The following is a 57,671-nucleotide window of genomic DNA, read 5'->3' on the forward strand; positions in this document are numbered from 1 at the left end:
GCACCCTGGATCCCGTAGGCTCCTGCCTTGTCCATCGGCTCTCCTGTTGCAATATATTCCCGGATTTCTTCCTTGCACATCGGATATACATGCACATCACTACATTCATGAAATGTCTTCCGGATCTTTTTCCCATCCTTCTTTATCAGAAGCGTAACACCGGTGTAAACCTGATGCGCTTTTCCCTGAAGCATGGAAATCATCTGATATGCCTCTTCTTTATCCTTTGGCTTTCCGAGAATCTTTCCATCTGCTGCAACCACCGTATCCGAACCGATCACCAGAAAATCCCCTGCATTTTTCTTTTCATACTGCTGGTAGACATCTTCTGCTTTCTGCGCAGAAAGTTCTTCCACAACCTGGCTTGGAACCTGGGATGTAATTACTTCCTCACAGTGTGACGGCATGACTACATGCTTTATATTTCCCTGTTCCAGCAGTTCTGTCCTGCGCGGTGATGCAGAGGCCAGAACTACAGTCAGCTTCTGTGTTCTACTACACATAGCCTAATCCTCTTTCACAAGAATCTTCTTAATTTCTCCCATATACATGTTATGCATATCTTTGTCAGCATACCATTTGTCAAGATTTGCTTTCTCAACAAAATTTTCTTCTCCCATGCGCTGTACATAAACCTTCTTGCATACAAAGATCATTTTTGCTTCTTCAAACGCAACTGTTCCATCTACATAATATGGTGTCAGACCGGCTTCTTTGATCTTATCTTCGTCCCTTCCGGAGACTCTTCCACAGAGATTTAACGCTTCTCTATGCTCTTCTCCAAAGAATGCCAGTGTAAAATAATCTTCTCTGTCCACAAATTCTTTGGTATAACGGGAATCACGGATATAAGCTGTCGCAGTCGGCTTGCCCCACATAATTCCAACACCACCCCAGCTTGCTGTCATGGTGTTACATTTTTCTTCATTTCCTGCTGTGATCAGCATCCACTGTTTTCCGATCAGGTCAAATGGATTATCCTTTAATTCTTCTGCTTTTATTTCTGTAAAACTCATTTTCTGTCCTCTTATTTTGCAATTACTTTACGGAAATTTTTCTTTCCTTTTCTTACGACTTTTCCTTCACCTTCAAAGTCTGCTTTTGTAAATGTTGTCGCAATATCGGAAACCTTTTCTCCGTCAACGGCAACTCCACCCTGCTGTACAGCACGGCGTGCTTCTGACTTGGAAGCAACCAGTCCACTCTTGTGAAGCAGTGTCAGGATATCGACAGATCCGTCTGCAAAATCTTCATCAGAAAGCTCTGCTGTCGGCATATCTGCTGCGTTTCCTGAGCTGAACAGTGCACGTGCACCTTCCTGTGCCTTTGTAGCTTCTTCTTCGCCGTGAACCAGTTTTGTCAGTTCAAATGCAAGGATTTCTTTTGCTGTGTTAAGCTGTGCGCCTTCCCATTTGTCCATCTCATCAATCTGCTCAAGCGGAAGGAATGTCAGCATACGTAAACATTTAAGAACATCTGCATCTGCCACATTTCTCCAATACTGGTAGAATTCAAACGGAGAAGTTTTTTCCGGATCAAGCCATACAGCTCCAGACTGTGTCTTACCCATCTTCTTTCCTTCTGAATTCAGAAGCAGTGTGATTGTCATCGCACTTGCATCCTTGCCGAGCTTACGACGAATCAGCTCTGTACCACCAAGCATGTTACTCCACTGATCATCTCCACCAAACTGAAGATTACATCCGTATTTCTGGTATAACATATAGAAATCATAGCTCTGCATGATCATGTAGTTGAACTCAAGGAAGCTCAGTCCCTTTTCCATACGCTGTTTGTAGCATTCTGCAGTCAGCATACGATTTACGGAGAAATGTGCTCCGACTTCACGAAGTACTTCCACATAATTCAGATCCATCAGCCAGTCCGCATTATTAACCATCAGTGCTTTCCCGTCTGAAAAATCAATAAAACGGCTCATCTGCTTTTTAAAGCAGTCACAGTTGTGCTGGATTGTCTCCGGTGTCATCATCTGACGCATATCTGTTCTACCGGACGGATCCCCGATCATAGCAGTACCGCCCCCGATCAAAGCGATCGGCTTATTGCCAGCCTCCTGCAGTCTCTTCATCAGGCACAGTGCCATAAAATGTCCAACATGCAGACTGTCTGCCGTCGGATCAAACCCAATATAAAACGTAGCCTTCCCATTATTCACCAGATCCCTAATTAACGGCTCATCCGTAACCTGCGCAATCAATCCTCTGGCCTGCAGCTCTTCATAAATACCCATTTTCCTAATTTCCTTTCTCTTACCAATCTTTTTATCTTATTCACAGCCAATCTTCTCCGCCGGAAGAAGGATGCGTCCCTGTCCGGAACTCTTCGAAGTTTTTCAAGGATGTCAGCCATCCGGAATCCATTTCTATTTGACTGCATGTGCAGGCGGATGCTCATACTTCTTAGGTTTTGGAAATTTGTGTTATGATTGAAAATCCATCTGTCTGAGCGCAGCGAGTTATGGATTTTCAATCATGCCCTTAACAAATTTTCAAAATCTTAGAAGTATCAGTCGCCGAACCCGCAGACAAATAGAAATAGATTCCGGATGGCGTCCCCCTTAAACCACCCTTCAAAAATTTCCGACAAAAAACCTCGTCCTCCGGCCAATCAGCCTTTAAGGACGAGGTATATTCTCTCGTGGTACCACCTTAATTCACATCCGGCTCGCACCGAATGCCTCAGTCAGTAACTAACATTACCGAAGCAGGTATAACGTCCGCCACTCCGTCACAGCTTACTTGCGCTTCCGCGCGTTCGGTGTGAAGCTCCAAGATGTATTCACATCTGACTCTTCGTGCACCTCTCATCAACCGGTTACTTTCTGTCTGAGCCTTGTCATCTGCTACTTGTTCTCTTCATAGCCTGTAATTTTCTCTTCTTTTGTCATACTACCGTATCCTTCAAAATTTGTCAAGCCGGATTTCACGCCAAATTATCACAAAACAACTTTTGTCAAATCCAATTCACAGCCTTCCATCATTTTCCGAACCACTCTCGCAGATTCCCTAATTCCAGAAATCCGTCTTCTGCTCCAGCTCAATATCTGCACTTTTAAACACCGGATTAACTCCCCGCTTCAACTGATCCTCATAATCCCGGATTGCCTTAAATGCCGTCCCGGACAGGATCAGGATCACCGGAATATTGATCAGTGCCATCACGCCCATCAGTACATCGGAAAGATCCCACAAAAGCGACATTTCCATACCTGCTCCCAGAAATACAACAAATGCCGATACCAGGCGGAATCCGCGCATAAATTTTTTCCCCGGTTCCTTTTTATGGATATAGGTCAGAAGATTGTCGCAATAGAAACAATTTCCAAGCAATGTTGTAAACGCAAAAAATACCATAGCCACCGTGATAAATACCGGGCCAAAGGTTCCCAGGGATTCCTGAAGAGATGCCTGAACCCACGGTGCCCCCTGCATCTCCCTGGTTGGATCAATGCCAGACGACATACACATCATCGCCGTTGCCGTGCAAAGAAGAAGTGTGTCGATAAAGACAGACAGCATCTGAACCAGTCCCTGTTTGACCGGATGACTAACATTTGCAGAAGCAGATGCATTCGGTGCCGAACCAATTCCGGCTTCGTTGGAATAAAGCCCCCGGCGGATTCCCTGCATCATAGCAGAACCCGCAAACGCTCCGAAAATTGCCTTGAAATCAAACGCTTCCTCAAAAATGCGTAGGAACATTTCCGGCACATTGCGGATATTGATGATAACCACAATCAGCGCAATCCCGATATATGCAAGTCCCATCACCGGCACAATCATCGATGTCACCTTTACAATACGGCTACCGCCGCCAAGCAGACACCATCCGGTCAGAACTGCCAGAATCCCGCCAATGATCCATGGGCTTACCTTCGGATCATAAAAAGAAAATCCGGAAAATGTAGACTGCAGATTATAGGATGCCAGCATATTGAATCCAAATGCATACGTCATGATCATGGCAATACAGAACACGATTGCCAGTGGTCTGCAATGCAGCGCCGCCTCGATATAATAAGCCGGACCACCATAGCATTTCCCATCCTCTCCCTTTTTCTTATAAATCTGTGCCAGCGTACTTTCAATCAGTGCTGACGCACTTCCGATGATCGCAATCACCCACATCCAGAATACAGAACCAAATCCCCCAATACAGATTGCTGATGACACCCCGACAATATTTCCTGTTCCTACTCTCGATGCCGTTGAAACCATCAATGCCTGGAATGATGAGATTGCCTCTTTATCGTCCGGCTTCTCCATCACGGACTCACAGGCTCTCTTAAATAAACGCGCCTGTGGAAATCTTGTCCGGATTGTAAAATATAAACCTGCTCCGATCAGCATAATCACCAGAAGTTTGCTGTACATAAATGAGCTGACCGCCCCAATAATTGTCTGAAACATACCCTTTTTCCTTTCTCAATGTTTTCTACCATTTTCGCAATATCTTAACGGAAACTCTCAAAATTTGCAAGCTTTTTCTATTTATTTCCTGTCATTTCGTCCCCAATCACTTTGTAAAAATATTACTTTTTTCAATCAAAATGTCAAACCTGAAAAAAAGCGGACAAGCAACACCTGTCCGCCAAATTTATACTATATTTTTCTAACCCTTTACAGCTCCTGCAGCAACACCCTTGATGATGTACTTCTGTCCTGCCAGATATACAATGATGATCGGGATTACTGTAAGCATGATGCTTGCCATCATCGGTCCCATTTCAACTCTTCCGTAACTTCCGCGGAAATACTGGATCAGCATCGGGATTGTTTTATATTTCTTAATATCAAGTACAAGAGTTGGAAGCAGGTAGTCATTCCATACCCACATTGCCTCCAGAATACCTACGGATATCATAGTAGGCTTCAGGATATGGATATCGATCAAAAAGAAAGTCTGCAGCGGATTACATCCGTCGATCATGGCAGCTTCTTCGATTTCTACAGGAATCGATTTTACAAATCCGCAGAACATAAATACCGCAAGACCTGCGCCAAATCCGAGATAGATCACCCAGATATTCCATGGCATATTCAGATGTAAGGTATCTGCTGTCTGTGACAAGGTGAACATAACCATCTGGAAAGGAACAACCATGGAAAATACAAACAGATAATACAAAATCTTTGAAATCACACTATTTACACGGGTTATATACCATGCACACATGGAGCAACATACAAGAATAGCAACTACAGAAGTAATCGTAATAAATGTACTGTATCCAAGACTGCTTAAAAATCCTTTTGAAGCAACGGCATCTACATAGTTTGCGATTCCTGCAAATGCATCTGCAGTCGGAAGTTTAAATGCAGTTCCTGTACTGATCGCTGATTCTTTTTTCAAAGAGTTCATCAGGATCATGATGATCGGATAAACCCAGGCGAGCGCCGCAATTGTTAAAATGACTGTCCATATTGTATTTGCAATACTTTTCTTCTTTTTCATTACTGCTGCACCTCCTTAGATCTTGTTGCTTTCAGCTGTACCAGTGAAATAATGATAACCAGAGCACAGAAGATCACTGCTTTTGCCTGCCCATAACCTTTCCACTGCATTCCGGCACGTGCGTAGAATGTCTGGTAAATATTCAGTGCCAGCATTTCTGTCGCATGGTTCGGATCTCCACCTGTAAGAGCCAGGTTCTGGTCAAACAGTTTAAATGAATTGGTAAGTGTCAGGAATACACAAATCGTGATGGAAGACATTACCATCGGAACTCTGATCTTCCAGAGGATATCCCACTTTGCTGCTCCATCAATCTCTGCTGCTTCGATCAGATCATCCGGTACATTCTGAAGACCTGCGATATAAATGATCATCATATATCCGATCTGCTGCCAGCACATCAAAATGATAAGTCCCCAGTAACCGGCTGAAGAATTCAGTGCCAGGAGCGGCTGACCGATGATCGTAAGCAGACAGTTGATCAGAATCTGCCAGATATATCCAAGTACGATTCCACCGATCAGGTTCGGCATAAAGAAAACAGTTCTGAAAATATTGGTGCCCTTTAACTTCTGTGTCAGAAGCAGTGCCAAGCCAAATGCCAGTACGTTAATCAGTAAGATCGATACAATCGCAAATAATACTGTAAATTTAAATGAACTCGTAAAGGATGTATCCTTGATCGCTGCTGTATAATTTGATATTCCAACAAATGTTGCATTTCCTACTGTTGTAAATTTACAGAAAGAAAGATAAAATCCCTGTGCAAACGGAATGATAAATCCGATCACAAATGCAAGAAATGTTGGGAGAACAAATATTGGTGCATGTTTTTTCAGTGCCTTTTCCATAGAAATCCTCCTCTTTTCCTTTTGCCCGGAAGGATCTTCCTACCAGGTGGCTCTCATTTCACTTTTTATTTTTATATGGAAAAACGTAGTTTCCCATATCCAGAAAACCCGCTTCGTACAGGCTCTCCTCTCACTTAAAAGGGGCAGGCAAGCCGCCTGCCCCTAGGTCAGTTCTTTTTATGCAACTTATTTATTCATTTGCAAGCTTGTATTCAGATGCCCATCCATCTACGAATGCACTTACTACTGCATCCCAGTTAGCATCTGTCTGATCTGCCGCATAAGCTGTCAGTGCAGATCCAACACCATTTTTCCACTCTTCTGAAGGCATTGTTGAGAAGTTCCATGCTACCGGAGTCTTTCCGTCTTCGGTCATCTGTTTGTCTTCTTTGATAAAGAGATTCTGAGATTCCTGAGCTTTCTTAAACGGAATGTTGAATCCCATATCGTCTGCCATACATTTTGTTCCTTCATCTGAAGTTACACACCAGTCCATAAAATCTAATGTAGCCTGAATATCAGCTTCGTCTGCGTCTTTATTTACGCACCAGTAATTTTCTGTACCTGTGCAGAGTCCCTGGTTTGCTTCATCGCCTACACCAAAGTAAACCGGAAGCATGGTCATGTCATCATCTGTCAGGCCGCCATCGATCAGCTGTGTATATTCCCATGTACCATTTTGATAGAATACAGCTTTTTTATTCAGGAATTCATTTCTTGCATCGTCACCTGTCTTTGCAGCAAGATCCTTTGGATCGCATGTGCTGTTGTTGATGTACAGATCCCACATATCGCGATAATTGTCAAGATATGTGCCTTTGATTGCATCTGTTGTGTTAATTCCTTCATCCTGATATTCAAAGTAGATCGGAAGGTTTGCAAGGTGTGTCTTGAATCTCCAGTCAGAAGATCCGTCCATACCTGCTGAAGTAAATGCAGAAAATCCAAGTTCAGAAGTTCTATTTGTAATGTCTTCTGCTACTTTTTTCAGATCTGCAAAAGATTTGATGTCATCCGGTGTATATCCTGCTTCTTTTAATAATGTCTTATTTGTGATAATTCCGTATGTTTCAATAACATATCCAATACCCGCTACAGAATCTCCGTCTTTCAGTGCATAATCATCACTTGTGAGTTCTTTGTAAACATCAGTGTCAGATAAGTCGTAGCAGTAATCTTTCCAGTTTGCAAGTCCTACCGGTCCGTTTACCTGGAATAATGTTGGTGCTCCGCTCTTTCCCATTTCACTCATCAGAGTGGTTTCATAGTTTCCGGAAGCTGCTGTAACAACCGTTACATCTACACCCGTCTCTTTTGTGTAATCCTTTGCCAGCTGCTGCCACTGTTCATCCTGCTCCGGTTTGAAGTTCAGATAATATACAGATCCTTTGCTGCTGTCCCCTTTACCGTCTGCACTCTTGCCATCGCTCTTGCTTCCACATCCTGCAAAGCATCCAAGTGTCATGATTCCTACCAGCCCCAGTGCCAGCCATCTTTTTTTGTTTTTCATAATTTCCGTTCCTCCTCGTCTGGATTTCTTTTCTATGCTTAAATAATAGCAAGAATCCAATCAAAGGCTGTAACAAATCGCAAACCTCCTTTAACAAAAAATATACTTTTCGAAATGTAAAAAATTTGTTATTGATAAAATGACACCAACAGCCTTCTCCTCCCATCATCTCTCTTTCTCATACTCCCGGATACTTTCATCGGCAGTCTCCACCATCTGCGCAAGCGTCATTTTCCCGGCGGCAAGCTGTGGCAGGCACTCCCCGATCGTCTCTTCCTGAAGGATGGAGTTCCATTTCACCTGATAGTTCGGAACGATCTGCGGATTGTTATTGTAGGCATTTACATAATCCTGAAGGAGCTGGCTGATTTCAGTGCGTCCGTTCTTGTCCATCAGCTCTTTCTTCTCTTCCAGATTGAATTTCGTGCGAAATTTCAAAAATTCAACCGCTCCTTCTTTGACCTCCTCGCTGTAAGTGGAAACCACCGCCCAGCCAAAGGTTTCCGGTGAGGCGATCAGTTTATTTCCCGGAAATGCGGAAAATCTTACCTTTTCTTTCCATTCTTCCGGCAACTGGTCGATCATCCAGTATCCGTTCGGAATCATTGCCACCTTTCCTGTGACAAAATTATTGTATGCCACATCGTAGTCAGCATGAATTGCATCTTCTGTTGTATACCGAAACAATTTCTGCAAGGTTTCTGCAATTTCAAGACCGGTATCATTGGAATAGCTTTCTGGGAGAAGCTCTTTCATAAATGCATAGCCTTCTTCCGTGTGTGCTGCCTCTGCTGTTGCAATCAGCATCGGCGCCCAGCCGGTTCCTTCAGTGTGAAGTCCAAGCGGTGTGATTCCGTTTGCCTGCAGCCGGTCACAGCAGTCCCAGAATTCTTCCCATGTCTCCGGGAATTTCTCAATCCCTGCTTCCGCAAAAAGCTCCGGATTCCAAAACATGCCGGCGCACGCAAATGCCGCCGTACTGATCGGTCCAAGATAGATATTGCCATCCTCATCCGTACAGCCTTCCATCACCGCCGGTTCGATCATATTCCTCCACTCTTCATCCTCTTCCAGATACGGACTCAGATTCTCGATCCGTCCATCCGCAACCATCATCTGATAAAAGGACGGCAGGGTGCGCACATCATAGATCACAGCCGGAAGCTCGTCTGTGACATTTAACCGTTTCAGATTTTTTCGGTATTCCTCTTCCGTCTCCATGATCCATTCCACTTGCATATGATATGTACCGGCATATTCTTCATTAAATGCATCAACGACATCCTGTTCCGTTTTCTTGCCGGAAGTCGGATCTACCGTCAGAATGATCGGAATATCAATCTCCTTTTTTTCTGTGCTCCGGCTTGTCTGCCCCGTATTTTTACCACATCCGGTCAGCACTGTCAGAACCAGTGCGATACAAAACACCGATTGCAAATATTTTCTATAAATCACGTTTCTCCTTTCCGTCATCCGGAATTTGGATTGTACACCGGGTTCCATTTTCTTCTGCCTCATAGTAAAACAGCACATCCTCTCCATATTTCAGCCGCAGTCTGGTCAGTACATTCACCACTCCATATCCGTGTTCCTTATCCTGGAAGCATTTTTTCGCCTCCAGAATCGGATGCCCGTTTAAGGCATTGATCTTTTCCATCATTTCCCGGTCAATCGGCTTCCCATTATTGAATACCACGATTTTCAGTTGGCTATCCTCCCTCGCAATCTCAATCCGGATTAGACCATTCTCATAAATTTCGCAGAATCCGTGCTTGATCGCGTTCTCGACAAGTGGCTGCAAGATCAGCTTCAGCATCCACGTACTCTTCTCTTCCACCTTACACTCAATCTCATACCGGAACAGATTTGCATTCCGGATCTGTTGGATTTCCATATAACTCTTTACATTTTCCAGTTCGTCCTCCACCGTCACGATATCACTGCCCTTGCTGAGTGACAGACGCAGATATTTGGAAAGTGCCTGAATCATCTTCATGGTTGTCTCTTCTCCGTTTATCCGCGCAAGCATGTAAATTGTATCCAGCGTATTATAAAGGAAATGTGGGTTGATTTGTGCCAGAAGCATGTTCAACTCCGTCCGTCTGAGCACCCCTTCCTGTTCTTTGATCTCTGCCAGAAGATTCTCAATATTTTTTAGCATCTTATTGTAGGAATGTCCGATCTGATCCAGTTCTGTATTGGTATTCAGTTCAATCAGGCGACTGAAATCATTTCCGTCAAACTGTGTCATCTCTTCACTGATCTCCCGGATCGGACTGGTGAACCGCTTGGAAAAATAGATACTGAGCACAACCGCTACCACTGCCACAAACAGATAAATCCCGATCAGCACCGTAAGTACCCTCATCGTTCCCTGTGTCATTACACTCGACGGAACGACTGTGAACACCGTCATTTCAGAGCTGCTTTCTTTGTAAATGGAGCAGACACCACCGCTCACTCTCCGGCTTTTTGCAAGAATACCACTTGTTTCCTGTGCGCTGATCTTATAGACTTCCTGTTTTACCGCATCCGAAATCTTCGTCCCTTTCGGGCACCAATCAGCACATAAATTCCCCTTCTTATCCAGAATTCCGATCTGCACTTCATCTGTCATACTCCGATCCTTTCCAAGTATCGTTTCCAGAAAGCTGTCATTCATCTTGATGAGCAGCAGTCCTGGTTTGCTGGCGTATTCCATGCTGTGTACATATCTTCCGATAAACAATGCTTCTTTCTCCGTCCCAAACAGAGTATCCTTCGCCCAGAACCATTGCGTTTTCGCATAAGAATCTCCCATGTAATCTTCCAGATGACTGTCTGAAAAATCTTCATAATCAATATGCGAGTAGGATCTGGCATAAACATTATTTTTATTATCCACATAGCAGTATTCTGCCACATGATCCAGATTCATATAGGCAAAATATTTCTGAAGAGAGTTCTTTTCCACATCTGCAAATGAAGCTTTTTTCAGACTTTCCTGAACCTGATCGTAAGTAATACATTCTGCTGTCCCTTCATCCGCCTCTTTTGACAGTGTATCCAGAGCCAGCCCCATCTTCTCATTTAAAAATTCATATTTATCTGTAACCTCTGTGGTCAGACTCTGCCTTACATAAATCCAAACACCGATGCTTGACAGCAAAATTGCCAGCAACAACAGCCCCATTATATATCGAAGGTATTTTCTCTGTATTCCGGATTTAATCACCCATTTCTTCATTCTTCGTAATCCTTTTTGTATTCACTCGGTAATTTTCCTGTATATTCTTTAAATAAATGTGAAAAATAGGATGCATTGCTGATTCCCACCTGCTCACATACCGTTCCTATACTCTCACATCCATCCTGGATCAGCCTCTTTGCTTTCTCCATTCTCTGCTGTAAGAGATACTTTTTAAAGGTTATATGAAATGTATTTTTAAATACACGCCCGAAATATACCGGATTCAGATAAATCTGCGTTGCCACCTGAACAATAGAAAGTTCTTCCTCCTGCAAATGCTCATCGATATAAGAAAGTGCCACTGTCATATATTCCTTTGCACATTTATTTTCTCCGCTTTCTGCGTATTTTTCCCGTTCCTCAATTGCTTCTCCGAGGATCCTATAACTGACATCTACCGCCTGTGCCGCTGTCAGGCTCTCCATATTCGAATAATAATTCCGGAACTGTTTCTGCAGTTTTTCCGTCATTCCGTAAGTATCGTTCAGCATCATCTCTGCTTGCAGCATAATCTTATGTATATAACGAATCTGTAGCTCTTCCTCATGCGGAAGTGCGTAGATCAACGCAATAAAAGCCTGTTTTAACTCTTTAAACGCATTCTTCCGAACAGCATTGACGATCGTAAGTCCTGCCTCTTCACAATCACTTTTTGCCGCTTTTTCTTCCTTTTTCACAGGTATGGAAAAAGTATTCTCATTTGTGGCACTGCTGCAGATTGGCTCGAAAAGTCCCTGCGCCTCTTCGTAACTCCGGCGGATTCCATCCAGTCCTTTATACGGTTTGGAAATCGATGCAGTAACCGGACTTTTCTGTTCCCTTTTAACCTGTTCCAGAATCTGCGCAATCTCGCGCACTGACGCATTTTCCTTTGTCTTGATCAGAAATACATGACAGCCTTCTGCCTTTTCAAAATGCCAGAAAAAATACCGCTCTGAAAACATTTCTTCCAGAGATTGTATCAATTCCAGCCTGGCTGCTTCGTAATTCAGTGCATCCGTAATCTTATATGTAAGATCAAGATCCACACACATTGCAATAAAACGGTCGCCCTCTTCGATCACATCTTTCAAGATTGCAAATACTTCCTGCATTTTTTCATAGGAAATTTTATTCTGTAAATATTTCTGTACAACAACCTGGAGAAAACTGGTGGAATCTTTTCGAACCATATTTTCCCAGCTTTCATAACGCTCTTCGCTCTCCAGTTTCTCCATACAGGTCTGGTATGCGCCCTGCATGGTCTCCTGCAGTTTATCTTCCTCGATTGGTTTCAGCAGATATGCATATGCACCAAGATCACACGCCTGCTGTGCATAATTAAAATCACGGTACGCACTGAGCACAATAAAAACCGGATCCAGCTCTGTCTTCTGGATCTCTTCCATCACCATCAGACCGGAAACCTGTTTCATCCGGATATCCGTCAGTACGACATGGGGCTTCACTTTTTTGATCACTTCGATTGCCTGCTCCCCACTCTGTGCCTGACCGGCAACTTCAAATCCCATCTCATTCCAGTTGTACGTCTTAACCAGTCCCTGCAGAAGGATTGGTTCGTCATCTACAATCACAAGTTTTAATAATTTCATACCATTTTCCCCATTCCTGATAATCTTCCTACTTCTTATTTTAGATAAGACATGATAAAGAATTTATCAAAAACTATACTTCTGATGCAAAAAATCATACTTTTACCAAAAATTATACATTCTCGTTCGGTAAATAGCAAGAAAAGCCGGCAGAACTGGCTTTTTCTTGCCGTCTGCCGACTTTCCGGATCCTATGATTTGTTAAAAATCATATCTTTTTATTATTTTCTTTTTCTGCGTTTCCAAGCAAATCCACCCATACCAGCTCCGAGTGAAGAAACTGCAAGTCCTAACCATCCAAATACGCTTGCCGGATCTCCGGTCTTCACGGAATCACTTCCGCTTGTCTTGGATTTATTTGTTGTACCATCTGTCTTTTTTACAGATGAGCTGTTTTTCTTTACAAGTGCCTTGATTGCTTTGTTCAGGCTGTTTGTTGCATTATCTACTGCTTCCTGGCTTTCTTTTGCTTCCAGTGCTTTCTGGGCATCTGAAAGTGCGCTCTGCAGTGCTTTCCAGCTATCTGCTGTGTAATCTGCTTCTTTAAGCGCTTTTGCATCTGCAATTGCTTTTTCAAGAGAAGCAGTATTGATTGTAACCGGTTCTTCTTCAGCTTTAACCAGTGCATCTTTTGCTGCATTTAAAGCAGCAAGTGCCTGATCAACTGCATCCTGACTTTCCTTTGCTTCCAGTGCAGTACGTGCGCTCTGCAGTGCTGCCTGGTATACACTCCAGCTTTCTGCTGTGTAGTCTGCTTCTTTAAGGTTATCAGCTTCTGCAATTGCAGCTTCCAGTGCTGTTGTATCAACCTCTGCCGGTGCCGGAGTCTCTGCTATCTTGTAAGTAAATGTAAGAGGAGTTGTATAACCTGTTGAAGCTACTGTAATCTGGAATTCTGTTCCAGCTACCGCATCTTTAAACGGATCTGCATCTGTCTTGATCGTACCATCCTTATTGATAATAACTACGGAGCCTCTTCCACTTGCTGCATAATCTTTACCATTTACATTTACAGAAGTAATATTTCCAAGATAAGCTTTAAGCGCATCTGTGTCAAATCCTTCTGCCTCTACAAGTTTCTTATTCTCTGCATCATATGCTGCAGGCATATCTTTTGTTGTCAATGTAAATGTTGTAACAACATCTGCATATTTTTTCTTCTTATCTTTAATAGTAAGTGTATATTTTCCAGGTTTTACAGAAGCTGCTGCTCTGCTCTCTGTCACTGCTTTAAAACTCAGTACATTACCTTCTACCGACACATCCAGTCCATCCACACTGTATTCCGGTTCAAATTCATCTGGAAGCTGTACATTGATTGTAGTTTTGCCTGCTGTAATGTCTGCATCTGCAACTTCTACTTTTGTAGTTTCTGATTTTACAGGAACATAGATATCTGCAATGTCCATTGTGTACACGCCATTTGTTGTATAGTACTCAATGCTGTCAATCGTCTTACCCATCATAGTTTTATAATGTTCAGATGATGTCGGGCAACCATGCACTTCTCTTGTAAATCCGGTGCTCCATGCGAGCTCATTACCCCTCCAGATATTTTCCAGATGACGCATACCATAAGCGGTTCCGTCTGTTGTCTTTACTACAACTGCATTTACATTCGAAGCAGTAATTTTATCTTCCGGAAGTCCATCAAGGTTCAATTGATAATCCCCGTAAGAAGACTTGGTTAATAATTCTGCTTTGACACCTGTCAGTGCCTCCGCTTCCTTTCCTTTTACTTCACCGAATACAAGCTTTCCATTTTCATCAGCAGAAACTTCTTTGTAGTTTGCCGGTTCTTCTGTAAGTGGATAGTATGCATAAGATGCATTCTCAAATAATGTGTCTTTTCCAGTCAGAGTTGTAGTACTTGTCTTTCCTCTGTTTGTAACTGTAATCTCCACCGAATCGCTGTCTTTTACTTCTTTGTATTTTGAAAAATCTACCGAAGGATCTACTTTTACAGCATAAGTGATACCATCAATCTTGGATCCATCCGCGTTTTCATGGTATGATCCACCTGCAAGACCTGTTGTTCTGGTTTTGTTCTTTGTTGCAGAAGTAAATGCATCTACGGCAATATCATTATTTGTTGTCTCAGCTTTGTAGAATTCTGCGTATGGGATGTTCATGAGAACATATTCTTCAGCTTTCACAAGAGCTTTAATTGCTTCTGTCATATGGAGCGTTTGCTCTTTCACAGCTGACTGTAACGGATTCTCCTGTGCAAGAAGCTCTTTCGATTCTTCCAGTTCACTCCTCATCTTATTCCAGCTGTCTTTTGTATAATCAGATTCGTTTAATGCGTTTGCTTCGTCAATTTTGTCCTGTAATGCTTTGATATCTTCTTTGGTTGCAGTTTTTGGTGCCGCAAGATTTTCTGTTCCGATCTGGAAACTATAGCTGTAATCTGCATAACCAAGTCCATAGACTGTCAGTTTCCAGTAACCTGTTCCATCCGTTCCCTCCGGAAGCTGGCATCTGAGAGAGTCTGTCAGTCCAAGCTGGATTCCCATAGATTTATGCATCCAGTTATCTGCCGCAAATTTTGTTCCAAATGTTCTTACCGGTGTTGTATAGCTTGCATCATCTCCATAATAGGTCCATTCAACAGCCTGCATCGCAGAACCAAGCCCACCATAGTTTCCATTTAAATCTACACGGATGAATTCTCCATAGCTTCCCACATCTTTTGTCTCTCTGACATTCGGTGTGATATCAGATGCCACTGTCAGCTGTGTGTCTTTTAAGCCTGAATAGGAACCTGTTGTTCTTTCAGAGAATGCAAAGCTTCCATCTTCCTGTTTTTCAGCACTCTTAAGACCATTCGTATTCGCTGTTACATCTGCAATTGCTGTATATGATTTAAGCTGGTTTTCAGAAAATCCGCCAATCAATGTGCCTCCATTTTCTACAACCACATATTTTTCTTTCAATGCACTTAAATCTGCTGTTTTCACTTTAACAGGAACATATTTTATACCAGTCACTTTGTAATCTGCCTGAATAAATGAGCTTCCATCTTCTGAAGTAAATACAGCCTTCTTTTCTGCATTTGTAGTTCTTGTATAAATGCTGCCATCTGTCATCACTGCTTTTCCATTTTTGTCCCAGTAAGACAGGTTATATTGATTACCATCTGTATCTTTAATCACTGCCGTACACTGAAAACTTCCTCTATGTAAGCCATGATTTGCAGTTGCTCTTGTAACGGTATCAAAAGCGCCTTTATCATATTCATTACGAGAATCAGTAACACCAGATGCTTCGGCATTTCCGGCTGCATACACACCTTCATTTGCCCAGTATTCTGACCAGTTCATTCCTACATAAACATAGGAATACGCTCTGTCCTCTCCTGCTACTTTATAAGTAAATGTGTATGCTTGATATCCATTTGCTGCAATTGTTACAGTAAATGCGTCTCCTGCCTTTGCATCTTTAAACGCATCTTGTGTAAGATCAAGTTTTCCATCTTTTGTAATTAGTTTTACTGCTTTCTCTCCAGATGCTGCATATTCCTTTCCGTTCACTGTAACAGAATTAATACTTTTTAAATATGTCTGGAATTCTTCTTCATTAACATCGTCATTCTTTACAACTGCCGGTGCTTTATTATCTTCATTATATTTCACCGGCATTGTCTCTGTATAAGCATTAAAAGTAGTTGAAATCGGTACATAAGTGCCACTCCTATCGCTAAGTGTAACGGTATATCGACCTTTTGTAAGAGCTTTTTTGAATTTAATTGTTCTTGTAGTAGTCTTACCTTCTGTTTTAATTTCCACAGAATATGCATCTTCATCGATTCCGATTCCATCAACTTTGTATTCTTCTTCAAAATCACTTGGAAGTCCACTTACCACAACAGATGTTGTATCTGATTTGGTAGAAATATCTGCCACTGATACTTCGCCATCAAATTTCTTCGCTACTTTCTGGTCCATCTGGATTTCATAAATACCATCATTTGTGTAGTAAGTTACTTTATTAATCGTCTGTCCCATCATGGTAGCATAATCTTTGGAATCAAGTTTGTTTCCATGTGATTCTGTTACAAATCCAGTGCTCCATGCGAGCTTCTGCTTCTGCTCCTTAAGCTTCCAGATATTTTCCACATGGCGAAGTCCATAACTGCTTTCTTCTTTTGTGCTAATTACTACACCATATACTGTTTTAATACTTTCTGGAAGACCATTTATATTTAACTGGTAATCACCATAATTAGACGAGGTTTTAAATTCTGTTGTAGCATCGGACAGAGGCTTTACTTTGGAAGCTTCTCCTTTTACCTCACTGAAGTTAAATGTTCCATCTGCATTTACCGTTGCTTCTTTATAATAAGATGGTGTATCACTTAATGTGTAATAAGAATAGCTTGCGCTTTCAAATAATGCATCTTGTCCTTTATATGTAACAGTATTTTCTTTTCCTTTAATATTTGTTGTAATCGTAACTTCACTGTCATCTGTAATCTGTGTATATTTTTTTAATGCAGATACATCACTAATCTTAACCGGAAATGTCACACCAGTAATATCGGAACCATCACTGTTTACATGATAAGAGCCTGACGCCAGCGAAGCTCTGGTTTTCTGCTTTGTTGCTGATGAAACGGCATCTGCACCTGTCACTCCTTCTGCTTTATAAAAATCAGCATATGGGATATTCATCAATACATACACGTCTTTTTGTACTTCCGGAGTTTTTTTCACCAGTGCACCTGCTGCATCTGTCAGAGCTTTTGCTGCCTGATCCACTGCATCCTGTGATTCTTTCGCTGCAAGCGCTTCTTTTGCCGCCGTCAGTTTATCCTGCATATTTTCCCAGCTTTCTGCTGTGTAATCTGCTTCTTTCAGTGCTTCTGCCGACGCGATTGCCTCACTTAATGCTGTTGTATCTACCGTTTTTTCCTCTTTTTTTGTTGCATTTTCCAACGCATTATTTACTGCATTAACAATTGCCTTTGATGAGCAGGTTGCTTCTGACACTGCATCGATTCCATCTGTTCCATTAATTGCTACGATTTTCGGTACAACTCCATCCACCGCATCCTCAATATAGCTTATATTTTTTTTGCTGCCGTCACCGACAATATCCGTGATCGATTCTATTTTTCCGTCCTTTATGGTAACAGATAAAGATAAATTATATTCATCAAAATCTGCATCCGCATCCGGTGTACACTCTGCAGTCCCTGTATATGTTCCATCCTGAACCTTCGCTACATCCTCACTGTTTGCCGCAAACACCGTCGATGGACAAAGTCCAGCTACCATCGACATCGCCACAGCCATTGTCATAGCTTTTGTCTTAATTGTTCCCTTTCCCATAATTACCTCCTTGTTGTTGATAAAATTTATTATTAAGTTAGTTTCTGCTAACCCATAATCAAAAAAATTATCCTATCTGTGCCACTCTCTCCGATTCTCTTTTTACGATCGGAAGCAGCTTTTTACTTATCATTCCCATCACAAATCCGGTCACTGTACCGGCGATCAGAAGTGCCGGCAGATAATAAATCAGTTTCAGATTCTCTACTACAACGGATGCCACGATAATCTGACCGATATTGTGCGACACGCCTCCCGCGATACTGACTCCGGCTATGGAAAATCCTTTCAGCCTCTTCATCAATGCCATAACCAGAAAGCTTAAGATTCCTCCTGCCAGACTGTAGATGACCGACATTCCATTTCCAAATAAAAAGCCGGTCAGCAGGATCCGCATAACTACCACCAGAAATACTTCCGGAAGCTCCAGGAAATACAGCCCGGTCACAGTCACCAGATTGGCAACTCCGAGCTTCATTCCCGGTATCCCGAAATTGATCGGTATTAAGCTTTCCACATAACTGAATATCATTGCCAGTGCAACCAGCATTGCCATATTGGCAAGTTTTCTGTTTTTATTCATCTGCTGTTTCCTTTATCATTTTGCGATCGTGTCAGGGACTATATCTTCGGAATCCGAAGTTTCCAATCCCTGATCATTCTCATTTTCCAGAATCTCTACTACGAGCTTATGTGGCAGACAGACGATCGTCTGTGTATGTCCGCTGATTTTTCCCTGTTCCTCGCAGTAACCATCCGGACAATTCGCCTCTTCCATATACGCCTTTCCGTCTTCGATCCTGATCCGGTTATAAAAATCGCCATCCTTTACTTCGATGGTCTGATCCTTCGATAAGGAATACGTTCCATAGATTTTCCCATCCAGCGTAATCTGGATCTGGTTTCCTTCTTCCCCTCTCGTCAGCTGCATCACAAGCAGCATCGCAAGCGCAATCACAATAATGCCTGCTCCAAGTATCATATCTTTCTTTTTCATCTTCTATACACCAAGCCAGAGCAGAAGCGCCAGTAAGATCGCCGCCCGTAAAATCGTAAACCAGAATTCATTTCCGCAAATTCCTTTTACACCGGTATGAATATTTCCTTTCGGGCAGGTATCAATACATTTCTGACACTGGAAACAGTCACCTTCTACCCTCGGCGATCCATCTTCCGGAAGTCCGATGTTAGAAGGACATTTCTTCGTACATGCCTTACATCCTTTGATGCAGTTTTCCCGATCTCTGTGAAGAGCGAAAAACGGCAGGATCGGAAGCAGCGAAAAAACTGCTCCCATCGGACAAAAATTTCTGCAGAAAAAACGTTCTTCAAAGCACATTCCTGCAAGGATCAGAACCAGAAGGACGAGTCCCACCAGATATCCGCCAAGCTTAAAGTTGCCGGCATGGAGCATGGAAAATACATCCCACGGGCTGGTTCCTTTTGCCTTGCTGTAGACGCCGGCAAAGCACAAGATTGAAATCAGTGCCAGTACAATATATTTCAGATAACAGAGCTTTTCTGTCCACGCTTCTGCAATCTGAAACGGTTTCTTTTTCATTTTTTTACAGATCCACACATAGAGTGCATGCACGCCGTCTCCCATCGTACCGAACGCACAGGCAAATCCGCAGAAGAATCTTCCGAACAGGATCGTATAAATGCAGATCACAACCAGCACTGTCACGAAAGTGGTCATGGCAACCTTTCCCCCTGCACCGATCTGTGTAAATATGTATTTCACTCCGGCAAATGCCGCTGTATACACAGATGGGATAAACAGGAAATACAGTATCTGGATCAATGCTCTCAGCCATATATGTAATTTTTTTATATCTTTCGCCGTTAAATTATGAATATCCATCTTTTTCACGTTACTTTACCGCCTTTTCCAGAGCCTGTTCCGATGCATTTTTGATTCCGGTCGAGCTGAATGTCGCACCACTGATCGTATCTATATCTGCGCTCTGTGCATCGATGATTTGGGGAATAATATCCTTTGCCATGGAAAGGTATGCTCCGTCTTCTTTCTCTGCAGATATCACATTGATTTCCGCGATCTTGCTTTTCTCAATCTTTACTTCTACCTGGATCGTTCCGCCAAATCCATCAGCTTCCCCGGTATAGGTTCCGTCCTTGTAGTTTGTGGAACCTCCATTTTCGCTGTCTGATTGTCCGTTTCCGGCAACCTGTGCGGAAAGCCGGGCGATCTCGTCTTCTTTTGCACGGGCATCCAGCACCGAATTGTATCCAAGAAGAATCCCCACGATCGCGAGCATACTTACCAGTCTTACCCAGAATTCTCTCATTGTTATTCAGCCTCCGTATCTGTCGGTCTTTCTGCTGCTTCCAGTACTTTTTTGCATCCTTCCAGGATCGCATTGGAAGAGCAGGTTGCACGGGAAACAGTATCAATATCCTCCGGCATTCCTTTATCTATGATCTGGGATACCACACCTTTTATGCTTGAAGTACCATTTGCAGCTTTCGTGATATATCTGTCATTACTGCTGTCCCCATCGCCCGTGATATCCGTGATTGCCATAATCTTGTCGTCGCGGATCGTCACCGTCATCGTCAGATTATATTCTTCAAAATCTTCGTCATCATCCGGCTTACAAGGAACGGTCACCTCATAGATTCCACTGATATACTTTGTATTTTCCTCATCTTTTCCGTCTTTCGACTCAAGCTGTGCGATTGCTGTTTTCAGCTTTTCCACCGCTTTATCAACCGCAGTCTGTTTCGTTTCCTCAAGTGCATCTTTTGCGTCCGCAAGTCTGGTCTGCAGAACTGCCCAGCTTGTTTCTGTGTATTTATCTTCTTCCAACTTTTCTGCTCTCTCGATCAGCTCTTTCAGATCAGTCAGATCCGGCTTCTCATCAATGGGTTCTCCATTTGTCACTTTCTCTGCCTGTTTCAGTGCATTCTTGATTGCATTTAACAGTCCTTTGGAACTGTAGGTTGCTCCTGACACAGTATCTACATCGTCTGTCTTCTGTGTCCTTATCACCTTTTTCACAATATCCATTGCCCGATTGAAGAACGCCTCATCATCGGAATTTTCTGTGATCAGGATTGCTTTGATCGTCTTTTCCTGGATCACGACTGCAACGGATACATCGCCGCTGTAGCCTTCTGCTGTTCCGTAATAGATTCCTTCCTTGTACGGAACGGTTCCGGTCACAGTAGAATTATTGTCGTCTGACGAACTATTGTTATTGCTGTTATTACTATTGTTATCCTGTGTGCCATCCGATGTCCCGTTTACCGCCGCCTGGCTCAGCGCATCCCGCACTGCCTGAATAATTCCGACCGAACTGTAGGTTGCCCCGGACACCGTATCCACATTGGTGCTCTGCTTCGCGATAATAGAATCGATCAGAGAAGCTGCTTTGGAAATGTAATCGCTTCCGTCACTGTTCTCCACGATCTGGATGGATGCGATCTTTCCTCCGCTGATTTCTACCATAACCTTCAGTGGACCACCAAATCCGGTTCCTGAACCGTAGTAGGTTCCATCCTTATATGCTGCCGCATCCTCTACTTTTGCCACACTGGTCGAACTTCTTGCTGCCGCCGCTGTCTGGCCGGACTGTGCCTGTCCTGTCGTGCTGTTATCCTTTTCCCCGGTCAGCGCATTTTTCACCGCACTGATGATTCCCCTGGAACTGAAAGTTGCTCCCGATACAGTATCCACATCCAGTGTCTGTCCTTCGATAATCTTGTCGATCACTGCTTTTGCCCGTGAAAAAAATGCCTCATCATCGGAAGAACTCAAAATGTCAATCGAAACAATCTGCTTATCCTTGATCTGTACCGATACGGTAATGTCTCCTGCATACCCGGTTCCGGTTCCTTTATATACGCCATCCTCCAGATCAAACGAACCTTTGGCTGCTGTCTTTTTTTCTTCTTTCTTCTCTTTTGTCTCTTCTTTTATCGGTGTTTCTTCCTGCGTCGCTGCATAGACCGGCGCTTCATATCCGCTTAAGGAGCCTGCCACGCACGCCGTAACCAGTGCAACTGAAAGAACGGGTGCAAACGGTTTTAATTTTTTACCGGTTTCTTTGATGTCCATCTCTCATTATCCTCTCATTTCACGCAAATTATTTCGTAATAACCTTCATGTCAAGATCCGTTGTAAAGCTGTCTTTCAGACCTTCTGTCACATAAATCGTTCCGTCATCTGTCTCAAGGATCGCCTCAAACTCATCACTGTGCGCCTTCCAGAACTCTGCCGCTTTTTCTTCTCCCATGATAAAAAGCGAGGTAGAAAGTCCGTCTGCAAGGGTTCCGTCCGAGCTTACGATCGTGACAGATACTAGTCCGTTCTCTGCCGGATATCCGGTCTTTGGATCAATAATGTGATGATAGGTCACACCATCCTGTTCAAAATAGCGTTCATATCCACCAGATGTGATCACCGCTTTATCCCGAATGGATAAAACTCCCAGATAATCCTCTGTGTCGTCCGGACTCTGTACCGCAACCCGCCAGTTGCTTCCGTCTGTCTTGGTTCCGAGTGCCTGTACATTTCCACCCAGATTTACCAGACCACTTGTAATCCCGTTTTCTTTGAAAATATCCATAATCCGCGAGGAAGTATAGCCTTTTGCAATTCCTCCAAGGTCGATTTTCATCTGGTCATCTTCAAAAGAGATTTCTCTTGTATCCTTATCGTATGAGATCTTCGCTGCATCCACATGCTTCAAAAGCCCTGTCAGTTCGTCAGCTGACGGGACACGGAAATTCTGTGTCGGAAATCCCCACGCCTCCATAACCGGATAAATTGCGATATCAAATGCCCCATCCGTTTCCTTATTCAGTTCCAGTGCGCGCTTCACAAGATATCCTCCATCTTCTGAAAGTGCTGCACTTTTCTGTTCATTCAGTTTCGCAATCTCACTGTCTGCATTTCCCGTTGATAAAAGTGTATCTAATCTTTCAATCTCTGCTTCAGCGGCATCCACCGCATCCTGTGCTTTTTCTCCATATGCTGTCACTGTCATATAGGTATCCATTGCAAAAATGTCTTTTGATGCCTCGGTATCCGAAGAAGCCTGCTCCGTACTCTTTTTCGAACTGCCTGTACTTTCACTTTTTTTACTCTTTGTCGTATCCTGTCCACTTTGACCGCATCCGCCTGCAAATACAGATGCACACAAACAGACCGCAATGATCTTATTTATGAATTTCATTTTGTTCCCTCTTTGTTTGTATATTCTAACTTATAGTAGTTTATATTATCACTAGTTAGCATGTCAATATTAAAGTTATCAGTTAAGAAACTTTCTCATTTTAGCTCTTTTTGCTGTACACAAAAAGAGCTTACACAAAATGTTTCATTACACTTTCTGCAAGCTCTTTCACTTTTTCTAATATTCTAATGTTTTACTCATAACATATCTTCGTTGCCCGCCATACTTCTTTGTCTCGAGAACTGCCTTCATCCCAAGCTTTTCCATATTGCGAAAACTATATATATTATCCGGATGAACTGTTGCCATCAGATACCGCATCTGCTTATTTTTTACGATTTCTTCTGCTTGACAGAAAAGCTCATATTGCAGTCCGTATCCCTGATACTCCGGTTCCACAACAGCAATCTCCAGATGCGCAACCCGCTTCATTTCTTCCCTGGAAATCTTCAGATATTCTCCCAGGTTGTCCTCTACCAGTCCGGGAATACGGACAATCATGATTGCTGCAGTCTGTCCATTTTTCTTTGCCAAAAGGGTAAATCCTTCCTCACAGATATGCTTTGCAAGAAATTCTTCATCCTCTGCCTCAAACCATTCTTTCACGGGAACACTTTCTCCGGCAAGCTTTACTATACGACAAATTTCAGGAAGATCCTCCTCATTCGCCCTGCGGAACTGAAACGCATTTTTCTTCGTCATACTCTCCATTTACAGCATCTCAACAAACGCAGCAAGTCTGGTGTTCAGCTGTCCGATGTCTGCCTGAGAGTAATCGGTTTCCACACTGATATACGGAATTCCCTTTTCACCTGTTACAAACTTGCGGATCGTATTAGTCTCCACATTGTAGGTATGACAGGCCTGAAGGATCATATCTACCACACCGTCTACCTGATATTCGTCGATCAGTCTTCCAAGAAGCTCCAGACGATTCGGGTTCGGCGTCATAACAGAACATCCAATGCTAAGGTATCTTCTTGCGATTGCATCGTAGATATCTTCTGCGTCCTCGTCTACCAGCTTGTCAATGGATTTTGCACCGCTGCAATTTTCAAAAGTTACAACAATACCACCGTTGTCTTCTACGGCACGGATTACTTTTTCAGTTGCTCCTCCGATTGGACATCCTGTGATCAGAATACGCGGTTTCTTCTCTTCCATCTTGCCTTCTGCATATTCTTTTTCAATCTTCGCAGTAAGAGCATCCACTTCGCCCGGGATCAGGGAACGGTCAAATTTGAAGGTGCTTCCGTACAGAACTTTGAACAGATCCTGTCCTTTGATCGGAGCCGGATCATGTTTCATCACTTCATAAAGTTTCTTTAAGGACTGGCGTGCCTGATTCTCTGTCTTTACAGCTTCACGGATCTGCTCTTCCGTGATCGTCACGCCAAATTTCTGTTCCAGATATTCCTTGAAACGGATGATCTCGCCTTTCCAGAGCTGAAGTCCCGGTTCTCTCTGGCTATTCGGAAGTTCCATGATAAATACATCTTTGAATTCTGACATATATTCATACATCTTCTTCTTTCCATCACAGGTTGTTTCCCCAACTACTACGTCTGAGAAATAGAAGAATGGACATTTGTCTGTCTTTGCAAATCCATAACTTGATTTGATCAGCGGACAGAGATTCTTCGGAAGATCCTTTTCTGCCTCCGGAATCGTCTCGTCCGAAGTCGAGCAAAGGCTTACACATCCTGCTCCCATCGCCATTGCAATCTCTTTCGGGAAATATGTACAGTAAGATCCCACAACCGGAACACCTTTTTCTTTCAGTTCCTTAACAGCCAGAAATGATTTCTGTCTCTGCTCCGCAAATTCTTCAAATACCTCTGGCAAATCTTTAATCAGTTCCATCTTCATTATCTCCTTTTGTCTTTCTTTTCTCTGGCAAGAAGTGCTGCCCCGTATGCCCCCGCAAAACGGCCAAACTCTTCTGATTCCACTTTCTGATCCAGCTTGTCTGACAGGATTCCTGTGAAATAAATGCTGTGACTGAGTCCTCCGGTCAGGATCACTCTGTCTCCAAGTTCCTTTTTCTGCGCAAGCTGCACTACTTTATTGGCAACAGAATCTACAACTCCGGCCGCGATATCTTCACGCTTTTTTCCTTCTCCGATATAGTTGATCACCTCAGATTCGGCAAATACCGTACAAAGTGAGCTGATCGGAATAACTTCTCCTGCTGCCGCCATATCAAATAATTCATTGATCGTAACACCCAGGCGGTTCGCCATGATCTCCAGAAACTTTCCGGTTCCCGCCGAACATTTATCATTCATCTGGAAATCGGCTACCATTCCATTCTGTACAACGATCACCTTCGTATCCTGTCCTCCCACATCAATGATCGAACAGTCCCCCCCTGCAAGCTCACGCCCACCTCTGGCATGGCAGGTAATCTCTGTAATTACATGATCTGCAAAATCAACTGCGATTCTTCCATATCCTGTAGCAACTACCTTTGTATCATCTGAGGTAACATCTATCCCCATCTCAAGCAGCTTATTCTTGATCTTTTCGCACGTCTCTTTGCTGCTCCATCCTGTCGGCAGTACGAAATGTTCTTTCTTATCTCCTTCAACAACAACCTTGGATGCTGTTGATCCGATATCAATTCCTACATAATTCATATTTTTTCCCTTTTCTCTCTTTAATGACATCCTGTTTCTATGCTGTTTTCCCAAAATGCCTCTGATTATTAGGATAACATTTTCACAATATTTCTTCAATAAAACTGCCTGTTTTACTTATTGTTTATCCGAATAGATTAACTTCTCTATAGTTTTTTTCTATCGCAAAAATTCCTCCGATATGTAGTACCTTCTATTCGGAATTTCCTGTTAAAAAAATGAGCCTGCCTAAAAAGCAGACTCATGCACTATTCTTCATTCTGATAGCTGATTTCCATCAGGCAGAGTCCTTGCGGCGGTGCCGTGACCGCTTCCCTGGTTCTTTCTCCGCCTTCCAAAAGTTCCTTTACCTTTTCCGGTTCGTAAAATCCTCTTCCGACACGCACCAGTACCCCGGCTATGATGCGCACCATGTTATACAAAAATCCATTTCCCGTAATCCGGATCGTAATATGCTCTCCGCTTTGCAGAATCTGCAAATCCGTGATTGTCCGCACCGTTGTCTTTGCATTAGTACGGATACAGCAAAATGGTGCAAAATCGTGTTCTCCTACCAGATAAGCCGCTCCCCGCCTCATCTGCTCCACGTCCAGATCAAAACTTACAAAGTAATTATAAAGCCTCTCTGTCGGAATCGGCACTTTTGTATTGATGATGTGATATTCATAGGTTTTCAGAGTATCCTGATAACGCGGATGCCAGTTAAGATCCACCTCATCTGATTTTACAACTACAATATCTTTCGGAAGACGCTGATTCAGAGCATAAGAAAAACGTTCTGCCGGTATCCTGCTTTCCGTGTCAAACACAGCAATATTTCCTCTTGCATGAACCCCGGAATCCGTCCGGCTCGCCCCTATCACCTGAATCTCTTCTCCGGTGAGCTTGCAGATTGCCTTATTCAGCACTTCCTCAATCGTAATTCCATTTGGCTGGATCTGCCAGCCACAATAATTTGTTCCATCATAAGCCACTGTTAATCTGATTCTTCTCATCTTCTGACTCCTTAAAAAATCCACAGCTTGAATGGAACATATCTTCCAACAACAAATGCGATCACCACATACAGGATCGTAATCAGGTATGCCATGTGGTCAGCACTTTTATAAATCAGAGGTTTCATCTTGGTTCTGCCATTGCCGCCGCGATAACATCTTGCTTCCATTGCCATTGCAAGATCATTGGCACGGCGGAATGCGGATACAAAAAGCGGAACCAGGATCGGAATCATTGCCTTTGCCTTCTGGATCAGATTTCCACTTTCCATATCCGCACCTCTGGCAATCTGTGCCTTCATGATCTTATCCGTCTCCTCCAGAAGAATCGGAATAAAACGAAGTGCGATCGACATCATCATCGAAATCTCATGTACCGGTACATGGAGCTTATTCAATGGGTGAAGAAGCTTCTCCAGACCATCTGTCAGTGAATTCGGTGTAGTTGTCAGTGTCATAAGTGAGGATCCCATAATCAGATAAATCAGCCGGATCGCCATATAAACCGCTGTGCTTAAGCCGTACTCCGTGATCTTGATAAAGCCCACATGGACCAGTGTTTCTCCGCCCGGTGTCAGAAATAAGTTAAATCCTACTGTGATCAGAAGCAGAATGATAATTGGCTTCAGTCCTCTGACAATGAATTTGAACGGTACCTTCGACAGCTTAATGCATCCAAACAGGAACACAGTCGCAAGTACATATCCCAAAATACTTTTAAATGTAAAAAGAGAAATCAGGTACAGCAGTGTGCATACAATCTTCACACGCGGATCCAGCTTATGGATACGGCTGTCAGCCGGATAATATTGTCCAATTGTTATGTCTCGAATCATTTGGCTGTCCTCTCCTTCTTCAGTGCTTTCATAATGCCATCCGCTGCTTCTTCTATCGTGGTTGCATCTGTCGGAACATCCATTCCCTTTTCCTTCATCTCATGCATGATGTACGTTACCTGTGGTGCTGCAAGTCCCACACTTTCCAGTTCTTTGTAGTGTGCAAACACCTTCTTTGGCACATCATTAAACATGACGCTGCCTTTATTCATCACAATAATACGATCCACATATTTTGCAATATCTTCCATACTGTGGGAAACTAAAATGACAGTCATATCTGCTTTTTCGTGCAGATAGGCAATCTGATCCAGGATCTCATCTCTTCCCTTCGGATCCAGTCCTGCAGTCGGTTCATCCAGAACCAGTACCTTCGGACGCATTGCCAGTACACCTGCGATTGCTGCACGTCTTTTCTGCCCGCCTGACAGATCAAACGGGGAATGATCGAAATATTTTTCTTTGAGACCAACAAGCTGCAACGCCTCTCTTGCCCGCTTTTCACATTCTTCCGGTGAAAGTCCCTGATTCTTCGGTCCAAAGCAGACATCCTGAAGTACATTGACCTCAAAAAGCTGATGCTCCGGATACTGGAAGACCAGCCCGACCTGATTTCGCAGCTCACGTAAGTTATAGTTTTCTCCGTAAATATTCTCTCCGTTGTAATAAAGTGCTCCGCTTGTCGCCTTGATCAGTCCGTTCAGATGCTGGATCAGTGTCGATTTACCGGAGCCGGTGTGACCAATGATCCCGACAAATTCACCGTGCGGGATTTCCAGAGACACATCCTTCAGCGCATGCTTTTCATATGCAGTTCCTTCACTGTATACATAATTGATATGTTCTAATTTAATCGACATAATATCTCCACCAATTCTTCCTTCTTCAAAACTCCCGCCGGAATATCAAGTCCTCTTTTTCTCAGCTCGTCAGCAAGGATCGTCACCTGCGGCACATCCAGTCTATAGTGCTTTAAAGTATCCACCTGCGAAAAGATTTCTCTTGGTGTTCCCTGCATTACCACATGACCGTGATCCATTACGAATACGTGATCTGCATCTACAACCTCTTCCATATAATGGGTGATCAGAATCACTGTAATGTGTTCTCTTTTTCGCAGCTCCATCACACTTCGAAGTACTTCTTTTCTTCCATTCGGATCCAGCATCGCAGTTGGCTCATCCAGTACAATACACTTTGGACGCATTGCCATGACACCGGCGATCGCAACCCTCTGCTTTTGCCCACCGGACAATTTATTCGGTGAATGGTGACGGTATTCAATCATCCCAACCGCTTTCAGGCTGTCTTCCACTCTCTTCCAGATCTCCTCTGTCGGCACGCCCAGGTTCTCCGGACCAAATCCCACGTCTTCCTCAACGACCGTTCCTATGATCTGGTTATCCGGATTTTGGAATACCATTCCGGCGCTCTGACGTACATCCCACAGATGCTCTTCTTCCTTCGTGTCCATTCCGTCTACCCACATGGTTCCGTCAGACGGAACCAGCAGGGCATTCATATGCTTTGCAAGTGTAGACTTCCCAGAGCCATTATGCCCCAGGATCGCAATAAACTGTCCCGGCTCGATATCCAGCGATACCTCATCAATAGCGCGGCTTTTCCCTATAATATTGCCTTCTTCGTCACGCTTTGCATATTCAAATACAAGTTTATCTGTCTTAATCATTTTCATAGTATTTCCTCATATCCATTCTGTAATATATCTGTCCATACTGTACTAGATTATAACCTAACTGCAATGCCTATGCAATTGATTTCCTGATTGTATCAAAAAAAGAATGCGCCTTCGCACATTCTTTCCCTGTGTTTCTACTACATTTTTTCAATCTTATCCCTGAGTTTCAGCATTTTTGCATCCAGCTCAGAAATTTCATCTGCATAGGTTTTTAATTCCTTTGCAACCTCTTCATTCTCTGTCTTCTTATAAAATATCTGGTACTCGAGCACAGACCAGTAATCCATTGCCACCGTACGGAGTTGGATCTCCACCTTTTCCTTCAGTGGTCCTTTGGATGAATAAATTGGGACCTCCACGATCATGTGAAGACTCTTGTATCCGTTCTTTTTGGGATTCTTAATATAATCTTTCTCACGGATGATCTGTACATCTCCCTGCGCTTTCAGACGGTCTGCGACCTCGTACACTTCATCTTCAAATGGACAGACCACGCGGATTCCGATCAAATCCTTCAGTTCTGCTCTTGCCGTGTCAAAATCCGGCTCCAGGCCTTTCCGGATCAGTTTTGTATAAATACTCTCTGCCGTCTTCACTCTGCTGCTGATCTGGTTGATCACAATATGGCGTTTCTTGCGCGAAAGATCTGCATTTATCATATTCAGCTTTGCTGTAAGAAGATCGATTGCAGCTCTGCATCTGAGCTGATACTTCTGATCCTGAAGCGAACGGTCTATCTCTGCAATCTCTTTTGCAGCCTCTGTCCGGATCAGCTTTTCAGGGCACTTATTTTTCTGCTTTATCTTTGCCTTCTGTTTCTTTGGCATAGGCATCTCCCTCTTTGTCTTTTTTTTCACACAATATACATTGTATCATCTTTTGCCCTGAAAATCATCAATTCTTGTTCAAGGAAACGTTAAATTTTTTCTTCCAGATTCAAAAAGCGCAGTAAAAGCTCTGCATTCATCCGTGCAATATTATCGCTCCAGTCAATCTGCAGAAGTTCGTTTACCTTGTCGATCCTCTTCCTGATCGTATTGATATGTACATATAATTTTTCAGCCGTTGCGCTGTAGTTCATATTATTTTCCAGATATACTTTTAAAGTCTTTAAAAGCTCGATATTCTTTTCATCTTTCAGGAGTACACTGTAAGTCGAGAGCATATGAGTAAGCTCTTCTTCCGGAATATCCAGCCATGCAAGTGCACCAAGCTGAGAATACTCCCATGCAAAAAGGCTTGGATAAATCATTTTCCCCATATTCAGTGCTTTCTGACATTTCTCTATGCTCTGACGGATATGCCCAAGAGAAGCGGCATCCAGTGAATAACCAAATTCCAGTGCCGTCTCCGGACAGCTCTTCAGAACTCTTCTCCGGAATTCTTCCAGAAGTGCAAGGATATGACCTTTCTCCCAGCCTTCTTCTCTGTCTTCCAAAAAAAGAATTCCCACATTTTCTCCGATCATTGCGATTCTGGCATATTTGATCAGACTGCTTTTCCTGTAAGCCTCAAGGATCTCTTTTCTCCGGTTTGGAAGTTCTTCCTGATTGTCCGCGCGCCGGAACAATACATACCTGTATTTTGTACTCATGGAAATTCCCTGTACATTCGCCTGAAACATCATCTTCTGTGTATCATCTTCCGTTGCACTCAAAGCGTATAACACAAAGTTCTCAAATCCGATATTTCCCATGTTCTGTGCCGCTACGATCTGCTCATATAATCCCTGCAGCATCAGATAGGCAATCCGGATACTGTACTCATCATAATAATCCAGGAATTCCCGCGCTTCCATCACGGCAAAATACGCCTGTACACTTCCATTTACAGAAATCGGGACCCGTATCCAGCTGATTCTCGGTCCCTCCTGGTGACTCTGATTCACAAGACGGTATCTCACCATGTCCATGTAATCACAAAGCGTATGCCGGGTATACGGCATTGACGGCTCCCAGAAATCCTCTGTTTCAAGTCCGAATCCTTTCGCTATCTTCTGAAAATTCATCGAACTGTAATACGCCTCTTCTTCTACAAAATCATATAAAAATGCCGGGAAACCCATCTCAGCCTCCATCGCCTGCAGGATCCGCTTGATCTTCTGCTCTTTATATGAAAAATTCGACATCTGAAATGTCATATGACTGGTATTGATCCGCAGCCTGCGTATGGTCCGGTTCAGCACAGCAGTATTAATCTGGCTCATCACTTCCATCCATGGTGCTGAAAATGGCATGGAGATAAGGGGCACCTCATACTGATCAAAAAGCTCCAGTATCTCCTCCGGTATTTTCTCCAGATATCGTTCTCTTTTGATCATCATTCCCGCTGATTTCTGGACACTTCCCTCCCGGAATGCTTTTTCAATACAATCTGGTTCCTTTGCAATAACGTACCCTGATGAAAGTACCAGTTCCTTCCCTTTTGTCCAGTGGAATGCATCCGGTGCCTCCATAACTGTGATCCCCTGGATCTCACGGTGCAGTCCCTTTGCCCCCGCCAGAACGTAAAAATCCTTAAAATATTCCTGCGATAATAATTCCTGTATTGCGATACCCATTTCTGTCTCCTGCCTGACTGCACTTATCCCCCTCACACAGTCTGTTTTTCTCCTATTTTCTCAGTGTAACATTCATGAAAATTCTTGTCAAATCCAGTCACACACTTACTTTTTTTCCTCATAAAAATCCCGGAAACCTTACGGCTCCGGGATCTTTTTTCTTTACTTTTTCTTGTTTTTATTCACCGTCATACATCGGTGCATATGGTTCTCTGTCCTGCGCATCGAATTCGTCCTGAATTTCTTTTCGCAGTTCCGGCTGTGTATACAGGTCATATGCTGTTGCTGCAATGACTTTTGCTGCGTAAAATGCACCTTTCTGTCCGATCGTGCTTCCGGCAGATGCACAGCTCTGCCAGGTATGCGGTGCAACACCAACCGGCCAGCAAACTGCAGTAAAGAGATTCATCGGCATCATCTGGCTCACATCTCCACTGTCCGAAGAAGCAGTAAGCGGTGCTTTTTCCCAGGCATTTCTGGAAACAACACCATCTGCTAATACCTTTTCTTTTGCTTCATACATTCTCTGATCTCTATCTTTGATAGCCGGATCAACGGTAGCCTGCAACTGTCTTGCAAATTCCATTTCCTCTTCCGTTTTTCTATAAGCCTTTCAAAACTTCCACTTCGCCAAATGCTTTCAGAAATTGTTTTTTCCCATATCCCGGAAATTCCAGTTCGATCATCATCTCGTCCTCAGAAATAATCTCCCCTTCTCCATACTTCGGATGTCTGCCTTTTCGCTTTGGCTTCCGTGTTTCTTTCTGTTCTTCTTCCTCCTGCTTTTTCTCCCTGATCAGCTCCCGCGTCTCTTTCCGCAGTTTCTGCAGATTCGCTTTCCGCGACTCACTTCCCGGCTTTTCTTCCCATTCGAGCAGCTCCTCCGGCAGCATCCGCAGATAATTGCTTGGTGTCTCATATGTCCCCGGGATCGTCGGATTTGTATAATAGGAAAGTTCCAGATTCTTCCTTGCACGGGTCAGTCCTACGAAGAACAGACGGCGCTCCTCTTCTTCCTGTTCTATGCTTTTGCAGCGAAGCGGAATCAGTCCCTGATTCATTCCGATGATGAATACATAGTCAAATTCCAGACCTTTTGAGGCGTGCAGTGTCATAAGATGAACTGCGTCTTCTTCCTCCGTCTGTCGTTCTGTATCTGCCGCTTTTTCCATCGTATGTTCGCCTGAAACCGCATTCAGCTTCCCTTCTGCAACATACTCCCGGATCATATGAGGTCTTTCCGGAACCGGATCCTCATCCTCTTTCTGTTTTGCCGGAAAAACATAAGAAAGTTCTGCTCTTTCAAATACTTTTTCCAGAATCTCTGCCTGCTTCTGCACCCGGTAGAAAACCGCAATCTCCCGGTAAGGAAGTCCCTGCTCATGAAGCTCACGGATCCGCTCTGTCAGATACTCTGCCTCGATAAATGGATCATAATGATTCCTTACCAGAATCTTCTCCCCTCTTTCGCCTCTTCCCTCAATCTTTCCTCCAAACTGAAGAAAACGGTTCGCCGCTTCCAGGATCACTTCATCGGACCGGTAGTTAACCGGCAGAGTCAGTTCTTTTGCGCCAAATCTGTGCTTGATCAGGAAGAACATATTCGGTCCGGTTCCTCTCCAGCTGTAAATCACCTGATTCGGATCCCCCACCGCAAAAAAGTGGGTCTGTGTGCCTTTTAACGCCTCCAGAAATTTCAGCTGTTTTTCGTCACTGTCCTGTACCTCATCGACAATGATCCACTTAAGATCCAGCACCTCTTCCTGCTCTTTTGCCACCTGCGTTCCTTCTTCCAGAAGATCTGCAAAAGACATTTTATTCTGCTGTCTTTTTGCCTTCTCAAGAAGCGGAAAGATCTGAAACAGATCATCTTTGTATTTTCCCTGTGTTCTTCCTTTCCGATATGCCGCGTAATCCTCTTCCATCCGCTTTTTCAGACGGTTCTGGTATTTGATCTTATAACTGCCTTCTTTTGCGATGGCAAGCACCATTTCCATTTCATCTTCCGGTGTGATAACGGTAAATTCCCGGTTCCATTCTTCCAATTTTGTTCCGTCTTCTGCCTTTTCCGGAAGAAATCTTCGCAGAATCCTTAAGGCAACACTGTGAAAGGTTCCAAATCCCCACAGTTCTTCTTCCGTAAGCTCTGCTTCCTTTCTGGATAGACGTTCTGCGATCTCATCTGCCGCCTTGTTGGTAAAGGTAAGCACTGCCATTTTCTCATACGAAACCTGCTTTTTCTCATGCAGATGCCGCACTTTCTCGATCAGCACTGTTGTCTTTCCGCTCCCTACATTTGCATTTACCAGACATGCCGGGCTTTCATCCAGCACCGCCTCCTGCTGGTAAGGATTTAAAGTTTTTATTTCTTCTATATTATTCATTTCCAAGCTGTTCATCATATCGCCTTTGCAAACGGTCTCTCTTCTTCTGTCGTTCTTTTTTCTCCTGCTCATCCATTTTCGCTTCATACCGTACCCGGATCTGCATATCCGCCGGACAGATCACATGATACTGTAAGGTATTGGTCAGACTTTGGAGGTTATCCGGCTCCATCAGCCATTTTGCATAAAATTCATTTTCCATCGTCAGGATCAGCTTGTGTCCTTCTGTACTGACTTTTTTAATGGTCTTCAGGAACTGCCCGCCTGCTTCGCCATTTTTGACCACGGCATAACAGACCTTCTCCCACTCATCCGGCAGATTGAAGAAAGAAAATTCTTTTCGGATCACAGGCTGTGGCTCTTTGATATTTTTCTTCAGATAAACCGGCGGTTCGCTCTCTTCCAGAAGATTATCAAGTCCCCACAGAACCGTCTTCTTATCCAGATTGTAGTCACCTACGCATGCCGGACAGCCATCCTCACACGGACAGCCGCTGACCATTTTAATCGCACTTTCCAGAATTTCCGGAATCAGATCATAGATCTTCTCCGAATAACCAAGTCCGCCCTCATATTTGTCATAAATGAAGAGGGACACCTTTTCCTCCCGGAACTCATCCGGAATGGTCGCATTGTTGGACATGGTCACATCGATATCATCCCGTTCCGTCATCGTCACCATCATTACCGCATTCTTGATTGCATACTGCATTCCGTCAAAATGATTATTCAGCACCAGCTCTCCCATCCGATTTGGCAAAAGAAGACTCCGGTAGACTCTGACAACATTCTCCGGCATTGTAAGCCAGGTGCTTTCCGTGCCATAATCCTTCTGAAGCGGCTGTGTCAGCGTCACATAGCCCAGATTCTGATGGTTATGGAACTGCAGTTTCTTGTACATGGCAATGATTTCGTTTACATTGATATCTCCAAAACGGATTTCCGTCCTCTGGTACGCGTCCTCCTGAAATACATGCAGGATACGCGTCTCTTCCTGTCCTGCCGGTACCGTATAATAATCCCCTGTAAACGGAATGGCGTAAGCTGTCCGGCTGACCAGATCCATCTTCGTGATCTCATAGGATGCACCATCATGCATATATACAGCACCCGGATGGATCTCATGGTATGCCTGGGATTCGTCCATCTCCGTGATCTCATGTCCGTCCTCCTGCGCGAGCAGTTTGAACCTGGTCTTGTCCATATTACGCAGGCTGTAATCCCCTGCCGGAAATGCAGGTCCCGCCCAGGCAAATCTTCCGGCAAGACTTTTTACTTCTCCGGCGCTTAAAAGCACCGGGATCATTTCTCCAAGATCCGGAAAAAGCGCAATATCATCCAGTGAAAGTGGCATCTCAGCAGCCGCTGCGCGCAGATGTGCAAGCTCGATCAGAAGATTGTCCGGATCCACGATCGCATTTTCACTTTCTCTTGAGAACAGCCATTCCGGATCGATGGCAATGTACTGGTCAAACGGTTCATTTTCCAGGATCAGATAATTGACACAGTCACTGCCGCTTCGTCCGGCACGTCCACTCTGTTGCCAGAAGGACGCCCTTGTCCCCGGATAACCGACGATCACAGTTGCATCCAGCTTTCCAATGTCGATCCCAAGCTCCAGTGCATTCGTCGATACCAGCCCGGTCAGTTCTCCCTCCGTCATCTTCCGCTCAATCTCTTTTCGCTCCAGCGGGGTATAACCGCCACGGTATCCTGCGATCAGATCTGCCGGATTCTTGCCGCCCACCCGCGCCATTCCAAGAAATCCGGCAGCATCTAATTTATCCTTTGCTTCTTTTAGAATAACTTCTACATTTCTTCTGGATCGTCCAAAGGTGATAAAATGATGATCCTCTTCCACCAGCTCCGGTATCAGTCCGGCTGCCACGGTTGACGCCGCAATCCTTCCGTATACTTTGTCATTATTCCCCTTGATCTCCGGCGGCTGGATAATACAGTATTCCTTCTCCGGTGCCGGCGATCCATCCCGGTCAATCAGCGTAAATCCGCTTCCACAGATCTTTTCGGCAAGTTCTACCGGATTGGCGATCGTCGCGGAGCTGCACAGAAAATGCGGATTCGAATGGTAATACCGGCAAATCCGGTGCATTCTCCGAAAAATATTTGCCAGATGTGCTCCGAAAGCACCGCGGTAAGAATGAAGCTCATCGATCACTACATATCGTAAATTTGCAAAAACCGCGTCAAACCCGTAATTGCTGTGATTCGGAAGGAATGCCGAGTTCAGCATCTCCGGATTGGTCAGGATAATATTTGCACTCTTGCGGATCCTTGTCCGCTCGGCAGGTTTGGTATCTCCATCGTACACGCCTGCTGAAACTCTTCCTTCTCCGAAAAATTTCAAAATCGACTGCATCGCGCGGTACTGGTCACTTGCCAGTGCCTTGGTCGGGTAAATAAAAATCGCACGTGTCAGCGGGTCTTCCAGAATTTCCTGCAATACCGGGAGCAAAAAGGCAAGCGTCTTTCCACTTGCCGTCGAAGTCGTAATAACCACATTTTCTCCGGCTCTGACCTTCTCAAACATCTCAACCTGATGTGCATAGAGTCTGGAAATATGGTTGCTTTCCAGATATCCCCGGATTTCTTCCCGGAACTCCTCCGGGTAGTCCCGGTACAACGGCTCCCTTTTCTTCATTTTTCTTGTATAAATGATCAGCTTTTTAATTTCTTCCGTCATGAATTCCTCCATAATTTAAAAAATGTGCACCTATAGCACGCAATACCTTTTATTTCACAGGAAGTTCCCGTAGAATAAAAACCAAACACATATTCGTATGTACAGTATAGCATGGCTTTCCCATTCCTTCCATAGATATTTAGTGTATAGATATATTCTATATCATTCATGTAAATTATCTATAAAAAATGTTGTCCATGCAACATACATTTTATTGAAAGAATGTTAAATTTATATTTTGGATATGTAAATTTTATTCAGGGAGGAATACATACAATGAAAAAGAGAGTTTTATCAATCGCTCTTACACTTGCTATGGTATCATCTATGGCAGTAGGATGCGGAAGCAGCAAGTCAGATTCTGCTGACAGCAAAAAAGAAGAGGGTGCAAAGACAGAAGCTTCTGCCGATACAGAAAGTAACCAGATCTTATTTAACGGATCTTCTACTTTAGCACCGGTTATCACTTCTATGGCTACTACTTTCTTTGATACTTATGGAACATGGGATGCATATGATTCATCTCTTCCAAAAGAAGATATCGCAATCTACGTTTCAGCAGGCGGATCCGGACAGGGAACCAAAGCCGTTATCGATGGAACTGCAACATTTGGTATGGTTGCAAGAAGCGTAAAGGATGAAGAAAAAGAAGCAATCAAAGATGAAAAAGAATACCAGGTTGGTATCGATGCTCTGACGATCGCAGTAAACCCGGCTAATCCGGTAAATGATGTTCTTGATAACCTTACAACAGAACAGATCGTAGGACTTTTCTCCGGCGAATATGCTACATGGAAAGATCTTGACTCATCTCTTCCTGACGAAGAAGTTGTTGTTATTACACGTGATATCAACGGTGGAGCTCACGAAGTATTCCAGAAGAATATCATGGGTGACACAGAAGTAAAAGCAGATGCGATCCAGGCTTCTTCTATGGGTGAACTTGTTCAGGATATCATTGATAACCAGTACGCAATCGGATATGCTTCATTTGGTGTTGCTAACCAGAATGAAGGAAAAGTAACTCCACTGAAAGTAAACGGTGTTGCTGCAACAAAAGAAAACATTCTTGATGGATCTTACATCATCCAGAGACCACTTCTTCTTGTAGGTTCTGGTGATCCGACAGATGTACAGCAGGCTTTCCTTGATTACGTTCTTGGTGATGAAGGACAGAAAACTGTAGAAGATATGGGATTCATTCCTATGAAATAATCTTCCGATATTGAAGGGGTGTGCAAAGACACACCCCTTTTTCTTGCTATATGTCGCTGGTTAATCCCAGGGGTCAATTTTGATTTGTATCCGGACAGCGCTGTCTGTCCTGCATCATACCTAGAAAGGATTTACTATGTTTAAGAAACTTTCAGATAAATTCAGCAAAGGAATCGTTTATCTGGCTGCCTTTCTCGTAACGGCACTGATGGCAGTCATGATGATCCATATTGTGAAGGAAAGTATTCCTGCCATTTCACAGCTTGGAATCAAAATGTTCCTGCCTACCACTGAATGGCGCCCTGTCAGTCAGAAACCGCAGTATGGACTTTTACCTGCGATTGCCGGTACCCTTTATGTCTCAGCGATCGCAGTTGTCCTCGCACTCATCTTCGGCGTTGCCTGTGCCTGCTTTCTGGACTATTACCTTCCGAAAAAGGTGGCATCCATATTCCTTGCGTTCATCGATCTGGTTGCAGGAATCCCGTCCGTCATCTTCGGATTTATCGGACTTACGGTTCTTGTAAAAGCCTTTGCCACCCACCTCCATATGGCAGCCGGTCAATGTATCTTGGCAGCCGGGATCGTGCTGGGGATCATGCTTTTACCATTCGTTATTTCCACCTGTCATGAATCTTTACAGACTGCACGAAAGACTTACGAGTTCAGTGCGATCACACTTGGATTCTCCAGAGAATTTACCCTGCTGCATTTTATTCTTCCGGCAATCCGGCCGGGAATCATTGCAGGTGCCATGATGGCATTCGGCCGCGCACTTGGCGAGACAATGGCCGTCATGATGGTAATCGGTAATTCCCCGATTTATCCCAAACTCCTTGGACGTGGTCAGACACTTCCTGCCCTCACCGCACTGGAAATGGGAAGTATCGAATACGGAAGCCTTCACCTCTCCGTACTTTACGTTGCAAATGCTGTGCTGCTTGTGATTCTTTTCATCGTACTCGGTATCAGCTATCTTCTGAAAAGGAGGCTTGCCACCCATGAGAACTAAACTGCAGAAATTTTTCACACGCCTGATTCTCAGTATACTCGGACTTTGCGTGATCGTTGTTACACTCTTCCTTTTCCTTTATGTCTTCTGGAAAGGGAAAAAAGTATTTAGCCTGTCCTTCCTTCTGGACAAGCCTGCCGGTGTTCCACTTGGAACTGCAGGCGGTATCTATCCGGCACTGATGGGTTCCATTTATCTTGGCGCACTTTCCGCACTGATCGGCGGTGTCCTTGGTATCGGCGCTGCCATTTATCTTGTATTTTACAGCACTGGAAAACGATTTTCCGTCCTTGTAAATATGGCGATCACCGGGCTTTCCGGAATCCCTTCGATCCTGTTCGGGCTGGTTGGATATACGCTTCTGATCTACCGTTTTGGACTTAACCGCAGCCTTCTGTGTTCGGCACTGTGTGTTGCAGCAATGATCATTCCTTTTGTTGCAATCCGAGCAGAAAAGATTCTGGAAGAGAAGGGGCGTGAATATATGAAGAACTCCCTAAGTCTCGGACTTTCCCGTGAGTATGCCCTCCGGAAACTGATCCTTCCGGTCTGCTCTGTAGAGCTTCTCGGAACCGTTGCGCTTGGAATGTCATACGGCATGGGTGCCGTTGCACCAATTTTATACACCGGAGCTGTCATGCAGGCAGATATTCCGCATTCTCTCTCCGATCCGTTCATGTCACTTCCATATCACCTGTATATCCTTGTGAACAACGGATTTTCTCTGGATTATGCTTATGGAACCGCATTTGTACTGATGCTCTTCCTACTCATCATCCAGTTAATATGTAAATTTATCACCTATCTACGAAAGGACAACTGATATGCTGAATATAGAAAATCTAAAATGTGGATTTGGAAAACACGAAATTCTTCACGGAATCAACCTGACGATCCCGAAAGGACAGATTACAGCCATCGTTGGTCAGTCCGGCTGCGGAAAAACAACTTTTCTGAAAACCCTGAACCGGATGGTAGAAGAAGAAGGCGGCTATCTCTCAGGAACAATTACTTTAGAAGGAACCGACATCAAATCTCTTCCGAAAGAAAAACTCAGAAGACGTATTGGCATGGTTTTCCAACAGCCGATCGCTTTCCCGCACAGTATCGAAAAGAATCTGTCTTATGTACTGAAATACCACGGTGTCCGTAATAAGAAAGAGATTGCTGAGAAAATTACAGAGTCTCTGCAGAAAGCAAAACTCTACGATGAGGTCAAAGATCAACTGAAAAAATCCGCCCTCAAATTATCCGGCGGTCAGAAGCAGCGTCTTGCTATCGCACGAAGCCTCTGTGCTGGTCCGGAAATACTGCTTCTTGACGAACCTTGCTCCGCACTGGATATGAAAAATACAATTGCAATCGAAGAAACTCTTCTGGAATTAAAAAAACAATATACCTTTGTTATTGTCACCCACAATCTGGCTCAGGCAAAGCGAATTGCCGATCAGGTGATCTTTATGGATCAGGGGAAAGTGCTAGAAGTGACAGAAAAAGAACAGTTCTTTGCGAATCCGGCATCGGAACCGGCGAAAGAACAGATACAGTATATGTAATAAAAAACGTCCGATTATCACATTTTACTCCGTGATAACCGGACGATTTTTTTATTTCTATTTTTTTATTTCAGCATTTCTCTGAGCAGTTCATTAACCATACCCGGATTTGCTTTTCCTTTCATTGCCTTCATGATCTGTCCAACCAGTGCGCCAAGGGCTTTTTCTTTTCCACCCTTGAAATCTTCCACTGCCTTTGGATTCTTTGCAATCACTTCTTCCGCAAGTGTGCGGAGTGCACCTTCATCGTTGACGGTCTTCAGTCCGTGATCCTCTACATATTTTTCCGGATCCACATCCTCTGCAAATACCTTTTCAAATACCTCTTTTGCAACAGAACTGTTGATGGTTCCCGCATCTGCAAGTTCGATCAGTTTTGCAAGGTTCTCCGGTGAAAATTTAATATCTGCCGGCTCCTGTCCGTTTTCATTTAACAGACGCATGGTTTCTACCATCAGCCAGTTGGACACTTTTTTCGGCTTGTTGCAGATTGCACAGGTCGCCTCAAAGAGATCTGCCATCTTCTTCGTTCCGGTAATGAGCTCCGCATCATAACGTGGAATATCATAATCTTTCTCATAACGTGCAAGTTTTTCATTTCTCAGCTCCGGCTGTTGGTCTTTGATCTTCTGGATCCATTCATCACTGATCACGATCGGCACCAGATCCGGTTCCGGGAAATAGCGATAGTCCTGCGCATCCTCTTTGGAACGCATTGCATAAGAATATTCTTTATTATCATCCCATCTTCTGGTTTCCTGAATGACTTTCTTTCCTTCTTCGATGAGTTCGATCTGTCTCTGTCTCTCTCCCTCGATCGCATGTGTAATCGCTTTAAAGGAGTTCAGATTCTTCATCTCAGTACGTGTTCCAAACTCAGAAGCACCTACTTCACGAACCGAAAGATTGACGTCTGCTCGCATGGATCCTTCCTGAAGCTTACAGTCCGATGCTCCCAGATACTGGCAGATCATACGCAATTTTTCCAGATAAGCAATGACTTCATCTGCCGAACGCATATCCGGCTCCGATACAATCTCGATCAGCGGAACCCCACTTCGGTTATAATCTACTAAAGAGCAGTCCTCCCACTCATCATGGATCAGCTTTCCGGCATCCTCTTCCATATGCATCTCATGGATCCGGACTTTTTTCTTCTGCTCTCCGACTTCAATCTCTACATAGCCGTCTCTCGCAATTGGCAGATAGAGCTGTGAAATCTGATAGTTCTGCGGGTTATCCGGATAGAAATAATTCTTACGGTCGAATTTGCACACCTGTGTGATCTTACAGTTTGTCGCAAGTCCTACTGCCATCGCATATTCTACTACTTTTTTATTTAATACCGGAAGGGAGCCCGGCATACCGGTACATACCGGGCAAGTATGTGTATTCGGTGCGCCCCCGAATGCGGTACTGCATCCACAGAAAATTTTTGTCTTTGTTGCAAGTTCTACGTGAACTTCCAGACCGATTACGGTTTCATACTGCTTTGACATCTATGCTTCCTCCTTTCCGGCTGCTTCTGTTTTGTCGTACATAGATACCCATTTTTTCTCTGTCAGGCACTCATAGGTATAAGCTGCCTGAAAAAGCTTCTTCTCCTGGAAGCAGTCTCCGATGAGCTGCATTCCAACCGGAAGTCCTTTCGCATCCCGTCCAACCGGAATACTAATCCCCGGAAGTCCTGCCAGGTTGACGGAAATCGTATAAATGTCGCCCAGATACATTTTGATCGGATCACTTAAGGAAGCTCCAAGCTTCGGTGCTGTCGTCGGTGCTGCCGGCGCCAGGATCATATCATATTTTGCAAATGCACTGTCAAATGCCTTTTTAATCAGTGCTTTTGTACGGAGTGCTTTCAGATAATAAGCATCATAATATCCGGAACTGAGTACGAAAGACCCAAGCATGATACGGCGCTTTACCTCCGGTCCGAAGCCCTCGGAGCGGGTCTTTTTGTACATCTGGTGAAGCTCTTCATAATCCTTTGTGCGGTATCCGTATTTCACACCGTCAAATCGGGACAGGTTGGAACTTGCCTCTGCTGATGCGATGACATAATAAGCCGGAATCGCATATTTTACAAGTCCAAGATCAAATTCTTCAATCTCAGCTCCTGCATTTTTCAGAACCTCTGCGGCTTCCAGAATCGGTTTTTTCACTTCTTCGTCCAGACCTTCTCCAAAATAATCTTTTGGAATACCGATCTTCATCCCTTTTACATCGTTTACCAACGCACTCGTAAAATCCGTGTCCTGGCGTTCTACCGAAGTGCTGTCTTTTACATCATGGGATGCGATGGTCTCAAGAACCGTCGCACAGTCGGTTACGTCCCTTGCAACCGGTCCGATCTGGTCAAGAGATGATCCGTAAGCGATCAGTCCATAACGGGATACCGTTCCGTAGGTTGGCTTGATTCCAACGATTCCGCAGTAAGAACTTGGCTGACGGATCGATCCGCCGGTGTCAGATCCAAGAGCATATGGTACTTCCAGAGCCGCAACTGCCGCACAGGAGCCACCGGAAGATCCCCCCGGTACATGCTCCAGATTCCACGGATTCTTTGTCTCTCCATAATAAGAAGTCTCAGTCGTGCTTCCCATCGCAAATTCATCCATATTAGTCTTTCCGATCACAACTGCACCTGCTTTTTCCAGGTTCAGAACTGCTTCTGCTGAAAATGTCGGTACAAAATTACTCAGAATTTTTGAACTGCAGGTGGTCGTCACACCTTCCGTACACATGTTATCCTTGATTGCAACCGGTACTCCTGCAAGCGGTCCGGTCAGTGTTCCGTCATCGATCAGCTTCTGCACTTCTTCCGCTCTTTTTAAGGCAGCTTCTTTTTGAAGTGATACAAAACTGTTGACTTCTTTTTCTACTTTATCAATCTGTGCGAAGCAGGCTTCCACTACTTCTTTTACTGTAACTTCTTTTGCCTGAATCTTTTTTCCAAGTTCAACGGCAGTAAGACCTTTCAAATCCATCTTTCGATTTCCTCCTATGCGAATGTTCTAGGTACTTTGTAACTCTGTTCTTTCTGCTGCGGCGCATTTGCCAGCATTGCTTCGTGATTGTCTCCATTTGTCACTACATCCTCACGGAATACATTATTTACCGGAAATACATGTGACATCGGTTCAATTTCTTCTGTATCCAGTTCATTCAGGGTATCAATATAATCAAGCATGGTTTCCACATCTTTCTTTGCCTGCTCTTTTTCTTCGTCAGAAAGCTCCAGCTTTGCCAGGATTCCAACGTATTCGATTGTTTCATCCGAAATCTTGTTTGCCATTGTACTCGTCCTTTCTAATAATAATTATCGTAAAAGCTTTCGTACTCCTCCGATTCAATCCACTCACTCGGTGTAAGTTCTACTGTAAGTCCTTCCAGATCAACTTCTGTTCCATCGATCAGGACAATATTTTTCAGCTCCTGTGGAAATCCCGACTCTTCATTACCGATCAGCATTCCCATATAATTTTCGTATCCGGCGCTTACTGTCACGTCGTAATCAAAAATCCCAAAACCTTCCACACATTTCACATCATAGACACCTGCAGGTACGTCTTTTCCTACTGTAAATTTATCCGATACGGTTTTCGATTCTGTAAGCGGATTTGCAATTGCTGTCAGATTCATCTGTGCATTCTCTGCTGTCATGTGAAGCTCCAGTGTATCCTCTACTATCACATAACATCCCGGAAATACTTCAAAGTCACTGACTTCTTCTTCCGTATTATCGTAGTCATCACCAAAATTGTACTGCACCCAGATATTATTTTTGCTGTCTGTCAGCTCTACCTGACCACTTCCACTTTTGCAGGTCAGTGTATAGGTCCCCTGCGGAAGATGTACACCGCCTTTATAAATTCCGGCTGTCAGGTCTGCTTCATAAAGTTCTCCTTCATCCGGCATCACTTCCTGCACATCGCTGTACGGATCATCCTCGGTGTAACTGTCACTGTCATCATATGTATAGTCTTCAAAATAATTCTGAACCTCATGAATGATCGTTCCACCAAGCTCGCCTGCAAGTGTGGCAATGATCACAAAACCGGTCAGAAACTTTCCAAACTTCTTTTTCTTTTTTACCGAACGGCTGCTTTGTTGCATTGAAGATGATGTATAACTGTAACTCTGGTTTCCTGTCTGGCTGTAGCTTGTGCCTGCGGTATTGTAGCTCGCATTTGCTGCAGAATATCCATTTCCCGCCGGATTTACTTTTCCTGCTGCCGCATTCTTTGACGCCTTTTTTGCAGCTGCTTTCTTTGCATTTTTATCTGCATTCTTCGCCTTACGCACATTTTCCCGAGTCATGGTCTTTCCTTCATACGGCTTTTCCGCTTCCGTATGTATATGTGTCAGCGATTCTTCATGACCGGAATTTCCAAGTGTCACATACTGATCGTCATTCTTTGAATTGTCAAGCCCACACTCTGTGCAGATATTTCCGTTTAATTTTCCTCCACATAAGGAACATCTTCGTCTCATTTTGACCTCCCCCGCTGCCTCTTGTCAGCTTCCTTTTTTACCTGCCAGCCAGGGAGCTTCGTCTCTACGGAGTAAGTCTGCTTAAATCTCTCGGGAAGAGGGTTGTCTCACGGACGTTATCTTCACCAAGAAGCTGCATTGTCAGACGTTCCATTCCGATTCCAAGACCTCCATGCGGCGGCATACCATGTTTGAATGTATCCAGATAGGTCTCCAGTCCTTCTTCCGTCATTCCCCGCTTTGCAAGCTTTTCCATCAGCATGTCGTAGTCATGGATTCTCTGTCCTCCGGTCGTGATCTCAAGTCCACGGAACAAAAGGTCAAAGCTGAGTGTGAATTTCTCATCCTGTGGATCGTCCATTGCATAGAACGGACGCTTCTTTGACGGATAGTAGGTTACAAATACAAAATCAGAATCCCATTCCTCTTTTGCGTACTGTCCGATCAGATGCTCTTCCTCTGGTTCCAGATCAAATGGATTGCGGATCTTACGTCCGTACTTTTCTGAAACCTTCTGCTTTGCCTCATCAAAACGGATTGCCGGAATTTTAGAGACATCCGGAAGTGTCACGTCCAGGATTTTAAGTTCCTTCGCATAATCCTTTTTCAGAAGCTCCATCGTATACTGAAGGAAGCTCGTTTCCATCGCCATGATATCTTCAAAGCTGTCGATATAACCCATTTCAAAATCCAGACTGGTATATTCGTTCAGATGACGCTTGGTGTTGTGTTTTTCTGCTCTGAATACCGGTCCTGTCTCAAATACTCTGTCAAAAACACCAACCATCATCTGTTTGTACAGCTGTGGACTCTGTTCCAGCACTGCCGGACGATGGAAATAATCCAGTCGGAAGAGGTTAGATCCTCCTTCTGCTCCTTTTGCTCCGATCTTCGGGGTATGAATTTCTGTAAAACCTTCTTTATACAGGAACTCTCTGAATCCTCTTACGATTCCTTCCTGAATTTTAAACTTCGCTCTTTCCCTTACGTTCCGAAGAGAAATGGAACGATAGTTCAGCTTCGCTTCCAGGGAAGTGTTCAGTTTCCACTTTGAAACAGCAAGTGGAAGGCTGTCTTTTGGCATACTGAGTACTTTTATCTCACTCAGACGGATTTCAATTCCGTTCGGTGCCTTCTCTGATTCGGTCAGTTTTCCTGTTACTTCTACTGTAGCGGCTTCTCTTAAATCTTTCAAGTTAAATTTTGTAATGCCTTCTTCGTATACACACTGGACCAGACCTTCCCGTTTTCTCAGAATCACGAAGGCGACTGTTCCCATGTCACGAATTGTATGAACGGCTCCATTTACCTTCACTTCTTCTCCAAGTCTTCCCTCTTCCAGTAATCCACTAAGCTCCAGCGTTTCTTTTTCTTTTACACCTGTCATAAATTCCATGTCACAATCCTCCTAAAATATGTTTTGCTTTTGTCAACTTCGTATTCCGGATTGGTTTTGATATGCATAAAAAAAGCCCCGGAATACTTTTTCGTATTCCGGGACGGATAATCTGATGATCCGCGGTACCACCCGCATTGAATCCTTTGGGATTCCTCTCTTACATGCGTAACGTGCATGAACCGTATTACCCTACTAAAGCACCTGTGCTTTCCATTCAGATAATCTGCTCCAGAGTGTTCCCTTCGCCTCATTCCTCAAACAGCGCTCTCAGTCGGTGACGCCGTATTCCTGTCAAGTTCCAGAAGCAAGAGTCTCTTTCATCGCTTTGCTTTACTAAATTATTTTTAGATACTAGCACACGTTCTTTACTTTTTCAAGTATTTTCTTCTATTTTTTAATTTTTTCTCGTTAATTGTCAGCTTTTTTGCTTTAAAATCATCAATTCACTTTGTTTCTTTTTGTTTTTTGATTATTTCGTATGTTTATCCACGTATTTATTCTCTGTTTTGGAATAAACAATTTTCTGTTCCTTATATAAGCTGTAATATCCGGAAAGCAGATAGCTTACCGCAACCACAATACAGTAAAACGGCATCCCGTTAAATCCAAACAACTCTGCTGCAATCAAAAGAGATGTGATCGGACTGTTTGTAACTGCACAAAAGACACCAACCATTCCACATGCCGCACAGATATCTGTCGGTGCTGCAAGGATCGTAGACATAAAAGAACCAAGTGTCGCCCCGATAAACAGTGACGGTACGATCTCCCCACCCTTGAATCCGGCGCAGAGCGTCAGTGCCGTAAACAGCATTTTCAGAAGGAACATCTGTGGTCCTGCCGTCTCTTTAAAGCTTGCCTGGATCACACCTGTTCCAAGCCCCAGATAGGCATCCGTTCTGAGTGCAAAATACAAAATGATCACTCCTGCTGCCCCTGCAACCACACGCACATACGGATTCGGAAACCATTTCTTCAGATAATGTTCCCCATTATGCAGCACAATACAGAACAGTGCTCCGACAAGCGCACACGCAATTGCCAGAATGATCGCTTTGATCGAATCCACACTGTAAAAATTCGGAACCGATTCTACCAGATACGGCGGAGTAACGGTCCTCACTTTCAGAAGCAGCGCAATCCCCTGTGCGGCAAATGCAGAAAATACACATGGCACCAGCGCGGCATAATACATCACACCAACACTGATCACTTCCATTGGAAATACAACCGCCGCCATCGGTGTCCCGAAAAGTGCTGAAAATGCGGCACTCATACTTGCCAGAATGATGATCTTCTTGTCACTCTCATTCAAATGCAGATATTTCGCACATACATTTCCTACACTTGCTCCAAACTGAAGCGCTGCACCCTCTCGTCCGGAAGATCCTCCAAACAGATGTGTGATCGCTGTCGATATCAGGATCAGTGGTGTCACCCATCCCGGAACCTCTTCCTCATCCGACCGGACTACTGTCAGAACCAGGTTTGTTCCGGAGTTCTTCTCCTGCCCGGTAATTTTGTACATCCAGACGATCAAAAGACCTCCTAACGGTAGCCCAAGAATGATCATCGGATTTGCCTGTCTAAACGAAGTCACCCATACAATCGCATAGGAAAATCCACTGGCGATCAGTCCGATGAAACTTCCGATCACCCCGGACAAAACGATCCATTTGAACAATGAACCATACAAATTTTTCCATGCTTCTCTCATTTCTTTTAATTTTTCATTCATCCTTTGTTCCTCGTACTCTTATTTTCTTAAAAAAAGAATGGGCCCTGGCACATTCTCGCGCCGAGCGCGTTGCTGAGCGCCAGTGGCGCTCGTTAAGCAACGACCGAAGCGGAGCGTAGACCGCTTGCGACATCCTTCATCTTCGCGCGAGTGCACATCTCCGGCACACGGTGCCTTTTATTTAACAGGAAGTTCCTTCAGAATTTCCTGTTAAATAAAAAATGCTGTATACACATCCTTATTCCACTTTTTATTATAGAAAATTTTTCTTTTTTTGACAATTCCAACTGACAAAGATTATTTCTCTTTTTCTAGCTGCATATGATAATCCCGGATCATATCTGCAAGCGTAACTGTCTTCAGGCTGTCTTCCAATGCAGATTCAAATTTAGAATAGGAGTTTTGCAAAACCGCCCGGATGTTACGTCCAACTGGACACAATTTAGAAGCTTTGGTATGTACGTGAAATATATTTTTACAGAACTGCGGTTTCACGGCATTGCAGATTCTGTATACTGTAATTTCTTCCGGCGGCATATTTAAAGTCGTTCCACCGGTACCGTTTTTCACATTAAGGATTCCAGCTTTTTTTAAAGCACTCATGATACTGCGTATCGCTACCGGATTCGTTCCCGTTGATAAAGCAATCTTTTCACTTGTGATCTTATCCGTCTCTCCAAATTCGCTGACCAGTATCAGACAATGAATTGCAAGCGATGCCCTTATTGATAACTGCATACTCTGACTTCCTCCTTTGATTTCATTTTAGCTTATCATATTTTTCTATAGGTGTAAATATTGACATTACATCTATGAAATGATAGTCTTGTTGTAAATTCAAAAATTACACCAAAGGAGTAAAAAAATGAAAACATATCCAGTTGTAGAAATTACATTTAGTCCTACCGGAGGGACCAAAAAAGTTGCAGACCAGATCAGCTGCTATCTGGGAAATATTACAAATACCGTGAATCTTATCCGGCACGATGTCAGCTTTTCAGATGTAACAGTCCCTTCTGATTCACTTGCTGTCATCGCAGCTCCTGTATTCGAAGGCGTTATTCCTGATATCGCCATTGAAAGGATGAAAGAGATACAAGGGAACCATGCAAATTGTGTAGTTATTGCCGTATATGGAAATCGCGCATATGACGATGGTCTGATCCAGTTAAAAGATACCGCCGAGTTATGCGGTTTCAATGTTATCGCCTCCGTTGCAGCTGTTGCAGAACATTCTATCATGCGCCAATTCGGCAGTGGACGACCAGACGAAGAAGATAGCAAAGAGTTAAAGAAATTTGCAGAAGAAATACTCGAAAAACTTTCCTCTGAAAAAGAATTGTCTACTGATTATTTCGTGCCTGGCAGTCATGAGTATAAACGCCTTGGCAACCTGAATGTTGTTCCAAAAGCAAGTGCTTCCTGCACTGGCTGTGGAAAATGTGCCGATGCCTGCCCAACAGGTGCAATCAATAAAAATAATATCCGAACCGGCGATAGCAGCAAATGTATCAGTTGTATGGGATGTATCGCCGCCTGTCCAAAAGGTATCCGGAAGCTAAACCCTGTCTTTTTGGCTGCCGCATCTCTGAAAATGAAAAATCTGTTATCTGGACGAAAGCCAAATGAGATTTTCTTATAATCCTCAGCAGACATTTCCTTCTCGCTGTCGATTGAAATTTTTATACGAAACTGGTATTCTATAAGAAAAGAAAATCGATCATTTTCATGATCGAAGGAGGTTAAGATATGTCTGAAATTTTAGCTTTCTCAGAATCTGCCGATTCTGATCCAAAGCTTTCTACAGAACCAGTTTCCGAATCCGGAGACATCCATACAGCCACTGATGTACCACCCAAAGAAGCTCCAGCTCCGGAACCAGATTCCTCTGAAACAGAAACCATTTCATCTGAGGAAAAAAAGAATACTTACACGGATTTTTCATCGGAAGATTTCAAATCTTCTGACGATTCCGAAAAAGATCCGTTTACCGGAGAAAAGAAAAGTTTCCACCACCACATTTTCCATACAGCAAAAGAACTGAACTATCTGCGTGAAAAATATATCCTGGAAAAAATTCCGGATGACCAGCTTCTTGAGTATCTGAAGCTTGAAGAAAAGCGTCATGAGCTCCAGGTGCAGGAACGCAACATCCGCGAAAAACGGATTATGAATGCCTTTATGCTGACAGTGATCCTTGCTGCAATTGTAGCTGTAGTATACAGTCTGCATGAGAATCCGACGGTACTCATCAGTATCCTGTATATTGGTGGAATCCTTGCAGGCATCCATGTCTGGAATAAGAAAAAATAAATATTATAACATGCACATAAGAACCTCTGCCGGACAAGATGTCAAGCAGAGGTTCTTCTCTTCTGTCTTACAACAGATTCCTTTTTTATACATTCTGGATAAAGTTCTTGATTTCTTCTCTGGTCGGCATAACCCGAAGTGCCCCTTTTCTTGTTGTGATCAGGGATGCTGCCGCATTTGCAAATGTGAGAAGCTCTTTTAAATTTTCTTCGGTCAGCTCTTCCATTCCATGCTCCAGAATATAATTCAGGGAATTGGCACAGAACGTATCTCCGGCGCCGGTCGTCTCGATCGTATGCTCCTGGACAAAGCCCTGAACTTCTACCCGGAGATCTTTATAATATGCACGGCTTCCGTCTTTTCCGAGGGTAATGAGTACCAGCGGAATCTGATATTTTTCACGGATCAGTCTTGCTCCCTCATCATAGTCCGTGGTTCCGAACAAAAATTCCACTTCATTATCTGAAATTTTCAGGATGTCACATTTGGAAAGTCCGTATTCGATCTCGGCTTTCGCCTCATCCAGTGATTTCCAGAGTGGCGGGCGGAGGTTCGGGTCAAAGCTTACGATACATCCTGCTTCTTTTGCCACATCGATCGCATATCTGGTTGCTTCTCGCACGCCTTCATGGGTAGAGGAAAGTGTTCCGAAATGGAAAATCTTTGCCCCGCGGATCAGATCTTCGTCCACTTCTTCTTTTTTCAGCATCATATCTGCTCCCGGATTCCGGTAGAAAGAGAAATCTCTGTCACCATCCGGATAAGTATGTACGAACGCAAGTGTGGTATGTACTTCTTCATCCATTACCAGATTCCGTGTATCAATTCCAACTTCTTCGACTGCAGTTTTCAGCTGTTCTCCGAACATATCTTTTCCGACTTTTCCGATAAATGCGGTCTTTTTCCCAAGCTTTTCAAGCATGGCGAGTACGTTGCATGGTGCGCCTCCCGGATTGGCTTCCAGAAGCGGATTGCCCTGTGCACTTGTTCCATTTTCTGTAAAATCAATTAGCAGTTCGCCTAAGGCGGTTACGTCATAGATCTTTTCCATATTCGATTCCTCTCTTTATAATCTTATAAGTAAATTATACCTTGTCCCTCCAGTACATGCAATAAGATTATGTAATCGATATCATGTTTTTTCAGTTTTCTTTCGCTTAAATCAGGTTCAATTTTTTCAGAACGTTGTAGATGGTTCCTTCTTTGAATGGGTCGCTTAAGTTTCCGATTCTGAGGAGTTCGTGGTAGCCTTTGCTTCCGCCCTGGCGGCAGAGGGCGTAGTAATCTTTCCATGCACTTTCCAGGTCTTCCTGCATTTTTCCGTAGTATTCGAGGGCTCCTACACGGGATACGGCGTAATCAATATAATAGAACGGGCACATGAATAGGTGCTGTTTCTGCATCCAGAATCCGCCCTGTCCCAGGAATTCATTGCCGTCATAATCTCTCCATGGAAGATAGATTTCTTCCAGTTCGTGCCATACTTTTCTTCTTTCCATTGCGTCTGTCAGATTTTCAGCGTACACACGGTGCTGGAATTCGTCTACGCATGCCATGTACGGCATTGCTTCCAGGGAATCCCACAAATACGCTTTTTTCTGTTTCTCTGCATTTTCACCAAAGAACAGATGCATCCATGGCAATGTGAAATATTCCATTGCCATCGAATGGATCTCGCTGATCTCTGCGGTACTGAATGTCTGCGATAATACCGGAATATTGCGTGACGCTGTGTATGCTTCAAAGGCATGTCCTGCTTCGTGGGTAAGGACATTGACATCTGCATTGGTTCCATTAAAGTTTGCAAAAATGAACGGTGCCTTATATTCTTCCATAAAGTCACAGTAGCCGCCCTGCTGTTTTCCCTGTCTTCCTTCCAGATCAAACAGACGGTATTCCATCATAAAATCAAAGAACTCTCCTGTCTCTTTGGAAAGCTCATGATACATGGTTCTCGCCTTTTCCAGAAGTTCTTCTTCCGTTCCCTCCGGAACTGCATTCCCATCCGGATAGGTAAGACTTTCGTCATAATATTTTAATTCTTCGATGCCAAGCCTTTCTTTCTGTTCCTCATAAAGTTTCTGACAAAGCGGTACGATATGCTCCCGGATCTGCTTACGGAATATTGCCACATCCTCCGGCGTATATTCAAATCTTTCCATCTTCTGATACATCATCTCGGCATATCCATTAAATCCAAGGTTCTTTGCCATCTGCTGACGGATTCCGATCAATTCCGTATAAAGGGAATCCAGTTCATCCGAAATCGATTTATACAGCTCTGCCCACTTTTCAAAAGCTTCTTTACGGATGCTTCTGTCGGTATCTTCCATCATCTTTAACAGACCATAGAATCCTAGCTGTTCTCCGTGGAAATCTGTAACCGGTGCTGCTGCGACCTGAAAATATTTCTGGATCAGTTTGTTCTCCTGGATCTGCAGATCGGCATTACACGGATCGGTAAGCCGGACTTTGTTCTCTGCCTGTTTGGAATAAACTTCTCCGAACTCTTTTTCAAGCTCTGTTCTGTAAGGAGACTTCAGATAACTCTCATAGAATTTTTTCATTTCTATATCAATCTGTGGCTCGATCTCGAAAATATATTCCATCTCTTTTCGATAGAATTCATCATTGGTATCCTGGCTGTTGCGGATACTTGCCATGACGCGTGTCGTATTAAAGTGGCTGTTTGCATTCAGGATTGCGACAAATGCCTGATGCGCGCCTTCAAAATCTGCAGCCTCGTTAAAGTTCTTTGTTTCTTTCTGGATGGTCCGGATATACGCTTCCCCATCTGGACGTACATATTTCAGCTCTGAAAATTTTTCCATCATCTTTTCCTTCTTTCCAATCTTTTTCCTCTGCCTGTCAGAATCATATTCTTTTCCCCAAAAGCAGCTCTATCCCGATTTTATCACAACTCATCCTGTGATTCCATCACCTTTTCGTACAATGTTACGAAAGAATAAAAATCTCTTCTGACACAGCCGGATTCTTCAATCCACATCTGCATCAAAAGAGATTCTTATCTTCAGACATACAAAAATCGGAGTGACAGGATTTGAACCTGCGACCTCTACGTCCCGAACGTAGCGCTCTACCAAACTGAGCCACACTCCGATAATAAATATATTGGATATTCCAAACGGAATATCCAACTTAAATTCTTATTCAATTAAAAACTACGGATAGAGGACTCGAACCTCTACTAACAGAGTCAGAGTCTGCTGTGCTGCCATTACACCAATCCGCATCAATCATCTGTTAATCTCTGTCCATCGAAATGAACAAAACATTATAAATTTTCAGAAAACCAAATCGGAGTGACAGGATTTGAACCTGCGACCTCTACGTCCCGAACGTAGCGCTCTACCAAACTGAGCCACACTCCGATAACCGTACCGGACAACTAACTGTCCGGTTAAGTCCTTATTCAATTAAGGAACTACGGATAGAGGACTCGAACCTCTACTAACAGAGTCAGAGTCTGCTGTGCTGCCATTACACCAATCCGCATCATCTGCTTGTTCGCTCTGGTTCTCAACAGCGAACAAACTTATTATAGCAAATCTTTACGGAAATGCAAGCATTTTTTTACATTTTTTTAAAGAAAGTCATTTCAAGTACTTCTTCTTCTTTTTTCTGACATTTTCTAGCAAAATTCTTTTATCATCTGATCATACTCCAGCCAGTCATAGCCCTGTCTCTTATACAGCTTCCAGGCTCTTTCATTCTCCTTTTCCACTTCCAGACGAAATCTTGTCACACCCTCTTCTTTGTGCTCTTCCATATATCTGAAATACTCACTTCCAAGTCCTTTGGAACGATACTCTTCTAATATATAGAGTTCTTCCAGCCAGTACACCATCCCGCCTGCTTCCTGCGAAAAGGTCTTGGCGATCAGTCCATAGCCTGCGATCTTGCCTTCCCATTCCAGGATAAACAGTTCCGCATAGGTATCACTTTTCAGACATTCTTCAAATGTTTTTTCCAGATAAGAATCCGGAACCGGATGATCCACTGCTGGCATCCGGTAAAAATCATGCGCCATTTTTATGTAGATTTCTTTGTCTTCTGCTTTTATTTTTCTGATCATTTTCCAGTTCTCCTTTTAATATCCTCACGAAAAGAGGTCACTCCCTGTTCGCTTAGAAAGTGATCTCTTTTCCCATTCTTATACTCTGCATAATATCATGCACTGCTTTTATTTTCAATACCTCCTGCCCGGAGGCTGGGTTTTCCGGAAATCTTATGAAAATCGTACAAATGGATTCTCATATCTGGCAATATTTCCCAGCTTCTCCTCAATCCTCAAAAGCTGATTATATTTTGCCACCCTCTCCGATCTGCACGGTGCTCCGGTTTTGATCTGTCCCGTGTTAAATGCCACCGCAAGGTCTGCAATAAACGGATCCTCTGTCTCTCCTGACCGGTGGGATACAATTGCCTGATAACCAGCCTTCTGCGCCATCTGGATCGCATCGATGGCTTCCGTCAGAGTCCCGATCTGATTCACCTTGATCAAAATTGCATTAGCGATCTCCTTTAAAATGCCGACGTTCAGCCGTTTCACATTCGTCACAAACAGGTCATCCCCGACAAGCTGCATATCCAGTCCCAGTCTCGTCGTCAGAAGCTCCCAACCTTCCCAGTCTTCTTCATCAAGCGGATCTTCAATAGAAATAATTGGAAATTCTCCTGCAAGCTCCTCATAGTAATCAATCATCTCTTCCGTCGATCGCGCCACACGATGTCCGTGCATCTTCGCCTCTCCCGGAAATACATACTCTTTTCTCTCTTTATCATACAGCTCACTCGCCGCAGCATCCAGTGCGATCACAATCTGCTCTTTCGGTTTATAACCTGCCTTTTCAATCGCACGCATGATCATGTGTAGTGCTTCTTTCGCATCCGGCAGATTGGGTGCAAATCCACCTTCATCCCCGACTGCGGTCGGATAATCGTACTTTTCCAGAATCGCCCGAAGCATCTTATAGATCTCGGCACACATCTGAAGTCCTTCTTCAAAGCAGACTGCTCCGACCGGCATGATCATAAATTCCTGGAGATCAATGGAATTATCCGCATGCCGTCCCCCTTGTGTCAAGCTAATGACACAAAATTTTTGTAATTTGTCCATCATCACTTCAACTGCAGATTTTCTGCACCTGCTCTACATACTTCACCAGCTCATCAGCAAAATTCCATTCAATTTCTATTCGCTTATCATTATATACCTTGATACCACGAATAAAAGTTACTGCTATCTCTCTGGTTAATTGCTTATTTCCTTCGATCAGGTCTGTCAGGCACTGTCTGCCATCGGGCGGAAGTTCAAATAAACGTTCAGCCGCTTCACTCTGTTCTGTCTCCATTTGCGCTATCGCTAAGGTTTCTTTCTCAATTTGTTTATCCAGCTTGTCATTTTTTCTGGTGAACTCTTCTTCTGAGATTTCTTCCATTGCATATCGCATATATAGTTCAGTCTTCTGGTGCTTGTATCTGCTAATACTGTCTTTGGCATCCCGAATCTTTTTTGCAGCTCCATTCACTTTTGATTTTAATTCTGCTTTCTGTAATTCGAGTACCGGTTCAGCATCATCACTGATCTTTGCAAACAGCTTAATTGCCCTGAAAATCATCTCATTGAACTCGTCATCATATAAATTGTCTGTTACACAATCTTGATTTGCCGCATTAAATTTCCTTGGGCACTTAAAGTGCGGATTGCATCTGGTTACATGCTGTAGATTCTGACCGCATCCCCCACATTTTACCAATCCTTTCAGCGGATAATTATTATTGTGGGTTTTGCTCCTCTTTCTGGAATTTAATTCCAACTTTTCCTGTACAGCATCAAACACCTCTTTAGAAACAATCGCTTCATGCGTACCCTCAACCACAATCCAGTCTTCTTCTTTTGTTTTCAAATGCTTATTACTTCCTACCGAAGCAACTTTCCACTTGCCGCCAATCGTAGTTCCCGTATACGTTTCTGTCATCAGTATCAGTCTTACAGTTACCGGATACCAGATATATTTTTCTGTTGTTTTCTTCACACCAGTTTTCAGAACTTCTCTTTTATATTGACCTGGACTCATAATTTTCTGCTCATTCAGGTAACGTGCCAGCTGAGTAATATTCATTCCATCAAGATATTTCTGAAATATCATCTTCACAACAGGCGCTGTCTCCGGATTAATCACGAGGCTGGTCACATCTTCATCAGGCTTCAAATATCCATACGGTGCTCTCGCTCCCATATATTTTCCAGCTTTCTGACGCTGTATCAAAGTTCTTTTTACTTTAACGGAAGTATCAATGCTATGATGTTCGTTAATAATATTTCTGAAACCAACATCTATTCCCGGCATACCAGATTCATATTTCATACTATCAACATTATCATTGATCGCTATGAATCTCACATTCATAAATGGAAAAATTTGTTCCAGATATGTGTCAACCTCTATATGATTCCTGCCGAATCGAGAAAGGTCTTTCACTATAATTGTGCTGACTTTTCCATCTCTTACTAATTCCATCATACTTTGGAATCCTGGGCGATCGAAATTCGTTCCACTATAGCCATCATCTTTGAATTCTAACACTTCCGTATTTTTGAACTCATTTTTACTGGCTATGTATTGCCCAATCACAATTCTCTGATTGGTAATACTATTGGATTCATCCAGCATATCCTCATCTTCCAGCGACAATCTTAAATACTTTACTATGCACTTACCATCTGACATCTGATCACCCCCTCCTCTAAAATTTCTGATAACGCCTGTATTTCATCTTGAAATTTAAATTCGATCTCTATACGTTTGTCTTCATATAAAGAGATTTTCTTTATATAAGAACGGACAACATCTTTTGTAAGGAATTCCAAATTCTTTCCTTTACTGAATTCAGCAAGCCACGAGAAGTTCT

The 57,671-nt window shown here is 43.6% G+C and carries 47 protein-coding genes, 4 tRNA genes and 1 pseudogene (2 of these 52 cut by a window edge); 6 read left to right on the forward strand and 46 right to left on the reverse strand.

Going from position 1 to position 57,671, the window contains the following annotated elements; all coding sequences use genetic code 11:
• The 29 genes from PGU50_RS00285 to PGU50_RS00425 all read right to left on the reverse strand — a co-directional run.
• Positions 1-503: the 5' portion of a Maf family protein gene (locus PGU50_RS00285; protein ID WP_270245918.1), read on the reverse strand. Its footprint begins 100 nt before the window's first position; the window shows 503 of its 603 coding nt (coding positions 1-503); its start codon is at positions 501-503; its stop codon lies off the left edge, out of view.
• A gap of 3 nt (positions 504-506) precedes the next feature.
• A complete protein-coding gene (locus tag PGU50_RS00290; RefSeq protein WP_055156082.1) occupies positions 507-1,016 on the reverse strand; it encodes a flavin reductase family protein in 510 nt (169 codons plus the stop codon).
• 11 nt (positions 1,017-1,027) lie between these two features.
• Positions 1,028-2,251, reverse strand: a complete 1,224-nt coding sequence (tyrS, locus tag PGU50_RS00295; protein WP_173825810.1) for a tyrosine--tRNA ligase — start codon at positions 2,249-2,251, stop codon at positions 1,028-1,030.
• Between the two features lie 775 nt (positions 2,252-3,026).
• Positions 3,027-4,430 (reverse strand): alanine/glycine:cation symporter family protein, encoded by a 1,404-nt coding sequence (locus PGU50_RS00300; RefSeq protein ID WP_270245919.1) that lies wholly within the window; start codon positions 4,428-4,430, stop codon positions 3,027-3,029.
• A 202-nt stretch (positions 4,431-4,632) separates the two neighbouring features.
• On the reverse strand, positions 4,633-5,475 hold the full coding sequence (locus PGU50_RS00305; RefSeq protein WP_270245920.1) for a carbohydrate ABC transporter permease: 843 nt from the start codon (positions 5,473-5,475) through the stop codon (positions 4,633-4,635).
• Positions 5,475-6,326: a carbohydrate ABC transporter permease gene (locus PGU50_RS00310; protein WP_117557088.1), complete on the reverse strand. Its 852-nt coding sequence runs from the start codon at positions 6,324-6,326 to the stop codon at positions 5,475-5,477. Before PGU50_RS00310 ends, PGU50_RS00305 begins: the two co-directional genes overlap by 1 nt.
• Before the next feature lie 190 nt (positions 6,327-6,516).
• Complete coding sequence (locus PGU50_RS00315; RefSeq protein ID WP_270245921.1) at positions 6,517-7,836, reverse strand: ABC transporter substrate-binding protein; 1,320 nt, start codon at positions 7,834-7,836, stop codon at positions 6,517-6,519.
• Positions 7,837-8,001: 165 nt separating this feature from the next.
• Positions 8,002-9,291 carry an ABC transporter substrate-binding protein gene (locus PGU50_RS00320; RefSeq protein ID WP_243006427.1) on the reverse strand — a complete coding sequence of 430 codons (1,290 nt, stop codon included), beginning with the start codon at positions 9,289-9,291 and terminating at the stop codon, positions 8,002-8,004.
• Positions 9,281-11,062 (reverse strand): sensor histidine kinase, encoded by a 1,782-nt coding sequence (locus PGU50_RS00325; protein ID WP_117557092.1) that lies wholly within the window; start codon positions 11,060-11,062, stop codon positions 9,281-9,283. The genes PGU50_RS00320 and PGU50_RS00325 overlap by 11 nt, the downstream gene beginning before the upstream one ends.
• Entirely contained in the window at positions 11,059-12,657 is a 1,599-nt protein-coding gene (locus PGU50_RS00330; protein ID WP_270245922.1) for a response regulator, read from the reverse strand. The genes PGU50_RS00325 and PGU50_RS00330 overlap by 4 nt, the downstream gene beginning before the upstream one ends.
• A gap of 221 nt (positions 12,658-12,878) precedes the next feature.
• Positions 12,879-17,990, reverse strand: coding sequence for a penicillin-binding Tp47 domain C-containing protein (locus tag PGU50_RS00335; protein WP_270245923.1), 5,112 nt, complete (start codon positions 17,988-17,990; stop codon positions 12,879-12,881).
• A 67-nt stretch (positions 17,991-18,057) separates the two neighbouring features.
• The gene (locus PGU50_RS00340) at positions 18,058-18,573 is read right to left on the reverse strand and encodes a Gx transporter family protein (RefSeq protein WP_270245924.1); all 516 of its coding nucleotides are present in this window, start codon (positions 18,571-18,573) and stop codon (positions 18,058-18,060) included.
• A 15-nt stretch (positions 18,574-18,588) separates the two neighbouring features.
• On the reverse strand, positions 18,589-18,987 hold the full coding sequence (locus PGU50_RS00345) for a NusG domain II-containing protein (protein WP_270245925.1): 399 nt from the start codon (positions 18,985-18,987) through the stop codon (positions 18,589-18,591).
• A 3-nt stretch (positions 18,988-18,990) separates the two neighbouring features.
• Positions 18,991-19,854: a 4Fe-4S binding protein gene (locus PGU50_RS00350; protein ID WP_270245986.1), complete on the reverse strand. Its 864-nt coding sequence runs from the start codon at positions 19,852-19,854 to the stop codon at positions 18,991-18,993.
• A 10-nt stretch (positions 19,855-19,864) separates the two neighbouring features.
• Entirely contained in the window at positions 19,865-20,299 is a 435-nt protein-coding gene (locus PGU50_RS00355; RefSeq protein ID WP_270245926.1) for an FMN-binding protein, read from the reverse strand.
• A gap of 2 nt (positions 20,300-20,301) precedes the next feature.
• The gene (locus PGU50_RS00360) at positions 20,302-22,071 is read right to left on the reverse strand and encodes an FMN-binding protein (RefSeq protein ID WP_270245927.1); all 1,770 of its coding nucleotides are present in this window, start codon (positions 22,069-22,071) and stop codon (positions 20,302-20,304) included.
• A gap of 28 nt (positions 22,072-22,099) precedes the next feature.
• Entirely contained in the window at positions 22,100-23,191 is a 1,092-nt protein-coding gene (locus PGU50_RS00365) for an FAD:protein FMN transferase (protein ID WP_270245928.1), read from the reverse strand.
• Positions 23,192-23,368: 177 nt separating this feature from the next.
• Entirely contained in the window at positions 23,369-23,902 is a 534-nt protein-coding gene (locus tag PGU50_RS00370) for a GNAT family N-acetyltransferase (protein ID WP_270245929.1), read from the reverse strand.
• The gene (locus PGU50_RS00375) at positions 23,903-25,054 is read right to left on the reverse strand and encodes a double-cubane-cluster-containing anaerobic reductase (RefSeq protein ID WP_270205732.1); all 1,152 of its coding nucleotides are present in this window, start codon (positions 25,052-25,054) and stop codon (positions 23,903-23,905) included. It lies immediately after the preceding gene.
• 5 nt (positions 25,055-25,059) lie between these two features.
• Entirely contained in the window at positions 25,060-25,830 is a 771-nt protein-coding gene (locus PGU50_RS00380; protein ID WP_117557240.1) for an acyl-CoA dehydratase activase, read from the reverse strand.
• Between the two features lie 248 nt (positions 25,831-26,078).
• Positions 26,079-26,825 carry a tRNA pseudouridine(38-40) synthase TruA gene (gene truA, locus PGU50_RS00385; RefSeq protein ID WP_118198722.1) on the reverse strand — a complete coding sequence of 249 codons (747 nt, stop codon included), beginning with the start codon at positions 26,823-26,825 and terminating at the stop codon, positions 26,079-26,081.
• Between the two features lie 11 nt (positions 26,826-26,836).
• On the reverse strand, positions 26,837-27,661 hold the full coding sequence (locus PGU50_RS00390) for an energy-coupling factor transporter transmembrane component T family protein (RefSeq protein ID WP_117557106.1): 825 nt from the start codon (positions 27,659-27,661) through the stop codon (positions 26,837-26,839).
• Complete coding sequence (locus tag PGU50_RS00395) at positions 27,658-28,521, reverse strand: energy-coupling factor transporter ATPase (protein WP_118217489.1); 864 nt, start codon at positions 28,519-28,521, stop codon at positions 27,658-27,660. Before PGU50_RS00395 ends, PGU50_RS00390 begins: the two co-directional genes overlap by 4 nt.
• Positions 28,506-29,357, reverse strand: coding sequence for an energy-coupling factor transporter ATPase (locus PGU50_RS00400; protein WP_270245930.1), 852 nt, complete (start codon positions 29,355-29,357; stop codon positions 28,506-28,508). The genes PGU50_RS00395 and PGU50_RS00400 overlap by 16 nt, the downstream gene beginning before the upstream one ends.
• Positions 29,358-29,497: 140 nt before the next feature.
• Entirely contained in the window at positions 29,498-30,187 is a 690-nt protein-coding gene (locus PGU50_RS00405) for a GTP pyrophosphokinase (RefSeq protein ID WP_117557112.1), read from the reverse strand.
• Between the two features lie 89 nt (positions 30,188-30,276).
• The gene (locus PGU50_RS00410; protein ID WP_117557114.1) at positions 30,277-31,920 is read right to left on the reverse strand and encodes a PucR family transcriptional regulator; all 1,644 of its coding nucleotides are present in this window, start codon (positions 31,918-31,920) and stop codon (positions 30,277-30,279) included.
• A 178-nt stretch (positions 31,921-32,098) separates the two neighbouring features.
• Positions 32,099-32,506 (reverse strand): hypothetical protein, encoded by a 408-nt coding sequence (locus tag PGU50_RS00415; RefSeq protein WP_270245931.1) that lies wholly within the window; start codon positions 32,504-32,506, stop codon positions 32,099-32,101.
• 16 nt (positions 32,507-32,522) lie between these two features.
• Positions 32,523-34,376, reverse strand: coding sequence for an ATP-dependent helicase (locus PGU50_RS00420; protein WP_270245932.1), 1,854 nt, complete (start codon positions 34,374-34,376; stop codon positions 32,523-32,525).
• A complete protein-coding gene (locus tag PGU50_RS00425) occupies positions 34,297-37,005 on the reverse strand; it encodes a DEAD/DEAH box helicase (RefSeq protein WP_270245933.1) in 2,709 nt (902 codons plus the stop codon). Before PGU50_RS00425 ends, PGU50_RS00420 begins: the two co-directional genes overlap by 80 nt.
• 276 nt (positions 37,006-37,281) lie before the next feature.
• On the opposite strand from PGU50_RS00425, the gene PGU50_RS00430 reads away from it, so the two are divergent.
• The 4 genes from PGU50_RS00430 to PGU50_RS00445 all read left to right on the forward strand — a co-directional run bounded on the left by PGU50_RS00430 (position 37,282) and on the right by PGU50_RS00445 (position 40,788).
• Positions 37,282-38,220 carry a phosphate ABC transporter substrate-binding protein gene (locus PGU50_RS00430; RefSeq protein ID WP_117823844.1) on the forward strand — a complete coding sequence of 313 codons (939 nt, stop codon included), beginning with the start codon at positions 37,282-37,284 and terminating at the stop codon, positions 38,218-38,220.
• A 136-nt stretch (positions 38,221-38,356) separates the two neighbouring features.
• Positions 38,357-39,232, forward strand: coding sequence for a phosphate ABC transporter permease subunit PstC (gene pstC / locus PGU50_RS00435; RefSeq protein ID WP_117823843.1), 876 nt, complete (start codon positions 38,357-38,359; stop codon positions 39,230-39,232).
• Positions 39,222-40,055 (forward strand): PstA family ABC transporter permease, encoded by an 834-nt coding sequence (locus PGU50_RS00440; RefSeq protein ID WP_270245934.1) that lies wholly within the window; start codon positions 39,222-39,224, stop codon positions 40,053-40,055. Before pstC ends, PGU50_RS00440 begins: the two co-directional genes overlap by 11 nt.
• A 1-nt stretch (position 40,056) precedes the next feature.
• Positions 40,057-40,788, forward strand: coding sequence for a phosphate ABC transporter ATP-binding protein (locus tag PGU50_RS00445; RefSeq protein ID WP_270245935.1), 732 nt, complete (start codon positions 40,057-40,059; stop codon positions 40,786-40,788).
• 65 nt (positions 40,789-40,853) lie between these two features.
• Here the strand turns inward: PGU50_RS00445 and gatB are convergent, their stop codons facing one another.
• From gatB to PGU50_RS00480, 7 genes are all read right to left on the reverse strand, one after another.
• A complete protein-coding gene (gene gatB, locus PGU50_RS00450; RefSeq protein ID WP_117557128.1) occupies positions 40,854-42,287 on the reverse strand; it encodes an Asp-tRNA(Asn)/Glu-tRNA(Gln) amidotransferase subunit GatB in 1,434 nt (477 codons plus the stop codon).
• Positions 42,288-43,778 carry an Asp-tRNA(Asn)/Glu-tRNA(Gln) amidotransferase subunit GatA gene (gatA, locus tag PGU50_RS00455; protein WP_270245936.1) on the reverse strand — a complete coding sequence of 497 codons (1,491 nt, stop codon included), beginning with the start codon at positions 43,776-43,778 and terminating at the stop codon, positions 42,288-42,290. It lies immediately after the preceding gene.
• Positions 43,779-43,792: 14 nt separating this feature from the next.
• On the reverse strand, positions 43,793-44,086 hold the full coding sequence (gatC, locus tag PGU50_RS00460) for an Asp-tRNA(Asn)/Glu-tRNA(Gln) amidotransferase subunit GatC (protein WP_270245937.1): 294 nt from the start codon (positions 44,084-44,086) through the stop codon (positions 43,793-43,795).
• Between the two features lie 14 nt (positions 44,087-44,100).
• Positions 44,101-45,285 carry a hypothetical protein gene (locus PGU50_RS00465; protein WP_270245938.1) on the reverse strand — a complete coding sequence of 395 codons (1,185 nt, stop codon included), beginning with the start codon at positions 45,283-45,285 and terminating at the stop codon, positions 44,101-44,103.
• 64 nt (positions 45,286-45,349) lie between these two features.
• The gene (gene aspS, locus PGU50_RS00470; protein WP_270245939.1) at positions 45,350-46,681 is read right to left on the reverse strand and encodes an aspartate--tRNA(Asn) ligase; all 1,332 of its coding nucleotides are present in this window, start codon (positions 46,679-46,681) and stop codon (positions 45,350-45,352) included.
• 472 nt (positions 46,682-47,153) lie between these two features.
• On the reverse strand, positions 47,154-48,422 hold the full coding sequence (locus PGU50_RS00475; RefSeq protein WP_270205723.1) for a chloride channel protein: 1,269 nt from the start codon (positions 48,420-48,422) through the stop codon (positions 47,154-47,156).
• A 297-nt stretch (positions 48,423-48,719) separates the two neighbouring features.
• The gene (locus tag PGU50_RS00480; protein WP_117823835.1) at positions 48,720-49,160 is read right to left on the reverse strand and encodes an Rrf2 family transcriptional regulator; all 441 of its coding nucleotides are present in this window, start codon (positions 49,158-49,160) and stop codon (positions 48,720-48,722) included.
• 127 nt (positions 49,161-49,287) lie between these two features.
• Here PGU50_RS00480 and PGU50_RS00485 point away from each other — a divergent pair, with 127 nt between their 5' ends.
• A complete protein-coding gene (locus PGU50_RS00485) occupies positions 49,288-50,064 on the forward strand; it encodes a 4Fe-4S binding protein (protein ID WP_117823834.1) in 777 nt (258 codons plus the stop codon).
• A 107-nt stretch (positions 50,065-50,171) separates the two neighbouring features.
• On the forward strand, positions 50,172-50,735 hold the full coding sequence (locus PGU50_RS00490) for a hypothetical protein (RefSeq protein ID WP_117557138.1): 564 nt from the start codon (positions 50,172-50,174) through the stop codon (positions 50,733-50,735).
• A gap of 85 nt (positions 50,736-50,820) precedes the next feature.
• Here the strand turns inward: PGU50_RS00490 and PGU50_RS00495 are convergent, their stop codons facing one another.
• The 10 genes and pseudogenes from PGU50_RS00495 to PGU50_RS00540 form a co-directional block, all read right to left on the reverse strand.
• Positions 50,821-51,786 carry a carbohydrate kinase family protein gene (locus tag PGU50_RS00495; protein ID WP_270245940.1) on the reverse strand — a complete coding sequence of 322 codons (966 nt, stop codon included), beginning with the start codon at positions 51,784-51,786 and terminating at the stop codon, positions 50,821-50,823.
• Between the two features lie 106 nt (positions 51,787-51,892).
• Positions 51,893-53,569, reverse strand: coding sequence for a M3 family oligoendopeptidase (locus tag PGU50_RS00500; protein WP_270245941.1), 1,677 nt, complete (start codon positions 53,567-53,569; stop codon positions 51,893-51,895).
• 212 nt (positions 53,570-53,781) lie between these two features.
• Positions 53,782-53,855 (reverse strand) — tRNA-Pro (locus tag PGU50_RS00505).
• Between the two features lie 62 nt (positions 53,856-53,917).
• Positions 53,918-53,988 (reverse strand) — tRNA-Gln (locus tag PGU50_RS00510).
• Between the two features lie 65 nt (positions 53,989-54,053).
• Positions 54,054-54,127, reverse strand: a tRNA-Pro gene (locus PGU50_RS00515).
• A gap of 53 nt (positions 54,128-54,180) precedes the next feature.
• Positions 54,181-54,251, reverse strand: a tRNA-Gln gene (locus tag PGU50_RS00520).
• Positions 54,252-54,387: 136 nt separating this feature from the next.
• Complete coding sequence (locus PGU50_RS00525) at positions 54,388-54,831, reverse strand: GNAT family N-acetyltransferase (RefSeq protein WP_055156049.1); 444 nt, start codon at positions 54,829-54,831, stop codon at positions 54,388-54,390.
• A gap of 153 nt (positions 54,832-54,984) precedes the next feature.
• A pseudogene (eno, locus tag PGU50_RS00530) lies at positions 54,985-55,836 on the reverse strand (phosphopyruvate hydratase); the annotation flags it as partial.
• A 46-nt stretch (positions 55,837-55,882) separates the two neighbouring features.
• On the reverse strand, positions 55,883-57,490 hold the full coding sequence (locus PGU50_RS00535; protein WP_118142744.1) for a recombinase family protein: 1,608 nt from the start codon (positions 57,488-57,490) through the stop codon (positions 55,883-55,885).
• Positions 57,469-57,671: the 3' portion of a recombinase family protein gene (locus tag PGU50_RS00540; RefSeq protein WP_270245942.1), read on the reverse strand. Its footprint extends 1,528 nt past the window's final position; 203 of the gene's 1,731 nt are visible here — the last part of the coding sequence; the start codon falls outside the window, past its right edge; the stop codon is at positions 57,469-57,471. The genes PGU50_RS00535 and PGU50_RS00540 overlap by 22 nt, the downstream gene beginning before the upstream one ends.

It is taken from the genome of Coprococcus sp. AM11-30B (assembly GCF_027674365.1).
GTDB lineage: Bacteria > Bacillota > Clostridia > Lachnospirales > Lachnospiraceae > Allocoprococcus > Allocoprococcus comes.

What these genes read in the sequence shown, in the direction of transcription:
- PGU50_RS00290 (WP_055156082.1), bottom strand. Translation starts at nt 1,016, where the DNA reads ATGAGTTTTACAGAAATAAAAGCAGAAGAATTAAAGGATAATCCATTT.
- tyrS (WP_173825810.1), bottom strand. Translation starts at nt 2,251, where the DNA reads ATGGGTATTTATGAAGAGCTGCAGGCCAGAGGATTGATTGCGCAGGTT.
- PGU50_RS00300 (WP_270245919.1), bottom strand. Translation starts at nt 4,430, where the DNA reads ATGTTTCAGACAATTATTGGGGCGGTCAGCTCATTTATGTACAGCAAA.
- PGU50_RS00305 (WP_270245920.1), bottom strand. Translation starts at nt 5,475, where the DNA reads ATGAAAAAGAAGAAAAGTATTGCAAATACAATATGGACAGTCATTTTA.
- PGU50_RS00310 (WP_117557088.1), bottom strand. Translation starts at nt 6,326, where the DNA reads ATGGAAAAGGCACTGAAAAAACATGCACCAATATTTGTTCTCCCAACA.
- PGU50_RS00315 (WP_270245921.1), bottom strand. Translation starts at nt 7,836, where the DNA reads ATGAAAAACAAAAAAAGATGGCTGGCACTGGGGCTGGTAGGAATCATG.
- PGU50_RS00325 (WP_117557092.1), bottom strand. Translation starts at nt 11,062, where the DNA reads ATGAAGAAATGGGTGATTAAATCCGGAATACAGAGAAAATACCTTCGA.
- PGU50_RS00330 (WP_270245922.1), bottom strand. Translation starts at nt 12,657, where the DNA reads ATGAAATTATTAAAACTTGTGATTGTAGATGACGAACCAATCCTTCTG.
- PGU50_RS00335 (WP_270245923.1), bottom strand. Translation starts at nt 17,990, where the DNA reads ATGGGAAAGGGAACAATTAAGACAAAAGCTATGACAATGGCTGTGGCG.
- PGU50_RS00340 (WP_270245924.1), bottom strand. Translation starts at nt 18,573, where the DNA reads ATGAATAAAAACAGAAAACTTGCCAATATGGCAATGCTGGTTGCACTG.
- PGU50_RS00345 (WP_270245925.1), bottom strand. Translation starts at nt 18,987, where the DNA reads ATGAAAAAGAAAGATATGATACTTGGAGCAGGCATTATTGTGATTGCG.
- PGU50_RS00350 (WP_270245986.1), bottom strand. Translation starts at nt 19,854, where the DNA reads ATGGATATTCATAATTTAACGGCGAAAGATATAAAAAAATTACATATA.
- PGU50_RS00355 (WP_270245926.1), bottom strand. Translation starts at nt 20,299, where the DNA reads ATGAGAGAATTCTGGGTAAGACTGGTAAGTATGCTCGCGATCGTGGGG.
- PGU50_RS00360 (WP_270245927.1), bottom strand. Translation starts at nt 22,071, where the DNA reads ATGGACATCAAAGAAACCGGTAAAAAATTAAAACCGTTTGCACCCGTT.
- PGU50_RS00365 (WP_270245928.1), bottom strand. Translation starts at nt 23,191, where the DNA reads ATGAAATTCATAAATAAGATCATTGCGGTCTGTTTGTGTGCATCTGTA.
- PGU50_RS00370 (WP_270245929.1), bottom strand. Translation starts at nt 23,902, where the DNA reads ATGGAGAGTATGACGAAGAAAAATGCGTTTCAGTTCCGCAGGGCGAAT.
- PGU50_RS00375 (WP_270205732.1), bottom strand. Translation starts at nt 25,054, where the DNA reads ATGGAACTGATTAAAGATTTGCCAGAGGTATTTGAAGAATTTGCGGAG.
- PGU50_RS00380 (WP_117557240.1), bottom strand. Translation starts at nt 25,830, where the DNA reads ATGAATTATGTAGGAATTGATATCGGATCAACAGCATCCAAGGTTGTT.
- truA (WP_118198722.1), bottom strand. Translation starts at nt 26,825, where the DNA reads ATGAGAAGAATCAGATTAACAGTGGCTTATGATGGAACAAATTATTGT.
- PGU50_RS00390 (WP_117557106.1), bottom strand. Translation starts at nt 27,661, where the DNA reads ATGATTCGAGACATAACAATTGGACAATATTATCCGGCTGACAGCCGT.
- PGU50_RS00395 (WP_118217489.1), bottom strand. Translation starts at nt 28,521, where the DNA reads ATGTCGATTAAATTAGAACATATCAATTATGTATACAGTGAAGGAACT.
- PGU50_RS00400 (WP_270245930.1), bottom strand. Translation starts at nt 29,357, where the DNA reads ATGAAAATGATTAAGACAGATAAACTTGTATTTGAATATGCAAAGCGT.
- PGU50_RS00405 (WP_117557112.1), bottom strand. Translation starts at nt 30,187, where the DNA reads ATGCCAAAGAAACAGAAGGCAAAGATAAAGCAGAAAAATAAGTGCCCT.
- PGU50_RS00410 (WP_117557114.1), bottom strand. Translation starts at nt 31,920, where the DNA reads ATGGGTATCGCAATACAGGAATTATTATCGCAGGAATATTTTAAGGAT.
- PGU50_RS00415 (WP_270245931.1), bottom strand. Translation starts at nt 32,506, where the DNA reads ATGGAATTTGCAAGACAGTTGCAGGCTACCGTTGATCCGGCTATCAAA.
- PGU50_RS00420 (WP_270245932.1), bottom strand. Translation starts at nt 34,376, where the DNA reads ATGAGCAGGAGAAAAAAGAACGACAGAAGAAGAGAGACCGTTTGCAAA.
- PGU50_RS00425 (WP_270245933.1), bottom strand. Translation starts at nt 37,005, where the DNA reads ATGACGGAAGAAATTAAAAAGCTGATCATTTATACAAGAAAAATGAAG.
- PGU50_RS00430 (WP_117823844.1), top strand. Translation starts at nt 37,282, where the DNA reads ATGAAAAAGAGAGTTTTATCAATCGCTCTTACACTTGCTATGGTATCA.
- pstC (WP_117823843.1), top strand. Translation starts at nt 38,357, where the DNA reads ATGTTTAAGAAACTTTCAGATAAATTCAGCAAAGGAATCGTTTATCTG.
- PGU50_RS00440 (WP_270245934.1), top strand. Translation starts at nt 39,222, where the DNA reads ATGAGAACTAAACTGCAGAAATTTTTCACACGCCTGATTCTCAGTATA.
- PGU50_RS00445 (WP_270245935.1), top strand. Translation starts at nt 40,057, where the DNA reads ATGCTGAATATAGAAAATCTAAAATGTGGATTTGGAAAACACGAAATT.
- gatB (WP_117557128.1), bottom strand. Translation starts at nt 42,287, where the DNA reads ATGTCAAAGCAGTATGAAACCGTAATCGGTCTGGAAGTTCACGTAGAA.
- gatA (WP_270245936.1), bottom strand. Translation starts at nt 43,778, where the DNA reads ATGGATTTGAAAGGTCTTACTGCCGTTGAACTTGGAAAAAAGATTCAG.
- gatC (WP_270245937.1), bottom strand. Translation starts at nt 44,086, where the DNA reads ATGGCAAACAAGATTTCGGATGAAACAATCGAATACGTTGGAATCCTG.
- PGU50_RS00465 (WP_270245938.1), bottom strand. Translation starts at nt 45,285, where the DNA reads ATGAGACGAAGATGTTCCTTATGTGGAGGAAAATTAAACGGAAATATC.
- aspS (WP_270245939.1), bottom strand. Translation starts at nt 46,681, where the DNA reads ATGGAATTTATGACAGGTGTAAAAGAAAAAGAAACGCTGGAGCTTAGT.
- PGU50_RS00475 (WP_270205723.1), bottom strand. Translation starts at nt 48,422, where the DNA reads ATGAATGAAAAATTAAAAGAAATGAGAGAAGCATGGAAAAATTTGTAT.
- PGU50_RS00480 (WP_117823835.1), bottom strand. Translation starts at nt 49,160, where the DNA reads ATGCAGTTATCAATAAGGGCATCGCTTGCAATTCATTGTCTGATACTG.
- PGU50_RS00485 (WP_117823834.1), top strand. Translation starts at nt 49,288, where the DNA reads ATGAAAACATATCCAGTTGTAGAAATTACATTTAGTCCTACCGGAGGG.
- PGU50_RS00490 (WP_117557138.1), top strand. Translation starts at nt 50,172, where the DNA reads ATGTCTGAAATTTTAGCTTTCTCAGAATCTGCCGATTCTGATCCAAAG.
- PGU50_RS00495 (WP_270245940.1), bottom strand. Translation starts at nt 51,786, where the DNA reads ATGGAAAAGATCTATGACGTAACCGCCTTAGGCGAACTGCTAATTGAT.
- PGU50_RS00500 (WP_270245941.1), bottom strand. Translation starts at nt 53,569, where the DNA reads ATGATGGAAAAATTTTCAGAGCTGAAATATGTACGTCCAGATGGGGAA.
- PGU50_RS00525 (WP_055156049.1), bottom strand. Translation starts at nt 54,831, where the DNA reads ATGATCAGAAAAATAAAAGCAGAAGACAAAGAAATCTACATAAAAATG.
- PGU50_RS00535 (WP_118142744.1), bottom strand. Translation starts at nt 57,490, where the DNA reads ATGTCAGATGGTAAGTGCATAGTAAAGTATTTAAGATTGTCGCTGGAA.